This window comes from Flavobacterium sp. 40-81, assembly GCF_001898245.1.
Classification (GTDB): Bacteria; Bacteroidota; Bacteroidia; order Flavobacteriales; family Flavobacteriaceae; genus Flavobacterium; species Flavobacterium inviolabile.
Genome location: NZ_MKTM01000020.1, coordinates 115343 through 160874 on the forward strand (window position 1 = coordinate 115343; position 45532 = coordinate 160874).

The following is a 45532-nucleotide window of genomic DNA, read 5'->3' on the forward strand; positions in this document are numbered from 1 at the left end:
GTTTACAACTTCTGCTGTTGGCGTACTGGGGAAATTAACGACATGCCATTTGCCTTCATTCCCTTTTGTTTTAAGCGTTCCTTCGTAAATTAATCCCTGAACAAGATTGTTTTCACTTAATAAACTACCTGCAATATACACGTTTTCAGACTCCGAAACTCCTCTTATTCCCTGTATTGTTGTTTGTCCGGCAGGATTATTAAAATCTGTATAACTTACTGTATTCACTCCTGAATTTATATTTTGCGACATGATATATGTGTTTTTGTTATTATTATAACTGTTTCTTTTTAGATTTTTAATGCTGTTTTGTCAGTTGAATGTCGTTAGACTATAAATATCTTCTGGCATATTGACCCAGAGTTTTTCTATCTCAAGCTGATGCAATTGCTCTTCTAGATCTCTTCTGATTTCACTGTATGCCGGATCGTAAGCAAGATTAGTAACTTCTAATGGATCATTAACTAAATCATATAGTTCATATTGCTTGAAATAACCTGTTGACGCATCAAAATAATAATCGAATTTCCATTTTTCCGTCCTGATGCAACGAATACGATTAGCAGCTTTCACAACTGTCCAATTACTATTAGAGCCAGCCTTGATATCGTCATAAGTAAATAATATGCTATGCTGAACAGGAGTATTATTCTCCATTATGGGAAACAAACTTGCACCTGCAAGTCCTGCAGGCGGGTTTGATACATTTGCTATATCGATAAAAGTCGGCATAATATCTGCCAATGTTGCTAATGCCATTGATTGCTTTATGCTGTGATCTTTAAAAAGTATTGGATTTGAAATCACAAGCGGCACCCTTAAGGCTTCTTCATAGGCCACAAAAGTTTTCTGACGCAGACCGCCGTGCGCTAAACCCATCTCTCCATGATCCGAAGTAAGAGTAACAATTGAAGAATCTGCCAATTTATTTCCATTCTCATCCTCCTTATATAGTTCTTTAATTAGGTACCCAATCTCCTTATCAACATGACTTAATAAATAACCATAAAAATTAATGTAGTTCAGCTTATCCTCATCAGTAGCTATTTCGCCCAGACTTAATGCCATGTTGAGTAAAATTTGTTCCTGAGCCATAGGTTTTTTATTTTTAAGTAAATTTTCATTTACACTCGCCGGAAGCCCAATTTCCCTGCCCGACCAGGTATCTGTAAGATATCCCGACTTACCAGCCGATTTTGGGTATGCTAAAACATCATGCGGATTAACAAGTGATAGGATAAGACAGTAAGGTTTATGATTTCCTGTTGCTCTTTGCGCTTTTACCTCTTTAAGGTATTGTATGGCTTGGGCCGTATATTTTGCATCATGATTGGCATATCCGCCACCAAAATTAAGCGGATTGACATCTTCACCGGCATCTGGAGCAATCCAGCCCATTGCACCATACAATGAAATATCTGCAGCCGTTAAATCATCGTAATTAGTTTTAGTGCCATTGGGAGCTATTCCTTTACTCATATGCCATTTACCTCTATACTGCACATCATAACCATCTGCCCAAAGCATATTCATGATGTTGGGGATGGAATTACTGAGTGTCGGTTCCTGCGGAGATAAAAGGCCTCCTTCGGTTAATGTCTGGCTGACTCCGTGTTTAGCAGGATAGGTTCCTGTAAATAACGTCGCACGGCTGGGAGAGCACATGCAGGTATTACAAAAAGCTCTATCAAAACTAAATCCGTTCTGTTTTAGAAATGTGAGAGTCGGAAGGTTTTTTTCTTCCCAGCCCGGCGGGAAATGCTGCGTTGCACGCTGTTCGTCGGTAATAATAAGAATCATGTCCGGCTTTGGGCCAATCTGATTGAGTTTTTCTTTTAAGTCCATTACTTATTGATTAAATTATTAAATATAAATGCAATTTGAAACGACTAATATTTTCCTAAAAATGATTGTAATAAAACTAAAAATGCTTTCTTAGAAATTATACTATTGAAACCAATGCTATTAAGAGCCCCACCACAAATAAGCTGATATAAAATCGAGTAAAACTGATCTAAGACAGTACATATTAAATAAGCTTCAAAATCAATCAATTCAATTAATAGGAATAAATTTACACAAGCGAATCGACCTAATGCTAAGTATAAACACCTGTTTTATAAGCACATAAAACAATAAGTAAAATAAAAAAATCACATTTCAAGAATGAAATTGATCATTCTGCCATAGCCGCTACATAAAAACAGAAATAAATTGCGTAGATTAAGTCATACAGATGACTTACAAGATGGAGATATGACAAATATAAGTTGGAACATGTACCATGGTATTTATTTATCAATATGTTATAATCCTGTCTCCGCTAACTTTGGAACACCAAGCCGCAACATCCTTAAGATTAAAATCATTTTTTTTACTATAAGCTCCATTTTTGTGATTAGTCAGCTTTTTATTCGGTTCAACTGAGAACTTTTTCTTTTTATAGCTTATAAATTAGGTGAAATTATGTCTTGCTATGTGATGTATAAATTGCTTTCTTACTGAACAACAAAATACAGGGATATAACTTTTGGATAGGCTAACTTAGCGTGGGGTTAGCATATCCATCGTGCCATTAAAACTAAAAACTACAACCCTAAAAAGTTGTAGTTTTGTTTTTAAGGATATGTGATTTAGTGAGCACGGATTGTAAATCCGCGCTATCGGGGATCGATGTCCAACAAGTGTTTAGGGTGGCTGTCTTTGATGTTTCTAAATGCCGAAATCTCTCGTTCTTCATTAACGATAAATGCAAGCTGATAATATTCCTATTCGTTATTGTCTTTTGCGGATTACGAAGCCGAAAGTTTCAATTTAGACTTTACCCCGCCATTTTGCAAAACCCTTGTTAATGGAAGTTTTTATTTTTCTGTATAATATTTTTCTTTTAAATGTTCAGTTTTTTTAATGTCACATCCTAATACAAATATTCTATATACAGGTTTGTGTATTCCGTAATAAGGTATTTTGTCTTCAAAAAATTCTGTATTCATTTTCTGTAATTTGCTTTTCAGTTCAGTAATTTTATTTATATCTGTTGAAAAACCTATACAATGCGTCATTGCCCATTTGTCAGACTTAATTTGATTATAAGCGTATTCTACAATTTCATTTTCTGATTTGAAGTGTTTTAAATTGTCTTTTTTTCCACGTTCGGTGTAATACCAAATTAAAAGTCCACCTGATTTGTCAATTCCAAAACCTTCATAAATACTGTTTCCGTTTATTGAATAACTATTGAAATTGAAACAATTTTCGCTCATCCAATTTTCAAGTTCAATTTCTGTCTTTGGTAAATAGTTGCTATCCGTTGAATTGGATAAAGAATCCAATCTATTTTTAACATTTATTTTTTGTCCAAAACTTAATACTGTTGTTAGAAGAAATGGGATAGATAAAATATATTTATTTTTTATCATTTTAAATTTGTTTTTGTTCGTGTAAGTGTGTTGTCTGAATAATTGCCACCAACGTTTCGGGACTTTGCGTTCGGGCGGGAAATCGAAGCACAAAACCGCTTATTACCTGCCGTGCTTTTCTGCATATTCTTTAAGTCGTTTTGTCAAAAGTCCTGTGGTTGAATACAAATTTTCCTTTGTCTCGTTAGGATAATTTACTTTTAGCCAACTTTCAAAATTTTCATCTTTTTGTTTCACTTGCAACAAATAAGTTTGGTAACTTTCAGTAGAGTCAATAGTCATACTGCTAATTTTGCCTTTACTATTTGTCGTTAGGATGATTTTCCATTTCGGATAATCGATGTCTAAATATTTTAAATAGTCGCTTTGGTCTTTTACTAAAAATTCTGTTGTCTGCTTGTTGTAGGTTGCTTTTAGAACGGTGTATTTTCCGTTAAAGTTTTTAGAGTTTGGAACGTATTCTTCAATAAATGATGTCTTGTCATTTTTGTAAGTTATGTATGTCCGTTGAAGTTGAAAACTGTCAGCAACTAATACCCGTAAACTGTCTGTTTGGTAATTGTTTAGAAAATCTAAGAATTTGTCTGGGGTAGATTTTAAACGGTGTGCGCAAGAACAAGTTGTCAAGCAAATAAATAAAATCAAGATGAAACTGTTTTTTGTCATACGCTATGTCTGTTTTGTATTGGGGGTAATGATTTGTGGCTTTTGTTCGTTCGGGCAATCGAAGCGCAAAAGTCTTGTTAGTGTCGTTTTTTATAGTTTATGATAATACTTGTAAGGTTCGTTAAGGTCGTCTTTTTCTTTAACATCATAATCGGCAAGGCTCTCTTTAAAAGTATAATTTATCGTTTGTATAATTAAAGCATCTTCCAAATTCCATTTAATTACGGCATTACTTGTTATTGTAATTGGAGTATTATTTATAATGCCTAATAATCCTTTGGTTGTATGTATCATTAGTTTATTTTTTGTTGTAAATTCATCTGCTGGTGTGAGCATCTTGCTCGTGTCCTTTTAATTTTTGTCACAAGCGTGACGCTTGAACTTGCGAGGGAATTTTCAAACAGAAATTCCGTTTTTTATGCTTAATCTTCTATTTCAAAACAGTGATCATTATCCGGATACCACTCAAAAAAATAAAAAGTCATTATATTATCAAATATATTAATTATACAAGGAACACCATCTGAACCTAATTTAGATATTTTTTCTGAAGTTACTACATTTATAAATTCTTGATTTATATACTTAAAGTTGGAATATAAACGTCCCTTATAATTAATATCTAATGGTAAAAGATTATTTTGTTTTAAAGGATATAATAAATCTTGATAATTATATACTTCACTGTACCAATGAAAAATTGAGTCTAAATTTAATTCTTAAGTAGGTTTAGACTGAATTTTAATTATAGATTAAATGGGAAAAAGATGAAATAGATTAAAAATTGGATTGGTACATTCAAGTATATAAATGCCGTTTTTTATTTTTAGGGGATTAATTGCTTTCTTGATGTAGCCAGACTACTTTTTGGTCTGATGCATGTTGCCTGCCGATAATATCACGGTAGAGTTCGGGGCGTCTGGCAGCGATATAACGTTGTCCACCTGCCTGTGTCAATTTTTCGGGTGTAATTGTTGTCGTGACAAAACTATTTTCAAATGTACGGCATTCGGCCAGAATATCCCCGAACGGATCTAAAATCATGGAACAACCATTTTTTAACTGGTCATTATCCATACCAATAGGGTTTGAGAAAACAGCATAGACCGCATTGTCATAGGCCCGGGCTGGCAGCCATTTCATCAACCAGCTCCTTCCTTTCATTCCGTCAAACTCTAAGCGCAAAGAGGTTGGATCGTTTTCTCGTTTTTGCCAGAGCCGGGGATCAACAAAACCTGCTCCGGGTCTGGATGAAGGTGTACACATGGTGACGTGTGGCATAAAGATAATATCGGCTCCCAATAATTTTGTAGCACGTACATTTTCGATGACATTGTTGTCATAGCAGATTAAAATACCACATTTCCAGCCCTTAATTTCAAAAATAGTATACTCTTGGCCTGGAGTTAAATGCGGATTTATAAAGGGATGTAGCTTGCGATGTTTTGCTATAAAGCCATTTTTGTCAACACAGATATAAGGTTTATATAAGTTTTCATTTTCATCCTTTTCAAATAGTCCGGCAAGGATAATGATATTGTATTTAGCTGCTATTGCGATCAGCTGTTGCGTACTCTCGCCGTCAGGAACAAGTTCGGCAATAGCCAGCATTTGCTGCTTATCTAAATTTCTTGCAAAGGTATAACCGGTAATGGAGCATTCGTGAAAGGCAATCACTTCGGTTCCTTGGGCTGCAGCCTCTTTTGCGAGTTGTTCAATAACAGATAGATTATAGGCTTTGTCTGCACTTTTATGCTCAAATTGTGCAGCTGCAATTTTTAATTTGTCCATAGTACTTTGATTTATATACAGACAAAGTTATTCCGCAGTCGTTAAGTAAAATTGTATAAACCCGACATAGGATCAGGTCTGTCTTTAAATTCCATAAAATTGATGGCCAGTCTATTTGTGTTGTTCAGATACTCAGAAGGTGTGATACCCGTATCTCTTTTAAAAGCTCGAATAAGGTGAGACTGATCAAAATATCCGCCTTCATAGCAGATCGAAGTCAAATTGATTTCCGCTGGTTTATTGCAAAGCAACTTCAAAAAGGAATGGAGCTGGATGATATTAACAAATTTTTTTGGACTCATTCCAACCTGTTGGGCAAATATTCTTTCCATGTGCCGCTCCGTATAACCGCTATAGTGGGCCATCTGCTCAACAGTTACCAGCCCTTTCTTATGAGTAATGTATTTCAAAACAGTAGGAAGTAAGTTCTGACTTGAAGTTTTGTGTTGAACCGCCAAATTATAAAAGAAGGTATTTAATGTATATACTTTCTCTGTTGTCTGCTTTAAATAGGTAAGAGTGTCATAGAGCGTTACTGACGATTGTCCAAACACATCTTGGGTAGGAAGAATCTGGTCCTTTAATTCATGGGCGGATATGCCAAGTAGCTTGTAAAGGCCATCTGGCTGGAATACAATAATAATAAAGGAAGTTTGTTTGTTTAGGGACAAATCCCGAAAACGGCTTATCTGGCCGTACAAAAATGAATAGGGTAGATGTTGGCTGTCATTAAGGGATAGACAGTCTTGATTTAGCAGAAATACCATTCCGGTGTTGCCATCAGAAAATAAACGCAGTTTTTTATGTTGATCAACGCCACTTTCCAAAAAAAGATAGTGCTTGATGTATGGCGACAAAATTTTCGGAGGAAGTATCTGCATGATCAAACCCGTGAGTTTATTAATTCCAAATGTACATAATTCTAGTATCCGGGTAAATTAAATATACAAATCTTTTAAGACTTATAAGACGAGTAGCAATGGAACCCTATGTTGAATTTTTTGGATTTTAGCATCTTATGGAAAGTGTTACTAATTTTAGAAGTTTGAAGATATTAACTTTGAAGTTTATATTTTTGTAGTATTATGTACAATCAGCTGGTCCAGCTAAAATAAAAGAACAAAAAGATTGCGAAATGACAGATCTATTAATAAACTATATTTCTTCAACAGGAGCTCTCTCAACCGAGGAGATTAATTTTTCTGTGCAGTTCTTCAAACAGATTTGCTTAAAAAAGGGCGATTTTTTTATCCGTGAGGATGAATCTTGCCATCATATTGGATTTATTGTTATTGGCGCTGTAAAAGCATACGCTCTTGACAAAGAAGGAAAGGAAAATATAACCTGTTTCAAGTTTGAAAATGAATTTGTAACCTCGTTTCCGGAATTTGTGGCGCAGGAAAAATCCAGAAGGAGTATCAGGGCTATAGAAGATAGCGTAATCTATAGGATCAGCCACCCGGACTATCAGGATCTGCTTGCTCAGGTGACTGCCTGGAACGGAGTCATAAAAACGGTGATGGAACAGGAGTATAAGCAAAAGGAAAGTTACTTGCTGCACTACAATAACAGATCAGCTGTGGATAAATACCGTCATGTCCTGTCGAACGAACCGATGCTCGTCCGGCGCATAGCTACACAAGATCTGGCATCATACCTGGGAATCACGCAACGGTCGCTTACACGGGCGAAGGGGCAACTGCACAGACCCAAGGTATTATAGGACAAATGTCCTTATGCAGTCCTGATCAGTGATCTAGATTTGCACAAAAAACTATGTTACGTCAAATTGCTCCCGAGGTGTTTCAGATTTCCCTGATGCCAAGAAACAGTATCAACTGCTATATTATCGAAGGTGTATTGGTAGACTCCGGAATACGGAGTTCATATAGCACAGTAAAGAATGCCCTCCAAAAAATCTCCGTTTATCAACACGTACTGACGCATGCACATGCAGACCACCAGGGCTGTAGTGATCAGATATGCGAAGAATTCTCGATACCCTTACTCTGCCATCCTGGCGAAGTTTTTAGGACCGAAACGGGTATGGTAACCAAGGACTATCCGGATCCACAACATTGGGTAGCAAAGTTTCAACAAAAGTATTGGGCGGGTCAGGGACATCAAGTCCAACGGACAATTGTTGAAAACGATAAGATCGGAAACTTTCAAGTAATAGAGACACCCGGACATTCGGCAGGTCATATCTCTTTATTCCGTGAGCGAGATGGGATACTAATAATCGGAGATGTGGCGACAAATATGAACCTGCTCACAACAGCGACCGGTCTACGGCTTCCACCAAGTCTATTCACCACAGATCAGCAGCGCAACATCAAATCGCTCCAGAAGTTGGCAAAACTGAATCCGGCCATTATCTGTTTCGGTCACGGACCGATCATGATAAATAAAAATCGGAAGTTTGAGCAATTTGTGACGAAATGCAGCGGGCTTTAATAAAGATGGATAACAAGAAGTAAGAGAAGCTTTGCCTTATCTGATGGAGTATGATAATTTGTTATAATTGCTAGCTCAAGTGATAGAAGTTCCTTGCAAGATAAAAATGATATTTTCGTTCGGGAAGGTGAAAACGGTAAGGAAATAGCATTTATAAATACAGGTTTTTTTCGTTCTTACGATCATTCAGATGATGGTAAGGAAAGTACTTTTTGTTTCAGGTTTCCGAATACTTTTTTAGCATCCTATTCATCATTTATTTCCGGTGCGCCTAGGCTATTTCAAATGCTGAACTTTTGATTTTACAAAAGCCCAGATAATATATTATCTGGGCTTTTTATATCCATTATGCTAAAATACCATTCTTATCAAACTTTAAAATCTGTTTTCAGGCAACCGGAGCCGAATTCAGAGTAAAACAAATTTGGTATTTTTCTGAAATCCCAACGATATAAGGACAATCAAAAGATTGTCCTTTTTTAGTGTCCTAAAGATACTTTTCACTGCAAAGACAGAATACAATGGTTTTATAACTAGCCAGATAAGATTGCTTCTGATAATTTTGACGGCTATAAATAGTACCTCAAAAGAATATATTTAGAAATCAAAAATAATTATGAGCCATTCTGTCCTTTCAAATGAAATCATTCCGGAAAAACCTATAAAAAAACAGGTACATACCACTGAAAAGGTGGAGCTGCACATTGATCTATCAAAAACAATTAATGTGAATCATGATTCCTTAAATAAAGAAATGGAATGGTTGGAATCTTTGATCTCAATACGTTGTAAAGAACTGTTTTTACAAGGAAAACTCGATTTTGAACCGGTTGAGGAAATCCCTGAATTGCCGAAAACAGATTCGGATTCACCTTACGGAATTATTATCAATACGTATCAACTTCAGGAAATGGATCGGGTTTTATTGGCTTTAGGTATTGCATCGGCCCATTATCCGTCGTTATTCAAATCGTTTATACAAATAGAAGAAAGCAGTAGCGCATTAGCAATCGATGTTGGCGGAGAATACAATAAAACAAACCGATCGTTTAAGCCAACATTTCAAACCGCACTCTTTTTACTGGCCGGAAAAGATTTGTCCTTATGGTCACTTTATAATGCCAAACTGATAGCGGGAAGTGTCTTATTGCAAAATGATATTATTTACAATCGTACGGAAACGGATTTTATTTACGGAAAAATTGAGTTGGATAAAGCGTATTTAAACTATTTCCTGTCGGGTAAAAAACAACGATTGGATCACGGAACCTATTTTCCCGGAAGTTTATACGAATCGGATCTAACATTGGATGATATTGTTTTGGAGCCGATGGTACGAGAACAGATAAAACCAATCGGGCAATACATTAAAGCATTGGAAAGTGGTTTTTTTAAAAGTAACGAGCACCATTTTAAATCCGGATTTATTGCCTTATTCTACGGTGCGCCCGGAACCGGAAAAACAATGCTGGCCGGAATACTTGCCAATACATACGGTATTGATATGTACCATGTAGACCTTTCGCAGGTAGTTAGTAAATACATTGGTGAAACCGAAAAAAACCTTGAAATTCTTTTTAACCGCCTGCAAGGCAAAAACTGTATGCTTTTCTTTGATGAAGCCGACTCGTTATTTGGAAAACGCTCGGATGTAAAAGATGCCCACGACCGGTATGCCAATCAGGAAGTGTCGTATTTACTGCAACGCATCGAAAAGTTTGACGGACTTACGGTTTTGGCTTCCAACTTTGAAAACAATATGGATGAAGCCTTTAAACGTCGTATTGATTTGTCAATTAATATCATCCGTCCGACCGAAGCTACCCGGGAAGCGCTCTGGAAGCAATACCTGCCTAAAAATGTAATGTTCGAAAGCGAAGCTTTTCTAAAACATCTGGCGAAAGACTATTCCTATACCGGTTCCAATATCCGTAACATCATGAAAAATGTAGCGATAGCACTGCATAATGAAGGCGGAAAAAGTATTGGACAGGAGTTGATAAGTCCTTTTCTGGCGATTGAAAGCGAAAAAGCTTTCGGGAAAAATCAAGCCCGTGTCAACACTTTTATCAGGAGACCGGAATAAAATCAAATCAACAGAACAAAAAAATAAGCTGTATAGCAACGTATAAAAAATGGGTAGAAAAACATTTGCGCAGAGAACGGGAGGGGAACAGAATCAAAAAAATGAGCATTCCCAGACAGAGAACAACTATATAGAGGTTACGAATCAGGATGCTACGATCCTATTGTCAAAAAATGAGGTAACACAAATCACATATACCGCCTTTAAAAACCGGGCTTTTAAAAAAATCGAGAACGGACAATCGATTCTGACAGTTTCAAATACCGGATTGGCTGTTTTAGAGGTGAATAAGGCTTTACGTAAGTTGGGCTATAATGCACCGGAACAAGAAATGGAATTCACCGTGGAAACACAGTTGGCATTGGCCGCTTTTCAATACGATCGGGGTATTATCGGCATACCTGTTTTTGATGCTGTTACTTTACTGAAAATGGATGAGGAATTGGGAGAATTGGAAAGAGAGCAGGAGCAAAGTGCGTCTAAAAATGAACAAGCATCTTCTGTACAGAAAGAAGAAGAAATACAAACACCACCTCCGAATGAAAAAATGAGGTTAAGTGTGGGTATCGTTCCAATGGATATAAAAAGTGATAAGGAGTTTTTTAACTTTTTAGATATGAAAATCTTCGGTAAGATTACTGATATCAACTGGGATATCGGTAAAAATACGTATAAGAATTACATCGGAGAAGAGACATTTTGTCAAGTTGAAATTGCCAGTCTGAAAAAATATTTAGGGATCACCGATGAGCAGTGGGATGATATGAAGAGTAAAACCACTTCAAGTACAACAAGTGCCGTCGACTTAAGAAAGTCCATTGGAAACTATTTAGAGAAAGCAAAAGAGCGGGAAAAAGCCGTAAACGATCTCGATATTTTAGAAGCCAAATTATTTGGTCTGGAAGAACTTTACAAGGAGTATAGAGCGTATTTTGAATTATTAAAATTGGGTGGTGAATCAGCTGTAGGGGCAGTAATGACATATAAACCGGAGCTGGATAAAAAAGCAAAAGACAATGGCTTTGAAGATATTCAGGATTTTGAAAATACGATTAAAAAATATCTTGATGCGTTCCGTGATGAAACAGTTCGTTTGGCAGAAGATTATATCGATAAGTATGAGCATTTATTATACAAAGAAGAAGAACGATTAAAGAAAGACGGCGTTCTGACAAAGCTTTATACTGCATTTACCAAAAGCGGAGCAGCTAAAAAAATAAAAGACGGAGATTCCAAGCAATTTAATGCTGTGCTAATATCTGGTCAGAGTAATGGTTCTACTCAGGCACTGAAAATGTATGATGAAGGAAAAGCCGAAATGGAAAGTGGTATTGATGAAGTGAAATCACTGGACTCCTTCCTTTTTAAAGACAAAACATTTGACTATAAAAGACTGGCTAAAGTAAGCTCTCAAAAAGAGTTTGAAAATTTTCTATTTGAATTTATAAAATCAAAACGGGAAAGTGCTAAAAATGTTCGTAAAGATTTAAAAGAAAATCCGGATGCGATATATAAACGTCAGGAATTACTGGAACATTCCTATCAGAAACAAGGTGTTGTAAAAGGTAGTATTATTGATTCAGCTATTAAGCAAAAAATCAATGATATCGGGACGATAGACATCTTTATTAATATCGGTCTTGCTATTGCTTCTATCATAGTAGTTGTGGCTACCTGGGGAGCGGCAACTCCTTATGTTATTGCCGGTACAGCGGTATCATTAGGAATGAGTGTCTATAATGTATATGATGCCCTCGATCAATATTCCAAAGCTCATGATAGTTATGAAATCGGATTGTTAAAAGACGAACCTAGTTTTGCTTGGGTAGTGGTAGCGATAGCAGGAGCTGCACTGGATGTTGCGGCATTTGCCGCAGTATTTAAATTAGCCGAACCCATAACAGAAGTTGCAGGCGTATTTAATAAAAGTTCTAAAACTTTCGATGATGTTAAAATATTAAAAGAAAGTCTCGCAAAAATCGACGGACTTGCAGATAAAGTACAGCTCAGTATTGTAAAACAGGCCGAACTGACAGTTGAGTTCCGTAATACGGCTAAAGAATTTTTAGAAACAGCAGCAACACTTAATTCCGGAATAAATCCGGCAGCTATACCAAAATTAGTCCGCCTGGCTGATCTTGGTATCAAGCGGGGAGCACTTTCTTTTAGAAAGTTTTTGCTAGAATTAAAAATGCAAAATATAATTAAAGGTGTAGATAATCTTACAAAAGAAGAATTAAAAATCCTGAAAGAAGCATTTACGAAAGCGAAAAAAGGACCGGGTCTTTTAGATGAGATAGCAGAAAGCCTTTCTCTCAAACACAAAGATTTTTTATCAGAAAGAAACTTTACTATTGTAAAGCGGGGAAAATCAACGGTAAACTTAGATGTAATAGATGATGCCGGTAGAGTACTTTTTAAAGGTACTGAAGAACATATTGAAAAATATATAGCGTTCATGAGCAAAAGTGCTTCTGAGCGTGCTGCAATTATTAAAGCAGCAAAAACTCAGTTAAAAAAGAATACCCGGGTTGTATATGATCCGGAATTAGCAAAAGCAAAAGGTTATAATGTTCCGGTAAGTGCTAACGGTACTTCACCTGATTTTAAGGGGTTAAAAATGTATTTCAATGCGCAAGGAAAATTAGGAAACGGTAAAACGATTTCGGGTGTTTCTAAACAAGTATTTGATGATGCCTTGAATAAAATTATTAAATTTGACGGAGAGGTCAAAGTAAATATGACCGGAGTAAGAAGGTCAGATTTTGATAATTGCTGGAAAGCAATGGGAATCGATCCCACATTGGGCGCTAAATTAGAATCAAAATTGCAGCTGACCTGGCACCATTTGGATGATTTAGACGAAAATCTGAAAGGAACGATGCAGATTATACGAACTGAAGCACATAATAAAACATTGCCGCATATGGGAAGTTTTGTTCAAATTGAAAATGTATTAAATTTAAATTAAGATGATAGATATAACGATTAATAATAAGCTTGTCACTGAAAGTGAAATCAGTGAAGTCGAGAGTCAAATAGGAAGTATATTTCCGGAAGATTATAAAGCTTTTTTATTGAAAAGCAATGGCGCCTATTTTGATTCTACTGAAGTTTTTTTAGGAGATTATGATGATGATATTAATGTGTTTGAAATCTATTCTTTGAAATATGGAGAGTCAAATTTTATTGAAAACAATGAGTTCAATGAAGGAATTCTGGATGAAGGTTATTTTAATATAGGTAGTATCAGAGGTGGAAATATCTGCATGTCTTTACGGGAAGAAAATTATGGGGTAATATATGTTTATTATTCTACTGCAGAACTGGAATTTGCCGCTCTTTCCTTTTCTGAATTCCTGGAAGAGCTTGTTGATTATTCAGAAGAATAATCCTGAATTGCAAACAAAAACAGGAGAAAAAGTTAAGCTGCATTTTTGTAATGAGTTGTTTATGTCAAATATCTGACAATGACAGTCTAATGATGACAGTAATTTAGTTACCAAATCGTTACCATTTATTTTGAAAAATATTGAATGCCTATAAATAGGGCTATAAAAGGAAGTGGTTCAAGACCCTCTTTCTCCGCCACTTTAAAAAAGCCCTGATAAACTTTATCAGGGCTTTTTTAATTATATTTATTTGTGCTATTCTTCTTCTAGCAAATAAAGTAATTCTCTTACTTGCCTTCGGAATTCTAATTCAATACTTTAAATTCATTAGTTTATAAATTACGTAAAAACACGTATTGCTTTATTGTATATAAATCATTTTCTTTCGGGTTTAGCAGTATTACTATTTTAGTAGAAAATATAAGCAATTATATATTTTAATATACCAATTCAAAATTTTCTATATATAAACCTACTTAATCATAATTAGAATGGAAAATTATGCTTGATATAATAAAGTTTGTAACTATTTGGATTATAAATAGTTGAGATTGATTGCGCTACAAGATGAAACATAACATAGAAACAATTCAGAAAAGAAAGTAATATGGAATTTGGACTAAAAGATTTATTATACATAATAAGTATAGTTGTATCTGCACTTATCTCTTTTTTGGGAACAAGACACGGAATAAAAGAATATGTGAGAGATAAACACGATGATTTAAAAGACCAAATTTATGACCTTAAAATTAAACTACAGGAACATAAAGCAAAAGATGACTTACAACAACAAGTTATAGAACAAATAGGCAAGCAAATGAACGAGCTTATTCCGAAATTAATTAGTCAATTAGAAGATAAAAAAGTAAGAAAATAATGGATCACATGGATTATTCTCGCTTGCTTGAATTAAAACGACTTATTGACAACAAGCAAGCAACTTCAGAACAAAAAAAAGAGTATTTAAACATACTTTATAGAAATGGAAACATTACAAAAGAACAATATGATGCTTATCTAAAGAATCAAAATACAGATGAAATCATTAATGCTGCATTGACTATTGGGGGAGTATTGCTAGCTGCATGGCTAATTACAAAACTATTCGAAAAATGACAAAACGAACCATATTACAGTTTTTGCTTCAGGTGAGCTGACGTGCAAGCATGGATTAAGTGCTACTAATACTTTAGTGATAGATTGAAACTATGTGTGTTTCAAAAAAGCCCGAAAGCAAAGTTCAGGAACGTTATAAGTAATTTTAAATCAAATGCTTAATGGAAATCTTAGAAAATGACTTAATCCTTATTAATAATTTATATCAAAGAAGATATTCTAATAATTCGTTATTAACGAATGCCAGTCATGAAGAACGAATACGTTTATTAGATATTAGACGTAAACTAAAATCATTAGCAGATTTTTTTGCTCATAAATATGAAAATGATTATGGTCCTTTTGAAACCGAAATGTCAACAGGTAATCCAGTAGGACAAAGTACAAATTTAAATAATGTTTGGGCTGGATTGTTTAAGGGAAATTCAAATAAACAATACGCAGCTCAAATCAGTTTCGTTATAAATAGATTTGATTCTTGTTTAGATGTAGGATTTTATTTTGGTCGTGCATCCTCAAGAAATTTGTCAAACCAAGAACGAATAAACTTAGAAAATCAATTTGCTGTTTTAGGGCAAAATCTATCCAATTCACTAGAAAAAAATTTAACTTTACAAAATAGGTTTAACGAGATTTTTGATTTTGGTTTCAAGAGTTTTTTAAATTCTAATCCTACTACGCCATTTGAGTGGAGAAGTGGGATTTGTATAAATCCTAGAGCTTCACAAATAACAATTCAGGTTTATCCAAAAAACGGTATAATTGATCTTGATGAAGTTGATTTTTTAATCGCACAGATAATTTTTTTAATGGGTTATGTCACAATCACAGCTACATCCCAGACGAAATTACCCCCTTTTAGTACCGACCAATATCTTAAAAGAGCAGAACGATTAGCTGAAATAGGACTAAAAGGAGAAATCTTTATTCTTCAAAAAGAAAGAATCAAACTAAATAGACTGGGTTTTTTGTCAAATGATTACCCAAAACATGTTGCTTTAGAATCAAATATTTACGGTTTTGATATTCTTTCTAAAGATGATAATGGAGAAGATATTTTTATAGAAGTAAAAACAACAACTAGAAACTTTGAGGATAGTCATTCAAGACAATTCTTCATAACTTCTAATGAATATGAAACACATGAAAGAAATCACGGAAAATATATAATTGCTAGAGTTTACGATATCAATAATGACCCTATTGTTGAATATTTAGATTTAAGAAAATTAAGAAAAGTTACAGATGGATTTATTGTACATTATTAAAACTGCTTATAATAGCAGTTTAGTACAATAGCTGGTTGCTTAGTAAACTTGACGTTTTTTCTTCACGAAAAACAACTCTATCTTTAACAGAAATTAATCTGTTCGCTGACTCTAGCTTATAATAAACTCAGATAATTATATACTCGAATGTACCAATCCTAAAAAAATGAAATATAACATACTTAATCATATTGATTATAATTAACCTGAAAAATTATACCTGACACACAAAAGAATATCAGTGTCCAAATGAATTATATTAGCGTAAAGTTTTTCAGGAAATAAGCCTGTCGAAAGTTTCGTAAAAAACAATATTAACAGCAAGCTTGTAAAAGAGTCAACGGCAAATTAATGTAACAAAAAAATGTCCTTATAGAAAAATTATGAAACCAAAAAGTATTTGTTTGATCGGGTTATTGTTTTTTGTTGTTAGTTATATCATGTTTTCGCAAGGTTCTAAACTAGCCTATTTTCAGAAACCCATAGATTTTGCACATTGGTTTAACCTGATTGGAGCGGTATTACTACTGTCGTTTAATAAAGTGTTTCCCAAAAACAAATGGAATACTTTAGCTTCTTTTCTAACAGCATTAGGCGTTATTGCACATATAGGTCTTTGCACCATTGACTTTATAATGTGGAGTTTTGAAAATGACGATAATGCCAGGATGAAATTAAGCGAACACATTAGCAATACGCCCTCAATTCTGTATCCTTTTATTATTATTGGACCATCCCTGCTCTTTATAGGATTGGCAGTTCATGCATCAAACTTTATTAAAACCCATACTCTAAAAGCCTTACTGGTTATACTGGGTGCACCTGCTGTAGGTTTTTCATTTTTTATACTGAAAAACGGAGTTTGTATGGTACTAAGCTGCATGCTTTTTTCTTTAGGGTTGACTTTACTTCTTTATAGAAAAGAAACAGTTAAACAGGAAATATAACAAAGTATAAGTCAGCTGCCAACAGCGGTTTTGTGGAATTTAAAAAAGGTATTTGAAAAACTAAAATTGAAACCTATAATCGGATGGGCAATAAAAGAAAATGCCGTTTCGATAAAAGTTCTTGAAAAAGCGGTCTTGAATACGAAAAAGATGCTGTAATCTACAAAATCGGGAAATAGCCGAAATAAAAAGCAACCCCGGCTTTTAGCTATAAAAATAAAATTAGATTTTTGAACGCGACTTTTGTTCACATATTACCAATTGTTTAGCTGTGCCTTTTAATAAAATAGAATTATTCAGGAAGTATCATATTGAATAGCGCTCAATAAAAAAAACTCAATCAATCCGGCAAATTATCACCACTTGTTATATATAAAAGACTGTTTGTTAATATATAACAGTTGTCTGCCGCTTTTCTATAACGAAGTACTGTTAAAATTTAAATAATTGCTATTTATTAACATTAATAAAAATTGTAGGAAAAATTAATTACTATTTTTGCTTCAAATTTCACCTTAAATTAACTTTATTATTACCAGATTAACAATATAGATGCTTCCGGGAGTATTTATAATTTTTAGCTTATTTGCATCTGCTGCTATCGCACAATGTTTAAAACTTCAAAATCTTCGGTAATTATAGAAGCTATGAGGTCGTATAAATTATCCAAAGTTGTAAACACATTAATTCATTTATAAACGATATACAAAGCCCCCATTTGGATTATATCCTTTCTACTTCTATTCCCCTTCTGATTATGCCATAGCTTTTTAATGACAAACTGGTATGAATAGGTGATAACACCTTAAATACAGCTATAATAATGGTAGCCACACTATTAACTATAATGACAAACCAAAACGATTTATAAACCTTAAAATCAAAACGATACAGTTTCGAAAAAATGAGCAGAACAATACTAAGCTTAATCACTGTTTTTATTTCCTCTATGTTAATGGCACAAGTGCCACCAGAAACAGACTCTTTAAAAAACAATAATTTATCAAATATAAAACCTGATTTGCGGACTGGCTTCGAGACAGAAGCCAATTCAGCAGCAGACAAGTCAATCCAACGATTTACGAATATAGACGACCATTATATTTATGAGTATTCCAAACCAAAATTCTTTGATATGGTTAGATACATTCCTCATAATATCTATGATTTCGGAGTATTTACAATACAAAAAGAAAATCTGAAATGGGATGCTTTAGTACTGGGAAGTACAGCAGCAATATTGCCTTTTGATCAAAAAATACTGGACGGAGCAGGAGAACTCGGATCCCGGATGGGAGGTTGGGACAAAGATAGTAAATATGGTACTGTAGCCGGGATTTTCACCATTGTTCCCAAAAACATTAGTTCGGCAGTTTATTATACTGGAAATGGAGGAACCACACTTATTCTAAGTGCAATTTTTCTAAGTATCGGTAAACTAAAAAACAACGATTTAAGAGCATTGAATACCTCCAGTGAACTGGTAGAGGGATTATTATCTGTGGGCGTTGCCACACAAACATTAAAAAGAATTACAGGAAGACAGAGTCCAAGTGCCGCTATTGCCGATAATAACAGTGGTGGTGACTGGAATCCATTTCCAAGTTTTACGGCATTTCAAAGCAATACTCCTAATTATGATGCTATGCCATCCGGGCATATTGCCACTTTTATGTCAACCTTAACGATCATTTCAACAAACTATCCGGAAATAAAATGGATCAAACCTGTTGGTTATTCCCTAATGGGTGTGCTGGCTTTTAATATGGTGAGTGGAAAAGTACATTGGACTTCAGATTATCCCATTGGTATTTTTATGGGTTATGTTATTGGTAAACAAATTGCAAACAGACGCATTACTAAAATAGCAAAAGATAATGTGACAGCAATGGTTAAAAAACCTTATAAAATCGATTATCAGATAAACCGGATTAATCACACCACTTTAGTAGGCGCAACAGTAACATTTTAAATCTTCCAAATGAATAAGGTAATCGTGAGTATAATAATGGCTTTAATAGCTTTCTCATCTACAGCTCAAACATTAAATGAAACAGACACTCTAAGTAAAAAGACCCCTGAAAATTTAGCGTTTAATTACAAACAATTATTAATTCCTGCGGTTTTAATTGGCTATGGAGCCATTGGTTTACAGAATGATGGTTTACAAAAATTAAATCGAAACATCAGAAGCAGAGTTATGAAGGACATCGATAAGAGAATAACGGTCGATGATTTTTCTCAATATACTCCGGCATTGTCTGTTTATGTGCTTAATAATCTGAACATAAAAGGGAAAAACAACTTGCAGAACAGAAGTGTAATCCTTGGTACATCAATGCTAATAATTTTTACTTCTGTAACCGCATTAAAACGCTGTACAAACATAGACAGACCGGACGATACCCGATATGCATTCCCGTCTGGTCATACAGCAATAGCTTTTGCAGGAGCAGAATTTTTATTTCAGGAATACAAAGACAAATCCTGTTGGTATGGCGTAGCGGGCTATGGCGTAGCATCAATAACAGGAGCATTCCGGATTTACAATAACAAGCATTGGCTAACAGATGTTACAGCAGGTGCCGGCATAGGCATTTTAAGCACCAAACTCGCATATTGGGTAAACCCTTTTTTAAACGAACATATATTCAAAACCGGTTCAAAGAATACGACTGCGATGTTTACACCCTATTATGATGGTAAACAAATGGGGGGTGCCTTGGCGGTTACTTTTTAAACGAAATCCTGAAAATATTTGTTTTCAGGATTTTATTAAAAAATCATAAATCACGTTTTCCCAACCGACTGGCCAACAGGTTAACTGCTGCTTCCAGTTCCTGTTCGTCCATTGAGGCAAAGCCAAAACGAAAGGCATTTAATTCGCTGTCGGTTCGGATTATTTTTAATTTCCCGCTCTGTTGAAGATCATCCACAGAGAAATCTTTTTGAAGCATAATCCAGACCGCCATTCCTCCCGACGGCAGTGAGTAGGTAACATGCCCGGATAATCTGTTTCGCAGCAATTCATCTAAAAAATCCCTGCGTTGGTGGTAGATTTTTTTTGCTTTATTCAGATGCCGTTTGAGTTCACCTTCCTTAATCAGCATGGCCAGGGCATTTTGCATATAGCCGTCACCGCCCACATCTATAATCTTCCGGAGGGCAGTACATTGTGCTACAAAATTTTTCGGAGCGACCATAAATCCGATTCGTAATGAAGGATCCAGGATCTTGGAAAATGAACCGATATAAATCACATTCCCCTGATGATGTGCACTTGCCAACGGCAGGTAAGGGGACGAAGCATAATGGTAGTCGTAATCGTAATCGTCTTCGATGATCACAAATGAAAACCTTGCGGAAAGCTCCAGCAGTTTCATCCGCCGTTCCACACTCAATGTTACCGTTGTCGGGTAATGATGGTGCGGAATCACATATACCGCACTGATTTTTTCCTTTTTGCAGAGCTGTTCAATCTTATCGGTATCGATGCCCTCTTTGTCCACAGGTACCTCAATGAGGGTTGCACCGGTTTCGGCAAAGGTTTTGTTGGCTACACCATAATTCGGTTTCCCGACGATAATTGCTGACAGGCTGTTTAGAAGCAATTGTGCCGCAAGATAAATGCTCATTTGCGCTCCGTGCGTAATCAGGATATTATCGGCCGAAATATTCAAACCTCTGGTTACCGACAGGTAATGAACCAGTTCTTCCCGGAGTTTTAGTGTGCCTTGTGCCGTGCCGATATGCGCATTTTTGATGGCATAGGTCCGGGAAGTAAGCAGGCGGTATGTTTTCAATAAATCAGAAATAGGGGAAAGGCGGACATCAGGATGCCCGTCGTCTATGATGACTTCAGGAATACCATTTTCCGAAGGGACATGCGGATCAATTATCCGATAGGGGACATTCAGTTCATTGTCATAGGAAAATCCGGTTTTATTTTCATTCCACTTTTTAGGCTGGAGCAACGGAAGATTTTCGGCTACCGTTACATATCTTCTCGGATAGACCGTGATCCATTCCTGGGCTTCCAGTTCATCATAGGCCGCGATGACCGTTTTGCGGTGTACATGCAGCAGTGCCGCCAGTTCACGGCTGCCGGGCAAATGTGTTCCGGGTTTTAAAACACCGTTTCTGATGGCATCAATTATCGCAAAAGCAACCTGCTTGTAAACAGAGACTTTACTTTTTTTGTCAAGGATGATTATATGTTCAAATGGAAACATTCTGGACTACCTGTTATGTTGAAACTGGATTGCAAATATAGTCCAATAGCGTTATACGTTTGCACTATCATTTTAAAAATAGTTACAAGCAATGCATTACAACATCAAAAAAGCCAGTCTGGAAGACCTGGAAGCGTCAGCCGGATTATTCAATCTTTACCGTATTTTTTACCGCCAGGAATCAGATGTCGAAAAAGGGAAAGCATTCCTGAAAGAACGATTCTTAAACAGCGAATCGGATATTTTCTTAGCAATTGCCGATGGCAGGGCAGTGGGCTTTGTGCAGTTATACAAATTGTTTCATTATACCAAACTGCAAAAACAGTGGCTGTTGAGTGATTTGTTTGTCCATCCGGACTATAGAGGAAAGGGCATATCGGTGGCATTAATAGACCGCAGTAAGCAATGGTGTGAAGAAACAGGCGCATGCGGACTGATGCTGGAAACCGAAAAAACGAATGCTATCGGTAATCAGCTTTATCCGCGTTGCGGATTCGAGTATGACGGCTTGCACAACTACTACCATTGGTGGAAATAACAGGCTGTACGGTAAGTCCAAACAGCTTACCGTTTTAACAGGTCGGATGGCCGAGTGGTCAGGCAAGGGTACGCAATACCTTTTACAGTGGTTCGAATCCATTTCCGGCCTCCATGATAAAATCTTAAAAAATGGAAAATCAAATCATAACGAATATTGATGAAATTTTAGAACGGATCGCCAAGGCCTGTATCCGAACCGGCAGAAATCCTGAGGAGGTAAAGTTGTTATTAGCGACCAAAACCGTGGCTGCCGATCGTATTAAAATCGCTTTACAGCACGGACAAACACTGATTGCTGAAAACAAAGTGCAGGAACTCAAAGAAAAGTATGAAGCCTTAAAACACGTTCCGCATACCTCACATTTTATCGGGCATTTGCAAACCAATAAAATCAAAGATATCCTGAAATACAATGTTTCCTGTATCCAGTCGCTTGATCGTCTGGATTTAGCCGAAAAACTGCATCACAGACTACAGCTTGAAAACAGAAGCATTGAAGTACTGATACAGGTCAATACATCAAACGAGGAGAGTAAGTTTGGTGTTCATCCGGCAGATGCGATCGGATTGATCCGGCAGGTAGCCCAATTTGAAACCCTGAAAATTAAAGGCTTAATGACTATTGGCTTGTTCAGTGCCGAAACCGAAAAGGTCCGTACTTGTTTCCGCCTGCTTTTAAGCATTCAGCAGCAAATTAGCGCTTTGGCTATTCCTGATGTAGCAATGACGGAATTATCTATGGGAATGAGTAACGACCTGGAAACCGCCATTGAAGAAGGGGCTACCATCGTGAGGGTTGGTACGGCAATTTTCGGGCAAAGATTATATCCCGACAGTTACTATTGGAATGAAGGGAAAAGCTTATAGGTTATTGCTTAACATCAATTAACTTTACACTGAAGTTTATCAAATTAATGACAGACATTTTTCCAGATCAGTTAAAAACGCTGTAACATTAAAATTTTTCATTTTCTTATCATTTAAGAATTTCTTTTGATTGGTTTAATAGCTCATCAAATAATACGTAGTATTTTTCTTGAATGTTGAGTTGAAAAAAAACGCAAATTCAAGTTTAATTTCATACTCAACTGCTGCTTCTTTTTTCAAAATTTTTAGAGGTCTTACTTTAAAAAAAGGTTCAAATTCCTTGATACACAAATGATATTGATGTAAATTTTATTTACATCTAAACTATACTTCTTTTGCGTAAAGAAATTACTAAAATTATTATTTAAAGTATTCGTTATTAATAATGTTTCTTCAAAATTAAATTCTCTTGAAAATTGTGCTCCAATACTAAACCGCATAATATTGTTGTCTAAATATTTTATTTAAAAAGTAATACTACTAAAATTATAATCATAAAAATCAACATAAGAAATGCTCTTAAAGAAAAGGTATTGCTATAAACGGACTTTTTATCTTCCCAAACAATACGTTTCTTAATCATATATAATAATATGCAAACACATATTATCAAGAATGTAAATACAATAATTTTATTATTCATAGTTATGGCTTATATAGTGCTACTAAATTATCTCTTTCATGGTTTATTACTTTTAACTTTTACATACTCAGAGATATTCTTTTTGCATACAAAATAATAATAGTATCTGGCTCTTTCGTCCGTTTTTATGATTGGAATTTCGTCTTCAGAAACAAACAATCCTCTTTCTTTTTTTATCAAAGTTGAATCCATCAATTTGTATTTTGTTAATACATCAATTAATCCTTTTGATATAATGGAATCGTTATCGTGCCATAAATAAAGTCTTTTTTTATACTCTACATAACTAGTTGGGAATGATTTTGTTTTACCATTTATAGTGTCAGATTGTTTTGGAGTATACCATTTTCTTTCATTAAAAACAAAAGCGTATAATTTATCTGAAGATTTTAATTCAGTAATTTCATATATAGATTCTATCTTGTTATTCTTTGTTTTGGTAAAATCGATGATAATGTTTTTGATTGCATCCTCTTTTCTCTCTCCTTTTATCATGTAAGCATTGGCACATGATATTGAAATCAGGGTAATTAATGTAGCGCTAATAATTTTTTTCATATCAATATGGTTATGATAAATAAAATCTGTTATTCCTGTATATTATCTGAATTGATAAAATAATAGGAAAGCATATACATAAGGCGAAAAACGTCTGGATTTCTCTGCCAACGGATCAATATTCATCTATCTGCCAATCACAGGGTCGTAATTACGTACTTCATATAAGCCTTAATCCATCCTTTATTATTACTAAATACAATTGAAACGGGCTGTGATTGGTTGTTTATTCACACAAATTACATATTCGTACAATCTGATAACTTTTGAACAAAGTCCTTCAATAGTCAACGAAACTTATATTATGAAAATAACATATATAAATCTACCTGCGTAATATATTAAATATATTAAAAAAGGGATTGTTAGGAATAGATATCTTATTTGAAATTTAACCCCATTCTTTATATAATCTATAAAAACATACAATGAAAAATATGATGTTAATAAGAAAATAGGAATAAACAGAATCCAATTGATAAAGCCTGATACACCCCTAAGTAATTTACTTTGATTTTCAGGCATTAAAATTGAAATTATATTAATTAAAACTAAAATAGTAAAGCCTATAAACGCATAGTAAGAAAATTTTATTGATCTTTTTTTCATATTAAAACGTATGATTAACTTTTATTGTTACAATCTATCTTGTTCGGTATAAATATCAGATGAACAACGATTATTAACATTTCGATCTACTATATAAATATCAAAAATTCTATTTTCTATTTTTAATTTTTTTAAAAATCCTTTTGTAACTAATTCTTCTATTTTCTGTTTCAATTCTTTTTCATTAAGGGGTATTTCATAAAAACTTTCAATAAAAGTTTTACAACTGTTCTCATAGTTTTACTGTTAATATGGCCGGCGTTATGTTATAAACATAGTGTCGTTATTATTGTTTCTGATGTTAAATTACTGGATAAAACGTTTTAATCTTTGTGATTTTAATGGTTTTAAAATTCGATTCAAGGATCGCTTCAATCTTATCAGAAAACAAACAAGTTATTATGATTTGCTCATCGTCTTTCAATATGATTTTTGCATAATGGTAATTCTCAAATGCAAATTGACTATAGCCACTTTTTTGGAGTCTATTTGCAGTCATAAAAAACACAATTTCATTTATACTATCAATATTGATCTCTCTTTTGATATTGTTTTTCTTTATTATTAATCCTGATTTCTCTATTTCATAAGTAACGCCTTTACTGTTTTCATAATAATTGTAATGTAAATACAATACAGGTAACATAAAAAGCACAAAAAAAAGGATAAGCAAGTAAACTAAAGTTTTATTGGAAAAATCATCATAAAAGTAAAGCGCTAAACCCAAAAAGACTACCGAAGTAAAAATCAAAATTATCAGCATTTTTAAATGCTTAAAAAGTGTTAACGATAATTCCATGTTTTTTTATTTAAAGTTTAAAATTCTTTTTCCTTGTTTATCATACGGTATAATTATGAACAAATTTTTCAAATTCAATTATTTTATAAAGCCTTCTGAATTAACATTATATCCTAAGATTTTTACTTTGTTGTTTTCTTTTATCATAGAAATTTTTTCCTCAGCAGTATAATTGGAATAAACAACCTTATAAGTTAGCAAATATTCTGTTTTGGAATCTGTACCTTTAAGGCTTGTCGTTTTCCAATCCAAAAGCGTTAAATCTTTGTATTCACCTAATTTTTTCTCTTTGGCGTTTAAGAATTCTAAAAATTGATCTTTTGAGGCAACTTTATAAAAATCAGTACTCATAAGATTGAGAACTGATTTATATTCTTTTCTGGAAGTATAGAGATACAATAATCCGGCAACGGATTCAGCATCTTGCTTGTCTTGTAATTCATTATCATTTTTAACATTAGCACTAAAATTGCATGATGTTAACACTGATACCAATAAAATCGTTATAACGAATAGCTTTCTCATAAATTTATTTATAAATTTTACCGTCACATTCCCAATTAAAAGATAGTATTGTATCTTTTTTATGAATATAAAATACTAATTCTTCCTTTTTCTTTATAATTGTGTCTCCTTTATCAAGATATTTATAGTAAGTACAAAACCATCTGTTTTCTTGCTTATACAGCGTATCTTTATTGGTTTTTAAACTTTTTCCTTCAACTTCAAAATTATATACAGAAGTACTATCAACAAGATTTTTAACGATTAAAAGACACTCATAATCTTTTTTTATATGTGATAATTTTTCACAGTCTATTTTTTCACATGAGAAAAATTGACAACAAACAAAAAGACATATTATTTTTTTCATCTTAATAGCTATTTAGGTAAAATACAGAATATAACATTAGGAGATCATTTAATTTCTCTTTCCCAAACTTGACCCTTCCATTGTAGTTTATTCTTGTCTTTAATATAAATTAAGACACCTATATACTTGATTGTACCAATATCTCTTACTTCCAAAAATGAAAAAGTTCAGTGATGCTCACTGAACTTTTTGTTTTGAATCATTTTCAATAGATATGCTATTTGAAATATTTAAGTAGTCTATCTTCATTGTTGATGATAGTATTATAAATTGAATTTATATAACTCATATCAATACTTTCTGAATTTTTATCAAAATAATTTAATCCATAAGATAAATTACCATTATCATATTTAACTACTAAGATAAATGTCTTATTTATATTATATGTAAATATATATGAAATTTCAATTGAGATAATTCTATCTTCTAAATTGTCATTTATTTCATGACAATATTTATATGAATCATCAAATTTTAAAGAAATCGATTTGTCGACTTGCGATAAAATTTTATCTAATTCAATTTTCAATACGTCTGCTATTTCATGTTTTTTCATCCACTTATTTTTAAAGTATGGAATAAATTTACCTAAAATCTTATAGATAGCAAACTTATATAATTTCAAATACGATGTTATCTTCTTGTACATGATTATGAATTTTAAATATGTTGTGTGATAATATATAACAACATCAAATAAATAATGTCTTCTCAAAATTCAAAAACCCCCTTGAAACAGATGTTTCAAGGGGGTTTTGTTTCAAACTGAATCAAATTGAATTGTAACTGAATCAAATTTTTGTTCAAAGTAGTTGAATTGTCAAAATTAAAAAACACAAATATGATAGACAATTCAATCATTAAGAAACAAGAATGTATTAATTCAATTCAAAAAATCATTTTAACTGCTTATTACTATTACTATACAATTGGAAGTTGGAGTATTTGTAATAAAGAGACGATACAATCAATATATGATTCAGTTGATGTAATGATTTATTTATTAAAGTATTGTTATAAAATATAACAACTACAAGGCAATGACAGCCTGAAATCTAATGCATTTCAGGCTGTCATTTCTTAAGGTTTTCGATGCAAACTTTATCGAAAATCAGTATCAAAATCCTTTACAGAGTCGATAAAAAGTATTAAATTTAATAAAACAGGATGGAATCAGATGATTTACAATTAAATAACGTAATCTTCAAATCCCTCGTCCATTTGATTGAAACACTGCAAACTGAAAATGATTGTAGGGAATTTTTAGAAAAAATACGATGGAATAATGAGCCTATTTGCCCACATTGTGGAAGCGTTTCAGAATATCATTATAAATTAAGATCAAGAGGTCATTTTAGAGGTCTATATAAATGCAAAGATTGCAGAAAAAGATTTACTGTTACAGTTGGAACAATGTTCGAAAGCTCACCAATATCTTTAAAAAAGTGGTTTTTGGCTATTTATATTTTCTCATCCCACAAGAAAGGTATCAGTAGTGTGCAATTACATAAAGACATCGATGTAACTCAAAAAACTGCATGGTTTATGTTGAGTAGAATACGTCACAACTTCAGAGACAAATCTGAAGTTATTTTTAATGATGTAACACAAGCTGATGAAACATACATTGGTGGTAAAAACAAGAATCGTAATAGACGTAAAAAGCTTAAAAATACTCAAGGAAGAAGCTTAAAAGCCAAAGTACCAGTATTTGGATTACTTTCTAATGGATATGTTTATACTAAAGTTATCCCAAATACGAAAGGAAAGACTTTAAAAGGAATAATTGATGATTTAGTTGAAAAAGGGACAATCATAGTAACTGATGGTTGGAGAGGATATAAAGGTCTATCGAACAATTACATACATAAGATAATAGAACATAATAAAGGAATCTATGCCAAAGGTAAATACCATACGAATAGCATAGAAGGCTTTTGGAGCCAATTAAAAAGAGGAATTATTGGAGTTTATCATTTAGCAAGCCCAAAACATCTATCGAAATATTGTGACGAATTCGCTTATAGGTATAACACACGTAAAATGACTGATGGTGAGAGGTTCAATCTTTCGTTATTAGCAGTTGATGATAGGCTGACTTATCGGGAGTTAATTGCTTGAAAATAGATATATTAATAAACTTCAGATTTTATAATAATTAAAAAACTATATTTGTACAAAAAACTATGGAAAATTTAGATAAATTTTTCAAAATACTTTACAACAATCACCAAATAAAATTAAATGGTAATTATAATTTACCTAGAGATTTTTTTGATCAAATTCATGTTTATTTCGATAAGAATATATACGAAATTAACAAAGATGATTGTAGTTATTGCACAATTTATTCTAGTGAAAAGATTTTTATTGTAATACATAATTTTCAAATTGTTATCACATTTTCTGATACTGAAGATTTATTTTTAATTAAAGATTTTTTTGAATATTGTTTAAGCTTTAATAATACTGACAATAAATTATTATCTGAGAGTGATACATATTCTGACAATATTGAGGTGATCTTTGACTTCTTATTAGTAGGAAATACTAATGATAACAAAGATTTTTCATTTAATAAAAAGCTTTCAAATGATTTATATTCAAATTTTGATAAAGAATTCAAGAATATTGGCAGCTATGGAATTAACTATACAAGTAAATATAAATCATTTGATATAAATATAAAAACTGAAAATAGAGATATATCGGACATTTATAAATTTGATTTCAATGGAAAAAAATATAATAATGTTGAAGTAAAACTATTTAAGAACATGATAGGTATTAATAATGTAGAAATTAATAATGTAGTAACTATTGATTTTATAAAACATGTTAATGCATATCTATGTGAAAAAATTTTAACAATTATTGTTAAATGATTTAAGAAGCATGAGAGAGTTAAATGAAATAAAGATTGAAAAAGTTTCGGAATGTAATGTTATAAAGAATTCCGATCTACAAATGCATTCTTCTATTTGTTGTGCTCATTTCGAAGTTGAAAGACATCTCATGGGTGCCGTCAATAATATTTCTAAAATTTCTATTATTATTTCTGAACAACAAGTTGATGATTATAATTTAAGTCTGATTTATAATAAGTTAAAAAGCTTAATCAATCAAACTAAAAATTATAGAAATGAAAGTTATCGGGCTTTGAATGACATACACAATCTTTACTGTGAAGATAAAATTAACATTAAACTCAAAGTAGTTTTACTTTCAGCCACGAATTCAAAAGCTATTAAACCAAACATAAAATCTAGAGAAAAATTATATGATAGTGTAAGGGAAATTAAAATTAATAGTTTAGGTGAAGAAAAGTTTCAAAAATCTATTTATGCTCGATTTAAATAATGAAAGACTATATAGGTTCAATTGAGAATTTTATTGCTAGTGAAGATTTTTGTTGTTTAGCAATCGGAAAAAACAATATGAATGACGATAATCATATTGTTTTGATGTATAAATTTGATAATAATCCTAAAGTTTTACATTACAAAGATGGTTATATCACTGACGATTTTTCTTATGGTGATTTAATTAATCGGGGCTATATTTCTTTAAAAATGAGTAATAGTCTTAAAGATTATTTTCCTGATGAAGATGCTATTTCATTATTTAAGAATTTTTGCGAAAGTATACTGTCATTAAAAAGTAATATATTATTCTCTTTAAAATATCAAAATCAATGTTTTGATATTGGAGGCGACTTATTCTCAAATATTGATGATGAATTTGGTCTTACATGTAGTACTTTTATTTTGGCATTGTTTAAATCGGAAGATTTAGGATCAATCGATTTAATTGATATTTCTAAATGGGAAGTCAATACAGAAGATGAAGAATTTATAGATAGATTATTAGAACATTTCTCTGGAGGAGATTTTCCGAATAAGAAACAAATAGATATAATCGAAAATAATAGAGCTTGTTTCAGATTTAGGCCAGAACATGTTGGAGTTGCATTTATTGACAACTCTATACCTTTAGGGTATTCTACTTGCTATTCAAATGGTAAATCATTGAATGAACATATTCTTAATGCATAGAAAATATTATGCTGCCTCAAGATTAGAAGCAGCATAATATTTTACATCCCAAGCACCCCTTTCGATGCTAACAAGTTATCGAGAAACTCTTGATGCGTATCTGACTTATTCAGAAGCGAAAACGAATAATTGCCCTCATACTTCTCACTCAACTTATATATTCGATCGTGTAACTTTTGCGCATTAGTTGTAGCTACTCTCCATGCTGCAACATTAGCAGAAGATATCCTATTTCGTTGAATCCTATATAGCCCAATGTATTTATCCAAAGTTTTTGAATGTGATATTGTTTGCTTGACTAATGAAGCTATATTAAGTTGGTCATTATCAAATTCAGTAATATAATTTGGATTAGATTTAAGCATCTTATAAATCCAGCCATCTAAACTGATTTCAGCAGTTTTAGTTTTAATAAAAGCTGCTCCATCTGAAGAACGATAATATTCTTTATAACCAGCTTTATTTACAAGCTCTACAACTTTATTTAAAAATTGCGCAGAGCTTACATACTGTAAAAAGTAATTTGATGTGATATAATAAAACTCATCTGTTCCTACTCTTTGAATAATCGGATAAGCTTTGTAATCACCTTCTTGAAATAATTCATTCTTTACTCTTTTGTCTTGAAAATCTTCTTTTTGTAATGTAAAGTTTCCGGCTAAAATTGTAAAATTGCCTGATAAATTTTCAATTCCTATTGAATTTCCTTCAACGATATAGGCAAATCTTTTTGAAATCTCATCAGATAATACTTTGCCGGGTTGAGTTTTAGGCACCTTCTTTAAACGTTCAGTCAAATTGACGTATGCGCTATAAATTGCATATTCATTGGTTGATTGCAATTCCATTACTTCAATTAAACCATCTTTGAATGATTTAGCATCATTTTTACTTGTACGCTTTCCATCCATAAATGCATAAACTTGTATGTCTTTTAATTCACGATCATGCCCGTAGGATGATCTTGCTCGAAATTTTGAAATAAATCTTTCATCTTTTCCGATAACAGTAATTTTGTATTTGTCAGCAATACTTTGAACTTCTTTCAAATATTGCTCTTTTACGTCATATTTTTCATCTGATTCTAAAAACTTGTCGATGTTAGCAATACATTTCTTTAAATCATTTTGTTGTTGGACATAATAATCATAACCAGGTTTATATTCTTCCAATTCATCAAGTAACTGTTTGTAGTAATTTGACATAACCTCACCATTTAGAAGCTTTCGATATTCAATTTCTTTGTATTTAACAGGAAATACATCGAAATCATTAATACCATGTTCATCAATGATTTTCTTTGATAATTCTGGAGTGATTTTTACTTCTTGTGCAGATACTTTTGAAGTAATAAGAAATAGCAGCATAATACAATTTCTTACAGTGCAGTTGATAATTTTCATAATGTGTGGTAATTTAGGTTTAATTTACTTTCTTGTAAAAAAGTAGGCGTGGGCATTGCACCACCGCTAAACCCAGGGTTACCACACCCCAAAAAAAGCACAATGATACAAGCCACGCCATATCGGCGCGCCTATAACACTATTTGCTTTTTTAATCAGGAAGCCTAAGCTTCAGGGTGGTAATTCGGATTTAGCAATAATGAAATTCAGCACGAATATTTTTACAATACAAATTTACATAAAAGGATTGACAGAATAAAAGAAATTTAGACGTTCATATATAAAACATAAACATCTAAATTCTATAAAAATGTTGAAAAAATATTTTTGGTTTTACTTATTAATGGAGTGGCTTTTCATGTGCAAACGTCTTTTTAAAGCTTTTGTTTGGTTAGATTTTATCATTAGATGGAAGGAATTACCAAATAAAATTGAGTTAACTGATGATCGTAGATATGTCATAATAACATTATACTGCGGTTTCAAAGGAAAATATGCATTTTACGCAATAAGTTTAGGTCAGTATGAATTAATGGCAAATCTTTAATAATCTAAATACTACGCCATTGGTTTTGTAGTATTTTATCATCAATATTGGCGCTTTTATTTAAGGATTCAACACGTTTATTTTCTTTTATAGCAACAAGACTTATATAGAAGTAGAACAGTTTTTGTGCTTTCGATTTGAATGATGACAAATTAAAACTATCATCAGGATAAGTAAATACGATTGTTGACTCGCAAGGGCTTTTCACTGATATTGCGCCTAATCCTTTTATTATCCTTAAGATATGTAATTTTGCAGCAGGTGCATCAGAAATATCATCATTATATCCTTTTACATCATAAGATAAATGATATTTTCTTTCTTTGTTACCTCTTACTTTGTTTTTTACAAATTTTTTTGCTTTTTCTTTTCTATTTTCACTTTCAATTACTTCAGCGAAAACATCTGCTAATGGCTTCATATTTTTAAATTTTAAATTGAAAAGTAAATATATTCTAAATTTTTTAACTAACTTTACGTAATTCCTCCCAATAAAACAACAACCACTCAATCATTTACGATTGAGTGGTTGTTAATTTTTAAACTAAATGATACTTACTCTTCCTCAGTATCTTTATTCTCATCCACCTGATGACCATTTTCAGATGTTTCATTTACCATATTTGCATTTGGTTGTTCGGCTAATCTTTCTAATACATATTCAGATAATTTTTTCATTATATTAATATTTTGAATGTTAATGTAATATGTATGAATTTGATCAACCAGTATTTTTGAGCATGTAGATGTATTTTATATCTTGATAAACAATGAAGTTGTTATATTATATATCTTAAAAATAAAAACCACCTGCGGTAACAGGTGGAATAAAAGAAGATTAATTAAAAATGTTGTACATATACAACATCCAAAGACTCTAATTTGAAAAATGTCCCGCACGAAGGCTAAGGATAGAAAATTGGAAAAAATCTTCGTTCGTAATATCTTCTTTTTTTTGTGTACTGCAAATGTAATAAAATCTTTGCAAAAAATTAAAGCCTGTCAAATTTTGACAGGCTTTAATTTTAATATAATTGTATTAATTTTTACTTGGTACATTCAAGTATATAGGTGTCTAAATTAATTCTTGATATGGTTCAAATTCCAAAAAGCATCTGTCAAAATATGGTAATGTAATCGTCAAACAGTTATATTTTTCAGTATCTATATACTCTTCAAAAATTGAAAACAATATTCTTCCTCTGTAAAGTGTAGTTCCTGAAACATCGGCATCCATACTAAAACGGATCAGATTAGTAGTGATTTTTCTATCCCATAAATGCATTGATTTAGGTATAGCCATAAATGTTTTGTCCGTTTTGACAGATTTACTGTTATTATTGTTGAAATGAAAGTTGAGCCTGACAGGATGATAATCAGAAGGAAAGTTTACCTGAATATATAGACTATCCTGTGAAAATTTGTTTTCTTTCTTTAAATCATACTCAAAGCCCTTTTGTTTCAGATACTTATCTTCACTGTTTAATTCAAGAAGATCATTAGACAAAACAGTCCATTTGCCTTTGGATGCTATTTCACATTGTTCTACTACGGGGCTAAATGTTATTTCTGCTTTAAACAATTTGAATGTGCCATCAGGATTTAATTCGAGTTGTGAATAATTATTATCCGATAATGCCTGATATAACTTATCACTTCTTAAAATATAGGTTCCTGCCGGACTATTTTGCAGTTCAATATTTTTGATTGAATTGCAACCAACTAAAAATAAAATTAATATTATCGTTAAAATTCTCATTTTGTATCTTTTTTTGGTTCCGGATTTTACAAACAGCATTTCCATTTTCTGTTTGATATCTTTTAATAAACTCATATTTACAGGACATAACTGTTGTAACGATAAGCATTATTAAAATAAATATTATCGATCACCTTTTACAGAACCTTCAGCATGTGGGTGGGGGGAAACTTTAAAATACCTGAAGATCTCGTCAGAGAGTCTACATTCTATAAATAGTATTTGTGTATTAAAACGAATGGATATTCTCCATCCGTTTTAAGTACTATAACGTTCTTCTTAATACTGTTTATTCAATAACAACCGGAATATTAATAAAAGTCTTTCTTTCTCTTGTTTTTAAAATATTTTTATCAGAAGTACTTTCGTAAGAGTACTCTAAAATATAACCTCTAAAGTTATTCTTTCCCTTTTTTTCAAAAGTAACTCCAACTTTAAAAGTTTGATTCGCAAAAAAGCTTGCGCTATCCTTTTTAACCGTTCTGATGTTGCAAAAGCTTGAATCAAATTCACGAGAAATTACTAAAAATGAGTTACTACCTTTCTTTAAAAATGGAACATAATTAATAGTTAGCTCATTTTCTTTATTGGATTCTAATTTCGAAGTTTTAAATTTATAGGTATAGTATGTACTTTTATTTGCTAATAATTTTCCTTTTTCATCATAATTAAACTCCTGATTAGCATATTCTTCATTACATATATTCTTATATTCAACTATTTTTCGCAATCTATTTTTAGAATCATAATACTTCCATCTCCCATCCTTTACCTTATTAATAGTATTTCCTTCTGATGCTATCCCTAGCTTATCATAATATTTAACATAACAGGACGATTCATTGTCCTTGCTAAAAAACATTTTGGAATCTATTATGCCATTTGTAAAATTAATTACAGAATCTAAGGAAGTATTATTACTAACATAATTTTTTGAAGCTACTCTTCCTTGTTTATCATATTGTATAATTTCTTGGGTCTCATTTTTACAAGAGACAAAGAAGAATGTAATTCCTAACAAAATTATTTTTTTCATTTTTATTTTATTAAAAAGGATGGGATTTAATCCATCCTTTTTAAATTGCTCACAATTGTTTTTTCCATAATTGATAAATTATCAAAATATGAATAAACCTAATAATTGAATTAGTATTATTAATTCTAAAAGATGGGACTATTCTATTAATTTATTATTATTGATTGTAAAATCAATAAAAGTAGGCTCGTAAATAATTGGAGTTTCAGATTTATTTTTTAAAACAGGATATTTCATAAAATCTACAAACGTTTCATCTGTTTTTTGAAAAAGATTAGCATCAATATCTCCATAAAGTAGTACTTTTTTATTTTCATAATCGGTATAACCTTTGAGTGTTTTAAAGTAATAGTCAGATTTATATTTCTTAAAAAAAGCAAACTCTGTTTTAGTTAGACTAAGTTTATAATCCTTTTTTTTAATTTTTTCAATGTGTAAAACGATTATATCTGCTGAATCATCAAAAGCCACTTTATTTGTATCAATTTGATACAATATATTTTTTATCAAGCTATTGTTAATAGTATGAGTCGAGGATAGCCTATTAATTGTTTCAATAGTAAAGTTCTGTTTATCATAACAACTACAACCAAAAAAAATGATTAGTATAAAAAATAATAAGATATTATTTTTTCTTTCTGTTAATACTCCCTTTTTCATCATATAATATATATTCTTTTGATTTTACTTCATAAACTCTAAATTTCACATATTCTTTTGGATAACTTTCATTTATATCTTTTGCAAGTAATTTATCGCCTCTTCCATAATTTTTATCTCTTTTATCAAATCCTGAAGGACCAGAATATCCATTAAGTCCGCCTTCTTTTGGATGACTATGGGTATGCTCATATTTGTTTCGATTGCCAGTGCCTTGAGATAAAAAGTTATATAATAAATCACTACCTCCCCATTCTTTATCCTTGGAATGTGAGGTGGCTATCCAACTATTATTATTTTCATCAACCTTTGCCCATTCTACAGATGTATTTTCTGATAAAAATTCAAATACTTTTTGAGACTGAGCATCATTGGATGTATAAAAATAATCATAAGATCGACTCCCAGTTATTCCTTTTGTAACATTACTTAAGACATTATTTGCGACATTAACAAATGTATTACTCTTATCTCCATTTGAACTAAGCTTATATAGCCTATCTACAGTTTTTCCATTTTCGTCTTTATATTGCTTTTTGTCCAGTTCTTTAATATTACCTTTACTATCGACACCATAGGTAGAATCATTCTCTACATATTCTTCATTATTTACCGCCGTCGTCATCTGTATACGGTCATCATAAATATTAGAAGTACTAATCGCCTGCATCCCATCCGGATCAATAAAGAACATCGGATTGTTTAAAGCATATACATAAGGCGAAAAACGTCTGGATTTCTCTGCCAATGGATCAATATTCATTCATCTTCCGATAGCCGCATCATAATTACGTGCCCCATAATCATATAAATTCAATCCCAATTCCTCCTGCAATTCCTTTCCGTTATATTTGTAATTATACGGATTAGGATTCATTTCATCTTCCTGCATCAATTGCGGTACATTATAACCCGGAGTTCCATCCATAGGCAATACAAAAGTATAGCCTTGTGTATTATAGGCCTTATGCTTTAAACCAAACGGATAATAATGATTCTCTTCCATAATGGTGGCCTCTCCGGTAAAACTATTCTCCGTATAGGACAGGCGTATATTCCCCAGATGATCGGTATAATGAAACACATAATTGTAAAAATAATCCCCAAATCCGTAAACGGCATTTACATAACCCTCTGCATGCGGGAAAAATTTTAAAATACTGTTTTCATACTGAAAACTACTAAAGCTAAGGTATACCTTCTACACAAAGTTGTCTTAAAAGAACATTCTGTATTAAAAAGGATGGACAGTAAGTACACCCATCCCTTTATTCTCAATACTGTTGGAAATGAAATTACTTTTTCTTTATGGATAATAATATTTTGTCAAATTCTTCTTTCTTTTCCTTCGGAATATTTAAATATCCAATATTAACTTCACCGTTAAACTTATTTTTCCAATATAAACCATTTTGGTCAATTCCTTCTAATGTGATCGTATCCTTAGTGAGAAAGGCTTTCATAGATTTATCTGATGAAATTTTATCCTTTTTTATGTTTTCATAGTTACGAGAAGTATTCCCTTTTTCATTACTAATGTGAAAAATTGAATTATCAGAGTATATGAATTCTTTTTGTTTTCATTCATTACCGCCATTCATTTCCTTTTCCTGAAATCCTTTTTTAATACTTACTTTATATGTATAATTTTTCTTTGCAGAATTACTATAACCCACATATTTCACATTTTGAAAGTCTTTTCTTGTTGCACAAGAAAAAATTATAAAGACTAAAAGAATATAAATTTTTTTTCATTTCTATGATTTTTATTTATTCAAGTAGTTACTATTTATACCATGACGGTTTTACATTTTGGTTCGAACCATTTAACATTGGCGGTCCATAACCTGATTTAACTCTATAGAATAATTGCAATAGAAATAATTATCATATTTAATATTGGTAAGCGCGGATTATAAATCCGCGCCATCGGAGCTGTTATCTATTAATTTCTAACCAATAATCATCAGCTTTAGGTAAAGTAGACAGGCTTCCAAATCTTTCCTTTACAATTGATTCAGCACTTTGTACTCCTTTTTCTTTTGATTTTAGTAAATAAAAATTAGCTAGCTTATTTGATTTTACATTTGAGCCATTAATCAAATCGTCCTTTAAAATAAAATATACATCAAAATATGCTTCTGGATAATCAAAATTATTAGCCATTAATAATGAGTTACGTAAAAAGTCCCTTGTGTGACTGCTAAAAAAATATATCTCTTTTAATTCATTATATGCTAATGTATCTCCTTTTTCGGCTATTTTGGCTGATAATTCACGTATTTTCTTGTCATTATTGAAATCTTCAAAATATGATTTTGCAGGGGAAATACCTTCTTCTATTTTTTCCTTGCTCTCTCTTTTTTCACAAGATGTAAAGCAACAAATAAGTATTCCAATTGTGGTAAAAAAAAATCCTTTCATATTATTTTTTTTGTTTTTTATATTCACTATATAATATTCTATTTATTTCCTGCCCATTTTGGTAGGTAACTATATAACCTTGGTTATTATTACGCTTTAAATCAGAACTTGAACCGACAATAGTTGCTTTCCCATTTCTTGTGCCATATATGACATATCCATCAAAACCTAATATAGTTGCTTTTGGATGAGCCGCTGATATTTTTCGTGCAATTGATTGGTCAGTTTTCTGATATTCTGTTGCAGATTCACAACTATACAAAAATAATGTGAAAGGTTGATTTTTTTCAAGTTGATTTCGATATGCTACACTTCTTTCAGACATCATTTTATCAAAATCCTCGGCTGTAAAAATCATTTTACCTTTATCTCCTTTCAAATTTCCTATATGTCCTAAACCTCCATGACCGTAAACAGAAAATATTCCATCACCGTCTTCATAATTTTCTTTTTTATTCATCTCATTAAAGACATCATTAAACACTTTTTGATTAGATTGTTTAGCTGTTGGTTTAAAAAGATTAACAGGTGGTTCATCATTATTATTATTATTATTATTATTATTATCTTCTCTAACTGTATCAGACCAATGTCCGCTTTTATATATAACACCATCTTCTCTTTCTTCATTTTTTTCATTATTTACCGCTGTAGTCATTTGTATACGGTCATCATAAATATTAGAGGTGCTAACTGCCTGCATACCATCCGGGTCGACAAAAAACATCGGATTGTTATATGCATAATTATACGGTGTCCATCTTCTGGATTGCTCAGCAAGCGGATCAATATTCATCCATCTTCCAATAGCCGCATCATAATTACGCGCTCCATAATCATATAAATTCAATCCCAATTCCTCTTGTAGCTCCTTCCCGTTGTGTTTATATTTATACGGATTCGGATTTCTACTTTCTTCCTGTGCCAGTTCAGGTACATTATATCCCGGTGTGCCATCCATTGGCATCGTATAGGTATATTGTTCTGTATTATATGCCTTATGCTTTAATCCAAAAGGATAATAATGGTTTTCCTCCATGATTTGCAGTTCACCTGTTTTTTCATTAAGAGTCCAGCTGGCACGGAAGTTTCCTAAATGATCGGTAAAATGAAAAACATAATTAAAATAAACATCGTCGGTTACTTTTACATAGCCTTCGGCATGTGTGAAAAACACGAGTTTACTATTCACATACTGAAATCCGCCTAAATAATCGGTTGTTTTAACCGCTGCTCCCTCGGTAACTTTCTTCTGTACTTTTACACCCGCTGCGTTGTAAAGATAATTAATTTTATTCCCGCCGGAAAATGTTATTTCCACCGGCAGGTTCAGATGATTGTACACAATATTCGTGATCTTTTTATTTTCATCCTTGATCATATTGCCGTTTGCATCATAAGCATAATCGTCATAAGTATTTCCGTAACCGTTATCGGTAAAGCCTTCCGGGTTGTTGGTCGCATCATTTACCCGCATCAGTTTGTTGCCGTTATAGAAATAACTCAGGTTGTCAATATCAATAGCAAAAACTGGGTTGTCAAGGTTTCCGGTACGTTGTAAAGCTGTAATATTTCCGTTTTTATCATAACTTACCGTTTCGTTATAGGAGCCAGGAGTAGGATTCTGGGTTTCCGGTTTCTGGTAGAAAGCAGTGTTCAGACGGTTGAGATTATCATACTGATAGCCATATTTGCGCAGGATATAGTCGCTTTTGGTTTTCCAGAAAGTTTCGGCTATATTCCCGTTATACAACGGTTTTACTTTACCACTCATACTGCTTGTTGTTTTGGTAACGTTGCCGTTCTGACTTTCTGTTACTTCATTATAGTTGATCTTAAACCCGAACAGATCGGTTTCTTCCATTTGTAAACGGGGACTATCTGTGGCAGCGGTATTGTTAATGTCTGTCAGCCAGCCGCGGATGTTGTAACGGTAGTCTACTTTCTGATAGGCGAAGGCACCGGTAGGATCCAAACCACCCACGTTTTTGGAGATCAGTTTACCCAGTTCGTCATACGTATTTTTAGCTAACAGTTGTTCGGCACCACCATTGATCTGGTGTTTGTGCAGCAGCAAACGGTCCTGCTCGGTATAGGTAAAGCTATCGGTAAGCGTTAGCAATGTGGCACTGCTGCTGTGCTTGTGATAGGTTTTGGTATACAGCGTTTTCCCCATAAAATCCAGTTTGGTATCGGTTTGCGTATACCCGCCTAAGTAATTGGTGGTATAGGTACGAACCGGTCTGGATTTCAGGTCATAGAACGTATAGCCCTGTTCGCTGAAGGTTTCGGAAGCATTCGTCTGTACACGCGTCCAGCCTCCTGTAGCCAGTCCCTTTACGGCTGTGGTGATGTTTTGCCCTTCCACCTGCGACGGTACAGTTGGCGCATTCGGATAGGCATAATCGTCATAATACAATACCGAAAGCAGTTTCATGCCGCTGGTCGGGAAGGCCACATTGGTATAGCCGATGCTTATGCCGTCCACCGTAGTAGCGGTAGCTCTTTTTTCCGAAAAATTGGTATTGGCCGCATTGCGCTGGGATTGTAAAGCACTTCGTGTATCGGAAGTAGCCAGCCATCCGGTATAGACCACACGTCCCAGTCCGTCATATTTGGATACGATCCATCCGGTCTGCGTACCGCCAAACGGTGTCAGCACCGGGCCGGAAGCGACCACACGGTCCAGTTTGTCATAAACCATAAATTCCCATTGTTTGCCGGGTAGTTTCTTTTCGGCCATCCGGTTGCGGGAATCATATTTGTACTGGTAGCACAAATCGTTCAGCTGGGTTTCCGGATTGGCTGCCAATGGCGGGATTACATAGGTCAGGTTGCCGTATTCGTCATAGACATAGTAGGTATCGTGTGCCACCTCGTCATTATAAAGCCTTTTCAGGATCAGTTTTCCCTGTTTGTCATTAAACACTTCCACGGTATTGTCTTTACCGGAGGTCCAGTTTTCATTTTTGCTGATGTTTTTATACAGCTGGCTCGCTTTATAATAACCTTTGTTCTGCAGCTGCGGGACATATAACCCCTGTGCGGCATCCCAGGTGGTCGCTGCGGCATAGTATTTTACCTCACTGCCGGTATTGGTCTGGTATTCCATTTTAACGCTGTGATCGACCCCTTCATTTGGGGCAAGCTGCCAGTCGGCTCCCGGAGCACCCTGTCGTAAAGGCCGTGCCGATGGTGCGGCTTCCAGCAGTTTTTCGCTAAACGGATATTGCCCGGTATACTGGGAATAGTTGAGTGTAGCCTGCTGGGCATTGTTCTGGTAGCTCATGTCGACCGTAGTAGCTGCATACGGAAGGTAATCCTTTAGCTGGCGCCCCATGTCATATTCGATATGGGTGATGATATCCTTGCCGGTAGCCGATTGCTTGTTCGCTACCTGCTGTACCGGGCGACCCAGTCCGTCATAATAGGTTACCGTACTTGCCGGACGGCCGCCATTGGCTTCCCGGTAAACGGTTTTTTTTGTGTAATTCTGTGTGGTGGTTTGTGCAATAACCCATAACGGTGCACAAAGCAATAGTATTGCCAGTTTTTTCATGGTGTTATCGTATTAATTGGTTACATAATTGGTATCATACTCTTCTATAACATTGCCGTCGTGGTCCTTGATGCGTTTCAGGCGCAGCAGGGCATCATATTCGTAAGTCGTTTTACGGCAGTTATTATTGATGGACTGAGTGACCAGATGCGTAACCGGGTCATACTGGTACCAGGAAATCACCGATTCCGGATAGGTCTGATGCAGCGTGCAGGGAGCTGCCGGATCCGGTTCCGGAAACGTATCGCTGCCGCCGCCGGATGACGGAGCAATATAGTTTTCAATCTTGATCATAACCTGATCCAGCTGATTGTAGGTATATTTGGTTTTCGGTCCGTTTACCATCGCCGCAAGGGTCATGTTGGCATGCGTATCATATTCTTCGATAACCACACGATCCACCAGCGCTTCGCTTCCTTTTGATGCCTGGATAATCTCCGGCAGGATCAGGTTCGGGTTGTTGTTCCAGCTTTTAAACAGCGTGCGTTGGGTTCCCATTAAAACAGGAAGGGCATTGTTGTCGGCATAGCGGAAGGTTTTTACCTGTACCGGCGTACTCACTTTATTCAGTGCTACCAATTTATTACAGGCACTGATCTGTGCTGCCGTTAATCCGGTTAGCAGGTTCGGCTGGTCGGCATAAACGTTGCGTACTTCTGTAAACACCGTATCGTCACTGGTAGCTGTTTTTACGGCTAGTGGTAATCCCGGCAGCAAACTGTACTGGTATTCCTGTGTGGAAGCCACGGTTTTATAATTGGCTTCGTTAACGCCTCCGGTAGTAATCGGAATTGGTTCAATAAAGTTTTTACTTTCTTTTTTAATCAATTCCGCTTTTCGGGAATACAGGTTGTAAATACCGATATCCAGGTTCTGAACGGTTTTCAGGCGGTTTTCACAAACGGCAAAAGCCAGTCCGCCGGTCGTACCGCCATAAGTATACACATTGTCATAACGATAGGTAAACGACTGTTCATTGGTTTTATACAAAACGTCTTTGCGCTTTATCAGCTCCGCTTCTCCTAACAGCGTTCCGTTGTATACCGATTCCAGGTTTCCTTTATAAGTACTTCTTTCCTGCTGGAAAGGACTGTTGTAGAAAGGATTGATATCCTGCTGGCTGCTCATGTCCTGGTTGTGGAAATGTTTTTCTTTTCCGCCCAGTTCAAAATTATCGCCTCCGTAACTGATGGTTACATATTCATATTTCTGGTCAAAGACATCCAGATTGGGCATGCTGGATGCAAAAGTGCTGAAGTTTACTTCTTTAGGAAACAATATTGCTCCGGTACCGCTGCAACATTTCAGAACAACGTGATTGGTAACCGCATCCAGGTAATTGGTTTTAAACGGAATCAGCTCAAAAATATCTTTAGACAGGTCCTTTGCCGGCATATAATAAAAACGTTTTACAAATGCATTTTGCGTAGCTGCCGTATAATCAACAGCACGTTTTACACGAATACCGCCATCTTCGATCTGTTTGAAATTGGAAGTATAGCTAAAAGCTGCCGAGGCATCAAATTTTACCAGCGACACATAGGTGTTATACAGTTCCAGCTTGTACACATGGCCTTTAAGGATCGGGAATGTTAATGAGGTACTGTAACTAAAATTACCGGTTCCTATTTCCTGGCTGCCGTCGGGCATGACAACAAATTTCGTTTCGGAAGTATTGGTGGTATTGTCGGTCAGTTTTATATAGGTACGGTCGGTATGTCCCATCTGGGCATTAGCCGTGAGCGTAATGTCCACTTTGATCTGTTCGTCTATAAAGGCACCGGAAAATCCGAAGGAACCGTCGGGATTAACAATTGAATTCCCTAAGATACTGTTCGAAGCCGTTGTTTTGGATTTGGGCGTACGTCCCGGATCATTCCGCCAGATATTCATCGAAATGATTTGCTTTTCGTATTCCTTGGCATATCGGGGCTCATATTCAAACTCCGTATAACCGCCGGTAGGGTAGGTGATTTTTTTCAGCGATCCTTTCTGGGCATAGCCAAAAGAAGAATTCCTGTCGGCTAAAGCCGAAGAATAATACTTCCAGTTATCATCATTGTTTTTAGGCAGTACCATCGTGTTGGAATTTACCCCGTTGTAATAACCGGCTAAATCCTGAGCATAGCTCAAACGATCCGGAAGTGCTGTCGGGTCATTGTATTCCAGTGTGTACTGTTCGTATTTTCTTCCGGTACCGTAGTTCTTGTCCTTGTTAAATTCTACTTTGGTCAGGAAAAAACGGTGGGAAGTAGTAGGCGCTTTCGGGAAAAGGTACGTCAGGTTTACTTTGTGCAACAGGGTAGTTCCTTCTTTTACCTCTATACTGTTTAGGATGTTGGCATATTGCCCGGTCGAACCGTTTGCAACATTAAACACGACTTCGGTATAGTTGTTTCCGGCCCGTATTTTCGAAAGGGTTTTTCCGTTAAAAACCGTATTTTGTGTAATCCCGGCTACCAGCGAAGTATTTACTGCCGGTGCGGTACAGCCCAGGGCATCTTCTTCGTAGGTGATCTTACTCACGGTTTCGGTACGGGACAACGTCACCGTTTTTCCTGTTACGCTCGTGGTATAGTCAAAATAAACCACACCATTGTCCGGATGGACAATCTGGGTAAGATAGAAGCCTGTTGGGGCATTCGGATTTTCTTTATGGGTTCCGGTAAAAGAATTTTCGGTAGCGCCCTCGCCGCCAAAATAGTATTTCACCCCATCGGCAGTCGTAATGCAAAAAGCGGCATGGTTACGGAAACGGGTTTTTAAATCGGCTTCCGGCCCAACGATTTCTACTTTGATATTGCTGTCCAGTTTGGAAACACGCGGTATAAAGTTTTCATCCAGATAGAACGATCCGGAATAACCGGGAAAGGAAAAATTAAACATATCCGGTTTAAAATCCCATTCTTTACGAAACTCAAAACACATTTTGTTTAAGGTTTCGGTATCGGCACTTCCATATACGATATTCATGGATTGTATCATTGCAGCCGATAAACGTCCCTGTATGGTTTCTTTTTCATCCGGGGCATCGTTAATGGTACGGGTAATCACCCCGCCGGCACTTAAGGTCCAGTTAATCCCGGTCCAGGTTGCTGTCTGGTTCACTTTAACGCCCGCTCCTGAATAATTCAGGCTGACCGGTACACTTATTTTTCCGGATTTTAAGGTGTATAAAGGAATATTGGCACTAACCATCCCGGTAAATTCATTGATCGGAATGTCGCCGTATTTGGTCAGCGCATAGGCTTCCGGTGATGGAAGCGTAATTTCCGGAACCTGTGGTTTTCCGGAACCATCCTGTGCCGCAACAGCTGCTGAAAGCATCAGGAATAATAAGGAGAATACTATATTTTTCATGGTAATGACTAATTTTTAACAGGGTTAATCCCTTTAATAACCTTAACAGAATCCGTTTGCAGATTGGTACGGATCTCTACGATATAAATCCCTTCCGGATAATGACTCAGATCCACTGGAACAGTCCGGCTGTCAATGTTGTATTGTTGAAGCTGTCTCCCGGACAGGTCAAATACTGAAGCAGTACCGCTTTGAAATTCATAACCCACCACAATATTGGTAAAGTTTTGTGCCGGATTCGGCAAGGCTTCAATAACCGGTTTCTCTACTTCCTTTTTATAGCGGTCTTTGAGTTTTACCACCCAGAAATCATTTCCGCCATGTCCGCTGCTTTTATCGCGGGACGGTTTGCCTTTGGAGGTTCCGGCCAGCAGGTAACCGCCGTCGCGGGTTTCAATCAGTCCGTTCAGGATGTCTTCGCCATCACTGCCCACGGTCTTGCTCCAGAGCTCTTCGCCT

At 34.2% G+C, this 45532-nt stretch carries 44 protein-coding genes and 1 tRNA gene (1 of these 45 only partly in view); 19 read left to right on the forward strand and 26 right to left on the reverse strand.

The window, feature by feature from the left end; genetic code table 11:
- From BGO42_RS07035 to BGO42_RS07065, 7 genes are all read right to left on the reverse strand, one after another.
- A protein-coding gene (locus BGO42_RS07035; RefSeq protein ID WP_273246192.1) for a hypothetical protein crosses the window boundary here: on the reverse strand, window positions 1-252 show its 5' portion. Its footprint begins 777 nt before the window's first position; 252 of the gene's 1029 nt are visible here — the first part of the coding sequence; the start codon lies at window positions 250-252; its stop codon lies beyond the left edge, outside the window.
- Between the two features lie 60 nt (window positions 253-312).
- A complete protein-coding gene (locus BGO42_RS07040; protein WP_273246194.1) occupies window positions 313-1845 on the reverse strand; it encodes a sulfatase family protein in 1533 nt (510 codons plus the stop codon).
- Between the two features lie 1016 nt (window positions 1846-2861).
- Window positions 2862-3419, reverse strand: coding sequence for a hypothetical protein (locus BGO42_RS07045; protein ID WP_273246196.1), 558 nt, complete (start codon window positions 3417-3419; stop codon window positions 2862-2864).
- A 102-nt stretch (window positions 3420-3521) separates the two neighbouring features.
- Entirely contained in the window at window positions 3522-4085 is a 564-nt protein-coding gene (locus BGO42_RS07050) for a hypothetical protein (RefSeq protein ID WP_273246198.1), read from the reverse strand.
- 90 nt (window positions 4086-4175) lie between these two features.
- Window positions 4176-4421, reverse strand: coding sequence for a hypothetical protein (locus BGO42_RS07055; protein WP_273246199.1), 246 nt, complete (start codon window positions 4419-4421; stop codon window positions 4176-4178).
- A 498-nt stretch (window positions 4422-4919) separates the two neighbouring features.
- Entirely contained in the window at window positions 4920-5876 is a 957-nt protein-coding gene (locus BGO42_RS07060; protein WP_273246200.1) for a nitrilase family protein, read from the reverse strand.
- Between the two features lie 41 nt (window positions 5877-5917).
- The gene (locus tag BGO42_RS07065; RefSeq protein ID WP_273246202.1) at window positions 5918-6757 is read right to left on the reverse strand and encodes a helix-turn-helix transcriptional regulator; all 840 of its coding nucleotides are present in this window, start codon (window positions 6755-6757) and stop codon (window positions 5918-5920) included.
- Between the two features lie 254 nt (window positions 6758-7011).
- Between BGO42_RS07065 and BGO42_RS07070 the strand changes: the two genes are divergently transcribed.
- The 12 genes from BGO42_RS07070 to BGO42_RS07120 all read left to right on the forward strand — a co-directional run bounded on the left by BGO42_RS07070 (window position 7012) and on the right by BGO42_RS07120 (window position 19885).
- Window positions 7012-7599, forward strand: a complete 588-nt coding sequence (locus tag BGO42_RS07070) for a Crp/Fnr family transcriptional regulator (protein ID WP_273246203.1) — start codon at window positions 7012-7014, stop codon at window positions 7597-7599.
- A gap of 53 nt (window positions 7600-7652) precedes the next feature.
- Complete coding sequence (locus tag BGO42_RS07075; RefSeq protein ID WP_273246205.1) at window positions 7653-8333, forward strand: MBL fold metallo-hydrolase; 681 nt, start codon at window positions 7653-7655, stop codon at window positions 8331-8333.
- 93 nt (window positions 8334-8426) lie between these two features.
- Window positions 8427-8633, forward strand: coding sequence for a cyclic nucleotide-binding domain-containing protein (locus BGO42_RS17955; RefSeq protein ID WP_502686361.1), 207 nt, complete (start codon window positions 8427-8429; stop codon window positions 8631-8633).
- A 316-nt stretch (window positions 8634-8949) separates the two neighbouring features.
- Complete coding sequence (locus tag BGO42_RS07080) at window positions 8950-10419, forward strand: ATP-binding protein (protein ID WP_273246207.1); 1470 nt, start codon at window positions 8950-8952, stop codon at window positions 10417-10419.
- Between the two features lie 268 nt (window positions 10420-10687).
- Entirely contained in the window at window positions 10688-13390 is a 2703-nt protein-coding gene (locus tag BGO42_RS07085; protein ID WP_273246208.1) for an HNH endonuclease, read from the forward strand.
- Window position 13391: 1 nt separating this feature from the next.
- Window positions 13392-13811: an SMI1/KNR4 family protein gene (locus BGO42_RS07090; protein WP_273246210.1), complete on the forward strand. Its 420-nt coding sequence runs from the start codon at window positions 13392-13394 to the stop codon at window positions 13809-13811.
- 607 nt (window positions 13812-14418) lie between these two features.
- Window positions 14419-14691, forward strand: coding sequence for a hypothetical protein (locus BGO42_RS07095; RefSeq protein ID WP_273246212.1), 273 nt, complete (start codon window positions 14419-14421; stop codon window positions 14689-14691).
- A gap of 8 nt (window positions 14692-14699) precedes the next feature.
- On the forward strand, window positions 14700-14930 hold the full coding sequence (locus BGO42_RS07100; RefSeq protein WP_273246214.1) for a hypothetical protein: 231 nt from the start codon (window positions 14700-14702) through the stop codon (window positions 14928-14930).
- Between the two features lie 161 nt (window positions 14931-15091).
- Window positions 15092-16198, forward strand: a complete 1107-nt coding sequence (locus BGO42_RS07105) for a protein NO VEIN domain-containing protein (protein ID WP_273246215.1) — start codon at window positions 15092-15094, stop codon at window positions 16196-16198.
- Between the two features lie 383 nt (window positions 16199-16581).
- Window positions 16582-17145, forward strand: coding sequence for a hypothetical protein (locus BGO42_RS07110; protein ID WP_177733497.1), 564 nt, complete (start codon window positions 16582-16584; stop codon window positions 17143-17145).
- Window positions 17146-18049: 904 nt separating this feature from the next.
- Complete coding sequence (locus BGO42_RS07115) at window positions 18050-19117, forward strand: phosphatase PAP2 family protein (protein WP_273246217.1); 1068 nt, start codon at window positions 18050-18052, stop codon at window positions 19115-19117.
- Between the two features lie 9 nt (window positions 19118-19126).
- Window positions 19127-19885, forward strand: coding sequence for a phosphatase PAP2 family protein (locus BGO42_RS07120; RefSeq protein ID WP_246296971.1), 759 nt, complete (start codon window positions 19127-19129; stop codon window positions 19883-19885).
- A 43-nt stretch (window positions 19886-19928) separates the two neighbouring features.
- On the opposite strand, the gene pdxR is transcribed toward BGO42_RS07120, so the two are convergent.
- Window positions 19929-21377 (reverse strand): MocR-like pyridoxine biosynthesis transcription factor PdxR, encoded by a 1449-nt coding sequence (pdxR, locus tag BGO42_RS07125; protein WP_273246220.1) that lies wholly within the window; start codon window positions 21375-21377, stop codon window positions 19929-19931.
- Window positions 21378-21468: 91 nt separating this feature from the next.
- Here pdxR and BGO42_RS07130 point away from each other — a divergent pair, with 91 nt between their 5' ends.
- From BGO42_RS07130 to BGO42_RS07140, 3 genes are all read left to right on the forward strand, one after another.
- Window positions 21469-21915, forward strand: coding sequence for a GNAT family N-acetyltransferase (locus BGO42_RS07130; RefSeq protein WP_177733502.1), 447 nt, complete (start codon window positions 21469-21471; stop codon window positions 21913-21915).
- 40 nt (window positions 21916-21955) lie between these two features.
- Window positions 21956-22029 (forward strand) — tRNA-Cys (locus BGO42_RS07135).
- Between the two features lie 17 nt (window positions 22030-22046).
- Entirely contained in the window at window positions 22047-22784 is a 738-nt protein-coding gene (locus BGO42_RS07140) for a YggS family pyridoxal phosphate-dependent enzyme (protein ID WP_273246221.1), read from the forward strand.
- Window positions 22785-23463: 679 nt separating this feature from the next.
- On the opposite strand, the gene BGO42_RS07145 is transcribed toward BGO42_RS07140, so the two are convergent.
- From BGO42_RS07145 to BGO42_RS07165, 5 genes are all read right to left on the reverse strand, one after another.
- Window positions 23464-23985 (reverse strand): hypothetical protein, encoded by a 522-nt coding sequence (locus BGO42_RS07145; RefSeq protein ID WP_177733507.1) that lies wholly within the window; start codon window positions 23983-23985, stop codon window positions 23464-23466.
- A 910-nt stretch (window positions 23986-24895) separates the two neighbouring features.
- The gene (locus BGO42_RS07150; RefSeq protein ID WP_273246222.1) at window positions 24896-25393 is read right to left on the reverse strand and encodes a PH domain-containing protein; all 498 of its coding nucleotides are present in this window, start codon (window positions 25391-25393) and stop codon (window positions 24896-24898) included.
- A 78-nt stretch (window positions 25394-25471) separates the two neighbouring features.
- Entirely contained in the window at window positions 25472-25918 is a 447-nt protein-coding gene (locus BGO42_RS07155) for a hypothetical protein (protein ID WP_177733511.1), read from the reverse strand.
- Window positions 25919-25922: 4 nt separating this feature from the next.
- Window positions 25923-26267: a hypothetical protein gene (locus BGO42_RS07160; protein WP_177733513.1), complete on the reverse strand. Its 345-nt coding sequence runs from the start codon at window positions 26265-26267 to the stop codon at window positions 25923-25925.
- Window positions 26268-26484: 217 nt separating this feature from the next.
- Window positions 26485-26826, reverse strand: a complete 342-nt coding sequence (locus tag BGO42_RS07165; RefSeq protein ID WP_273246223.1) for a hypothetical protein — start codon at window positions 26824-26826, stop codon at window positions 26485-26487.
- A gap of 611 nt (window positions 26827-27437) precedes the next feature.
- On the opposite strand from BGO42_RS07165, the gene BGO42_RS07170 reads away from it, so the two are divergent.
- The 4 genes from BGO42_RS07170 (at window position 27438) to BGO42_RS07185 (ending at window position 30325) form a co-directional block, all read left to right on the forward strand.
- Entirely contained in the window at window positions 27438-28391 is a 954-nt protein-coding gene (locus BGO42_RS07170; RefSeq protein ID WP_337955189.1) for an IS1595 family transposase, read from the forward strand.
- Window positions 28392-28456: 65 nt separating this feature from the next.
- Window positions 28457-29155: a hypothetical protein gene (locus BGO42_RS07175; protein ID WP_273246224.1), complete on the forward strand. Its 699-nt coding sequence runs from the start codon at window positions 28457-28459 to the stop codon at window positions 29153-29155.
- Between the two features lie 10 nt (window positions 29156-29165).
- Window positions 29166-29630, forward strand: coding sequence for a hypothetical protein (locus BGO42_RS07180; protein WP_273246226.1), 465 nt, complete (start codon window positions 29166-29168; stop codon window positions 29628-29630).
- Window positions 29630-30325 carry a hypothetical protein gene (locus tag BGO42_RS07185; protein WP_273246227.1) on the forward strand — a complete coding sequence of 232 codons (696 nt, stop codon included), beginning with the start codon at window positions 29630-29632 and terminating at the stop codon, window positions 30323-30325. The genes BGO42_RS07180 and BGO42_RS07185 overlap by 1 nt, the downstream gene beginning before the upstream one ends.
- A 41-nt stretch (window positions 30326-30366) precedes the next feature.
- Here BGO42_RS07185 and BGO42_RS07190 read toward each other — a convergent pair whose 3' ends face one another.
- The 13 genes from BGO42_RS07190 to BGO42_RS07250 all read right to left on the reverse strand — a co-directional run.
- On the reverse strand, window positions 30367-31728 hold the full coding sequence (locus tag BGO42_RS07190) for a hypothetical protein (protein ID WP_273246229.1): 1362 nt from the start codon (window positions 31726-31728) through the stop codon (window positions 30367-30369).
- A 551-nt stretch (window positions 31729-32279) separates the two neighbouring features.
- Window positions 32280-32696, reverse strand: coding sequence for a hypothetical protein (locus tag BGO42_RS07195; RefSeq protein ID WP_273246231.1), 417 nt, complete (start codon window positions 32694-32696; stop codon window positions 32280-32282).
- A 134-nt stretch (window positions 32697-32830) separates the two neighbouring features.
- Window positions 32831-32953 carry a hypothetical protein gene (locus tag BGO42_RS07200; protein ID WP_273246233.1) on the reverse strand — a complete coding sequence of 41 codons (123 nt, stop codon included), beginning with the start codon at window positions 32951-32953 and terminating at the stop codon, window positions 32831-32833.
- Window positions 32954-33350: 397 nt separating this feature from the next.
- A complete protein-coding gene (locus BGO42_RS07205; RefSeq protein ID WP_273246235.1) occupies window positions 33351-34109 on the reverse strand; it encodes a hypothetical protein in 759 nt (252 codons plus the stop codon).
- Between the two features lie 214 nt (window positions 34110-34323).
- The gene (locus BGO42_RS07210) at window positions 34324-35070 is read right to left on the reverse strand and encodes a toxin-antitoxin system YwqK family antitoxin (protein WP_273246236.1); all 747 of its coding nucleotides are present in this window, start codon (window positions 35068-35070) and stop codon (window positions 34324-34326) included.
- 138 nt (window positions 35071-35208) lie between these two features.
- Window positions 35209-35733, reverse strand: coding sequence for a hypothetical protein (locus tag BGO42_RS07215; RefSeq protein ID WP_273246238.1), 525 nt, complete (start codon window positions 35731-35733; stop codon window positions 35209-35211).
- Complete coding sequence (locus BGO42_RS07220; RefSeq protein WP_273246240.1) at window positions 35696-36493, reverse strand: JAB-like toxin 1 domain-containing protein; 798 nt, start codon at window positions 36491-36493, stop codon at window positions 35696-35698. The genes BGO42_RS07215 and BGO42_RS07220 overlap by 38 nt, the downstream gene beginning before the upstream one ends.
- Window positions 36494-36814, reverse strand: a complete 321-nt coding sequence (locus tag BGO42_RS07225; protein ID WP_273246242.1) for a hypothetical protein — start codon at window positions 36812-36814, stop codon at window positions 36494-36496.
- Between the two features lie 211 nt (window positions 36815-37025).
- Complete coding sequence (locus tag BGO42_RS07230) at window positions 37026-37193, reverse strand: hypothetical protein (RefSeq protein WP_273246243.1); 168 nt, start codon at window positions 37191-37193, stop codon at window positions 37026-37028.
- A 475-nt stretch (window positions 37194-37668) separates the two neighbouring features.
- Window positions 37669-38154 (reverse strand): hypothetical protein, encoded by a 486-nt coding sequence (locus tag BGO42_RS07235; protein ID WP_273246245.1) that lies wholly within the window; start codon window positions 38152-38154, stop codon window positions 37669-37671.
- 1 nt (window position 38155) lies between these two features.
- Window positions 38156-41713, reverse strand: a complete 3558-nt coding sequence (locus tag BGO42_RS07240; protein ID WP_273246246.1) for a DUF6443 domain-containing protein — start codon at window positions 41711-41713, stop codon at window positions 38156-38158.
- Between the two features lie 12 nt (window positions 41714-41725).
- Window positions 41726-45073 carry a hypothetical protein gene (locus tag BGO42_RS07245; RefSeq protein ID WP_273246247.1) on the reverse strand — a complete coding sequence of 1116 codons (3348 nt, stop codon included), beginning with the start codon at window positions 45071-45073 and terminating at the stop codon, window positions 41726-41728.
- Window positions 45074-45081: 8 nt separating this feature from the next.
- On the reverse strand, window positions 45082-45532 hold a 451-nt coding region (locus BGO42_RS07250; protein ID WP_286748983.1), incomplete at its 5' end, for a T9SS type A sorting domain-containing protein.

Excerpts from the sequence above, each read along its gene's own strand:
- BGO42_RS07190 (WP_273246229.1), bottom strand. The coding sequence starts at position 31,728 with ATGAAAATTATCAACTGCACTGTAAGAAATTGTATTATGCTGCTATTT.
- BGO42_RS07090 (WP_273246210.1), top strand. The coding sequence starts at position 13,392 with ATGATAGATATAACGATTAATAATAAGCTTGTCACTGAAAGTGAAATC.
- BGO42_RS07040 (WP_273246194.1), bottom strand. The coding sequence starts at position 1,845 with ATGGACTTAAAAGAAAAACTCAATCAGATTGGCCCAAAGCCGGACATG.
- BGO42_RS07105 (WP_273246215.1), top strand. The coding sequence starts at position 15,092 with ATGGAAATCTTAGAAAATGACTTAATCCTTATTAATAATTTATATCAA.
- BGO42_RS07045 (WP_273246196.1), bottom strand. The coding sequence starts at position 3,419 with ATGATAAAAAATAAATATATTTTATCTATCCCATTTCTTCTAACAACA.
- BGO42_RS07095 (WP_273246212.1), top strand. The coding sequence starts at position 14,419 with ATGGAATTTGGACTAAAAGATTTATTATACATAATAAGTATAGTTGTA.
- BGO42_RS07150 (WP_273246222.1), bottom strand. The coding sequence starts at position 25,393 with ATGGAATTATCGTTAACACTTTTTAAGCATTTAAAAATGCTGATAATT.
- BGO42_RS07100 (WP_273246214.1), top strand. The coding sequence starts at position 14,700 with ATGGATTATTCTCGCTTGCTTGAATTAAAACGACTTATTGACAACAAG.
- BGO42_RS07175 (WP_273246224.1), top strand. The coding sequence starts at position 28,457 with ATGGAAAATTTAGATAAATTTTTCAAAATACTTTACAACAATCACCAA.
- BGO42_RS07115 (WP_273246217.1), top strand. The coding sequence starts at position 18,050 with ATGAGCAGAACAATACTAAGCTTAATCACTGTTTTTATTTCCTCTATG.
- BGO42_RS07215 (WP_273246238.1), bottom strand. The coding sequence starts at position 35,733 with ATGATGAAAAAGGGAGTATTAACAGAAAGAAAAAATAATATCTTATTA.
- BGO42_RS07080 (WP_273246207.1), top strand. The coding sequence starts at position 8,950 with ATGAGCCATTCTGTCCTTTCAAATGAAATCATTCCGGAAAAACCTATA.
- BGO42_RS07185 (WP_273246227.1), top strand. The coding sequence starts at position 29,630 with ATGAAAGACTATATAGGTTCAATTGAGAATTTTATTGCTAGTGAAGAT.
- BGO42_RS07055 (WP_273246199.1), bottom strand. The coding sequence starts at position 4,421 with ATGCTCACACCAGCAGATGAATTTACAACAAAAAATAAACTAATGATA.
- BGO42_RS07140 (WP_273246221.1), top strand. The coding sequence starts at position 22,047 with ATGGAAAATCAAATCATAACGAATATTGATGAAATTTTAGAACGGATC.
- BGO42_RS07070 (WP_273246203.1), top strand. The coding sequence starts at position 7,012 with ATGACAGATCTATTAATAAACTATATTTCTTCAACAGGAGCTCTCTCA.
- BGO42_RS07165 (WP_273246223.1), bottom strand. The coding sequence starts at position 26,826 with ATGAAAAAACATGAAATAGCAGACGTATTGAAAATTGAATTAGATAAA.
- BGO42_RS07170 (WP_337955189.1), top strand. The coding sequence starts at position 27,438 with ATGGAATCAGATGATTTACAATTAAATAACGTAATCTTCAAATCCCTC.
- BGO42_RS07130 (WP_177733502.1), top strand. The coding sequence starts at position 21,469 with ATGCATTACAACATCAAAAAAGCCAGTCTGGAAGACCTGGAAGCGTCA.
- BGO42_RS07110 (WP_177733497.1), top strand. The coding sequence starts at position 16,582 with ATGAAACCAAAAAGTATTTGTTTGATCGGGTTATTGTTTTTTGTTGTT.
- BGO42_RS07205 (WP_273246235.1), bottom strand. The coding sequence starts at position 34,109 with ATGAGTTTATTAAAAGATATCAAACAGAAAATGGAAATGCTGTTTGTA.
- BGO42_RS07240 (WP_273246246.1), bottom strand. The coding sequence starts at position 41,713 with ATGAAAAAACTGGCAATACTATTGCTTTGTGCACCGTTATGGGTTATT.
- BGO42_RS07050 (WP_273246198.1), bottom strand. The coding sequence starts at position 4,085 with ATGACAAAAAACAGTTTCATCTTGATTTTATTTATTTGCTTGACAACT.
- BGO42_RS07075 (WP_273246205.1), top strand. The coding sequence starts at position 7,653 with ATGTTACGTCAAATTGCTCCCGAGGTGTTTCAGATTTCCCTGATGCCA.
- BGO42_RS07200 (WP_273246233.1), bottom strand. The coding sequence starts at position 32,953 with ATGAAAAAATTATCTGAATATGTATTAGAAAGATTAGCCGAACAACCA.
- BGO42_RS07145 (WP_177733507.1), bottom strand. The coding sequence starts at position 23,985 with ATGAAAAAAATTATTAGCGCTACATTAATTACCCTGATTTCAATATCA.
- BGO42_RS07065 (WP_273246202.1), bottom strand. The coding sequence starts at position 6,757 with ATGCAGATACTTCCTCCGAAAATTTTGTCGCCATACATCAAGCACTAT.
- BGO42_RS07230 (WP_273246243.1), bottom strand. The coding sequence starts at position 37,193 with ATGAAAGCCTTTCTCACTAAGGATACGATCACATTAGAAGGAATTGAC.
- BGO42_RS07180 (WP_273246226.1), top strand. The coding sequence starts at position 29,166 with ATGAGAGAGTTAAATGAAATAAAGATTGAAAAAGTTTCGGAATGTAAT.
- pdxR (WP_273246220.1), bottom strand. The coding sequence starts at position 21,377 with ATGTTTCCATTTGAACATATAATCATCCTTGACAAAAAAAGTAAAGTC.
- BGO42_RS07120 (WP_246296971.1), top strand. The coding sequence starts at position 19,127 with ATGAATAAGGTAATCGTGAGTATAATAATGGCTTTAATAGCTTTCTCA.
- BGO42_RS07160 (WP_177733513.1), bottom strand. The coding sequence starts at position 26,267 with ATGAAAAAAATAATATGTCTTTTTGTTTGTTGTCAATTTTTCTCATGT.
- BGO42_RS07220 (WP_273246240.1), bottom strand. The coding sequence starts at position 36,493 with ATGAATATTGATCCATTGGCAGAGAAATCCAGACGTTTTTCGCCTTAT.
- BGO42_RS07155 (WP_177733511.1), bottom strand. The coding sequence starts at position 25,918 with ATGAGAAAGCTATTCGTTATAACGATTTTATTGGTATCAGTGTTAACA.
- BGO42_RS07235 (WP_273246245.1), bottom strand. The coding sequence starts at position 38,154 with ATGAAAGGATTTTTTTTTACCACAATTGGAATACTTATTTGTTGCTTT.
- BGO42_RS07060 (WP_273246200.1), bottom strand. The coding sequence starts at position 5,876 with ATGGACAAATTAAAAATTGCAGCTGCACAATTTGAGCATAAAAGTGCA.
- BGO42_RS07245 (WP_273246247.1), bottom strand. The coding sequence starts at position 45,073 with ATGAAAAATATAGTATTCTCCTTATTATTCCTGATGCTTTCAGCAGCT.
- BGO42_RS07195 (WP_273246231.1), bottom strand. The coding sequence starts at position 32,696 with ATGAAGCCATTAGCAGATGTTTTCGCTGAAGTAATTGAAAGTGAAAAT.
- BGO42_RS07210 (WP_273246236.1), bottom strand. The coding sequence starts at position 35,070 with ATGAAAAAAATAATTTTGTTAGGAATTACATTCTTCTTTGTCTCTTGT.